Annotated in this window: 49 protein-coding genes and 2 tRNA genes (1 of these 51 only partly in view); 23 read left to right on the top strand and 28 right to left on the bottom strand. The window is 38.1% G+C overall.

What is annotated here, in order from left to right; all coding sequences use genetic code 11:
* The first annotated feature begins 315 nt into the window (after positions 1–315).
* Positions 316–930: a LytR/AlgR family response regulator transcription factor gene (locus BFL47_RS04640; RefSeq protein ID WP_083257005.1), complete on the top strand. Its 615-nt coding sequence runs from the start codon at positions 316–318 to the stop codon at positions 928–930.
* Between the two features lie 1008 nt (positions 931–1938).
* Here BFL47_RS04640 and BFL47_RS04635 read toward each other — a convergent pair.
* The 4 genes from BFL47_RS04635 to BFL47_RS04620 form a co-directional block, all read right to left on the bottom strand.
* A complete protein-coding gene (locus BFL47_RS04635) occupies positions 1939–2454 on the bottom strand; it encodes a hypothetical protein (RefSeq protein WP_139125757.1) in 516 nt (171 codons plus the stop codon).
* Positions 2455–2458: 4 nt separating this feature from the next.
* The gene (locus BFL47_RS04630) at positions 2459–6277 is read right to left on the bottom strand and encodes a DUF6443 domain-containing protein (protein ID WP_069658632.1); all 3819 of its coding nucleotides are present in this window, start codon (positions 6275–6277) and stop codon (positions 2459–2461) included.
* 15 nt (positions 6278–6292) lie between these two features.
* Positions 6293–10342, bottom strand: a complete 4050-nt coding sequence (locus BFL47_RS20005) for a PKD domain-containing protein (RefSeq protein WP_069658631.1) — start codon at positions 10340–10342, stop codon at positions 6293–6295.
* A gap of 365 nt (positions 10343–10707) precedes the next feature.
* Positions 10708–11565: a hypothetical protein gene (locus tag BFL47_RS04620; RefSeq protein WP_170827267.1), complete on the bottom strand. Its 858-nt coding sequence runs from the start codon at positions 11563–11565 to the stop codon at positions 10708–10710.
* A 630-nt stretch (positions 11566–12195) separates the two neighbouring features.
* Here BFL47_RS04620 and BFL47_RS04615 point away from each other — a divergent pair.
* Together BFL47_RS04615 and BFL47_RS20345 are read left to right on the top strand one after the other, a co-directional pair.
* Positions 12196–13152, top strand: a complete 957-nt coding sequence (locus BFL47_RS04615) for an IS66 family transposase (protein WP_069658629.1) — start codon at positions 12196–12198, stop codon at positions 13150–13152.
* A 23-nt stretch (positions 13153–13175) separates the two neighbouring features.
* On the top strand, positions 13176–13616 hold the full coding sequence (locus BFL47_RS20345; protein ID WP_083257004.1) for an IS66 family transposase: 441 nt from the start codon (positions 13176–13178) through the stop codon (positions 13614–13616).
* Between the two features lie 197 nt (positions 13617–13813).
* On the opposite strand, the gene BFL47_RS19725 is transcribed toward BFL47_RS20345, so the two are convergent.
* Positions 13814–13930 (bottom strand) — tRNA-Ala (locus BFL47_RS19725).
* 36 nt (positions 13931–13966) lie between these two features.
* Here BFL47_RS19725 and BFL47_RS19720 point away from each other — a divergent pair.
* From BFL47_RS19720 to BFL47_RS04560, 13 genes are all read left to right on the top strand, one after another.
* Positions 13967–14143, top strand: a complete 177-nt coding sequence (locus tag BFL47_RS19720) for a hypothetical protein (RefSeq protein ID WP_170827266.1) — start codon at positions 13967–13969, stop codon at positions 14141–14143.
* Positions 14144–14160: 17 nt separating this feature from the next.
* The gene (locus BFL47_RS19520) at positions 14161–15141 is read left to right on the top strand and encodes a recombinase family protein (protein WP_139125756.1); all 981 of its coding nucleotides are present in this window, start codon (positions 14161–14163) and stop codon (positions 15139–15141) included.
* Positions 15142–15184: 43 nt separating this feature from the next.
* Positions 15185–15721 carry a hypothetical protein gene (locus BFL47_RS19515; RefSeq protein WP_139125755.1) on the top strand — a complete coding sequence of 179 codons (537 nt, stop codon included), beginning with the start codon at positions 15185–15187 and terminating at the stop codon, positions 15719–15721.
* A gap of 149 nt (positions 15722–15870) precedes the next feature.
* The gene (locus BFL47_RS04600; protein ID WP_069658627.1) at positions 15871–17256 is read left to right on the top strand and encodes a tyrosine-type recombinase/integrase; all 1386 of its coding nucleotides are present in this window, start codon (positions 15871–15873) and stop codon (positions 17254–17256) included.
* A 5-nt stretch (positions 17257–17261) separates the two neighbouring features.
* On the top strand, positions 17262–18194 hold the full coding sequence (locus tag BFL47_RS04595; protein WP_069658626.1) for a hypothetical protein: 933 nt from the start codon (positions 17262–17264) through the stop codon (positions 18192–18194).
* 110 nt (positions 18195–18304) lie between these two features.
* Entirely contained in the window at positions 18305–18607 is a 303-nt protein-coding gene (locus BFL47_RS04590) for a helix-turn-helix domain-containing protein (RefSeq protein WP_069658625.1), read from the top strand.
* Complete coding sequence (locus BFL47_RS04585) at positions 18600–19712, top strand: AAA family ATPase (RefSeq protein ID WP_069658624.1); 1113 nt, start codon at positions 18600–18602, stop codon at positions 19710–19712. Before BFL47_RS04590 ends, BFL47_RS04585 begins: the two co-directional genes overlap by 8 nt.
* Before the next feature lie 92 nt (positions 19713–19804).
* Entirely contained in the window at positions 19805–20797 is a 993-nt protein-coding gene (locus BFL47_RS04580) for a BT4734/BF3469 family protein (protein ID WP_069658623.1), read from the top strand.
* A 113-nt stretch (positions 20798–20910) separates the two neighbouring features.
* Positions 20911–21264 carry a hypothetical protein gene (locus BFL47_RS04575; protein WP_069658622.1) on the top strand — a complete coding sequence of 118 codons (354 nt, stop codon included), beginning with the start codon at positions 20911–20913 and terminating at the stop codon, positions 21262–21264.
* A 24-nt stretch (positions 21265–21288) separates the two neighbouring features.
* The gene (locus BFL47_RS04570; protein WP_069658621.1) at positions 21289–21660 is read left to right on the top strand and encodes a hypothetical protein; all 372 of its coding nucleotides are present in this window, start codon (positions 21289–21291) and stop codon (positions 21658–21660) included.
* 4 nt (positions 21661–21664) lie between these two features.
* Entirely contained in the window at positions 21665–21826 is a 162-nt protein-coding gene (locus tag BFL47_RS19715; protein ID WP_170827265.1) for a hypothetical protein, read from the top strand.
* Positions 21827–21877: 51 nt separating this feature from the next.
* Complete coding sequence (locus BFL47_RS04565; RefSeq protein ID WP_069658620.1) at positions 21878–22321, top strand: hypothetical protein; 444 nt, start codon at positions 21878–21880, stop codon at positions 22319–22321.
* 11 nt (positions 22322–22332) lie between these two features.
* Complete coding sequence (locus BFL47_RS04560) at positions 22333–23631, top strand: hypothetical protein (protein WP_069658619.1); 1299 nt, start codon at positions 22333–22335, stop codon at positions 23629–23631.
* Positions 23632–24664: 1033 nt separating this feature from the next.
* Here BFL47_RS04560 and BFL47_RS04555 read toward each other — a convergent pair.
* From BFL47_RS04555 to BFL47_RS04545, 3 genes are all read right to left on the bottom strand, one after another.
* Positions 24665–25048, bottom strand: coding sequence for a type II toxin-antitoxin system HicB family antitoxin (locus BFL47_RS04555; RefSeq protein ID WP_069658618.1), 384 nt, complete (start codon positions 25046–25048; stop codon positions 24665–24667).
* A 26-nt stretch (positions 25049–25074) separates the two neighbouring features.
* A complete protein-coding gene (locus BFL47_RS20445) occupies positions 25075–25329 on the bottom strand; it encodes a type II toxin-antitoxin system HicA family toxin (RefSeq protein WP_069658617.1) in 255 nt (84 codons plus the stop codon).
* Between the two features lie 436 nt (positions 25330–25765).
* Complete coding sequence (locus BFL47_RS04545; protein ID WP_069658616.1) at positions 25766–25975, bottom strand: hypothetical protein; 210 nt, start codon at positions 25973–25975, stop codon at positions 25766–25768.
* 107 nt (positions 25976–26082) lie between these two features.
* Here BFL47_RS04545 and BFL47_RS04540 point away from each other — a divergent pair, with 107 nt between their 5' ends.
* Positions 26083–26520 (top strand): hypothetical protein, encoded by a 438-nt coding sequence (locus BFL47_RS04540; RefSeq protein WP_069658615.1) that lies wholly within the window; start codon positions 26083–26085, stop codon positions 26518–26520.
* Positions 26521–26782: 262 nt separating this feature from the next.
* Complete coding sequence (locus BFL47_RS04535) at positions 26783–27058, top strand: MerR family transcriptional regulator (RefSeq protein WP_139125753.1); 276 nt, start codon at positions 26783–26785, stop codon at positions 27056–27058.
* A 198-nt stretch (positions 27059–27256) separates the two neighbouring features.
* On the opposite strand, the gene BFL47_RS04530 is transcribed toward BFL47_RS04535, so the two are convergent.
* Positions 27257–27889 (bottom strand): hypothetical protein, encoded by a 633-nt coding sequence (locus BFL47_RS04530; RefSeq protein ID WP_069658613.1) that lies wholly within the window; start codon positions 27887–27889, stop codon positions 27257–27259.
* Between the two features lie 101 nt (positions 27890–27990).
* Here BFL47_RS04530 and BFL47_RS04525 point away from each other — a divergent pair, with 101 nt between their 5' ends.
* Positions 27991–28266 (top strand): hypothetical protein, encoded by a 276-nt coding sequence (locus tag BFL47_RS04525; RefSeq protein ID WP_069658612.1) that lies wholly within the window; start codon positions 27991–27993, stop codon positions 28264–28266.
* A gap of 328 nt (positions 28267–28594) precedes the next feature.
* Here the strand turns inward: BFL47_RS04525 and BFL47_RS04520 are convergent, their stop codons facing one another.
* The 13 genes from BFL47_RS04520 to BFL47_RS04460 form a co-directional block, all read right to left on the bottom strand.
* Complete coding sequence (locus BFL47_RS04520) at positions 28595–28831, bottom strand: hypothetical protein (protein WP_069658611.1); 237 nt, start codon at positions 28829–28831, stop codon at positions 28595–28597.
* A 157-nt stretch (positions 28832–28988) separates the two neighbouring features.
* Positions 28989–29068 (bottom strand) — tRNA-Leu (locus BFL47_RS04515).
* 95 nt (positions 29069–29163) lie between these two features.
* On the bottom strand, positions 29164–30486 hold the full coding sequence (gene rseP / locus BFL47_RS04510) for an RIP metalloprotease RseP (protein ID WP_069658610.1): 1323 nt from the start codon (positions 30484–30486) through the stop codon (positions 29164–29166).
* A 30-nt stretch (positions 30487–30516) separates the two neighbouring features.
* Positions 30517–31671 carry a 1-deoxy-D-xylulose-5-phosphate reductoisomerase gene (locus BFL47_RS04505; protein WP_069658609.1) on the bottom strand — a complete coding sequence of 385 codons (1155 nt, stop codon included), beginning with the start codon at positions 31669–31671 and terminating at the stop codon, positions 30517–30519.
* 12 nt (positions 31672–31683) lie between these two features.
* Complete coding sequence (locus tag BFL47_RS04500) at positions 31684–33183, bottom strand: GH3 auxin-responsive promoter family protein (protein WP_069658608.1); 1500 nt, start codon at positions 33181–33183, stop codon at positions 31684–31686.
* Positions 33184–33191: 8 nt separating this feature from the next.
* Positions 33192–33980 carry a hypothetical protein gene (locus BFL47_RS04495; RefSeq protein WP_069658607.1) on the bottom strand — a complete coding sequence of 263 codons (789 nt, stop codon included), beginning with the start codon at positions 33978–33980 and terminating at the stop codon, positions 33192–33194.
* Positions 33977–34948, bottom strand: coding sequence for a glycosyltransferase (locus BFL47_RS04490; protein ID WP_069658606.1), 972 nt, complete (start codon positions 34946–34948; stop codon positions 33977–33979). The genes BFL47_RS04495 and BFL47_RS04490 overlap by 4 nt, the downstream gene beginning before the upstream one ends.
* A complete protein-coding gene (locus BFL47_RS04485) occupies positions 34948–35898 on the bottom strand; it encodes a glycosyltransferase family 2 protein (RefSeq protein ID WP_069658645.1) in 951 nt (316 codons plus the stop codon). Before BFL47_RS04485 ends, BFL47_RS04490 begins: the two co-directional genes overlap by 1 nt.
* 17 nt (positions 35899–35915) lie before the next feature.
* A complete protein-coding gene (locus BFL47_RS04480) occupies positions 35916–36503 on the bottom strand; it encodes a DUF4199 domain-containing protein (RefSeq protein ID WP_069658605.1) in 588 nt (195 codons plus the stop codon).
* Positions 36503–37177 carry a hypothetical protein gene (locus BFL47_RS04475; RefSeq protein WP_069658604.1) on the bottom strand — a complete coding sequence of 225 codons (675 nt, stop codon included), beginning with the start codon at positions 37175–37177 and terminating at the stop codon, positions 36503–36505. The genes BFL47_RS04480 and BFL47_RS04475 overlap by 1 nt, the downstream gene beginning before the upstream one ends.
* Before the next feature lie 5 nt (positions 37178–37182).
* Complete coding sequence (locus tag BFL47_RS04470; protein WP_069658603.1) at positions 37183–38451, bottom strand: dihydroorotase; 1269 nt, start codon at positions 38449–38451, stop codon at positions 37183–37185.
* 7 nt (positions 38452–38458) lie between these two features.
* Positions 38459–40492, bottom strand: a complete 2034-nt coding sequence (locus BFL47_RS04465; RefSeq protein ID WP_069658602.1) for a BatA domain-containing protein — start codon at positions 40490–40492, stop codon at positions 38459–38461.
* Between the two features lie 22 nt (positions 40493–40514).
* Complete coding sequence (locus BFL47_RS04460; RefSeq protein WP_069658644.1) at positions 40515–42392, bottom strand: M1 family metallopeptidase; 1878 nt, start codon at positions 42390–42392, stop codon at positions 40515–40517.
* A gap of 170 nt (positions 42393–42562) precedes the next feature.
* Between BFL47_RS04460 and BFL47_RS04455 the strand changes: the two genes are divergently transcribed.
* The gene (locus tag BFL47_RS04455) at positions 42563–43000 is read left to right on the top strand and encodes a DUF6526 family protein (protein WP_069658601.1); all 438 of its coding nucleotides are present in this window, start codon (positions 42563–42565) and stop codon (positions 42998–43000) included.
* Between the two features lie 24 nt (positions 43001–43024).
* On the opposite strand, the gene BFL47_RS04450 is transcribed toward BFL47_RS04455, so the two are convergent.
* Positions 43025–43399 carry a PH domain-containing protein gene (locus BFL47_RS04450; protein WP_170827264.1) on the bottom strand — a complete coding sequence of 125 codons (375 nt, stop codon included), beginning with the start codon at positions 43397–43399 and terminating at the stop codon, positions 43025–43027.
* Positions 43400–43673: 274 nt separating this feature from the next.
* Positions 43674–44291 carry a MarR family winged helix-turn-helix transcriptional regulator gene (locus BFL47_RS04445; RefSeq protein WP_069658600.1) on the bottom strand — a complete coding sequence of 206 codons (618 nt, stop codon included), beginning with the start codon at positions 44289–44291 and terminating at the stop codon, positions 43674–43676.
* Between the two features lie 93 nt (positions 44292–44384).
* On the opposite strand from BFL47_RS04445, the gene idi reads away from it, so the two are divergent.
* On the top strand, positions 44385–44942 hold the full coding sequence (idi, locus tag BFL47_RS04440; protein ID WP_069658599.1) for an isopentenyl-diphosphate Delta-isomerase: 558 nt from the start codon (positions 44385–44387) through the stop codon (positions 44940–44942).
* A gap of 89 nt (positions 44943–45031) precedes the next feature.
* Positions 45032–45586: a hypothetical protein gene (locus BFL47_RS04435; protein WP_069658598.1), complete on the top strand. Its 555-nt coding sequence runs from the start codon at positions 45032–45034 to the stop codon at positions 45584–45586.
* Here BFL47_RS04435 and xseB read toward each other — a convergent pair.
* From xseB to BFL47_RS04420, 3 genes are read right to left on the bottom strand one after another with little or no spacing between them, the layout of a single operon-like run.
* Complete coding sequence (xseB, locus tag BFL47_RS04430; protein ID WP_069658597.1) at positions 45576–45785, bottom strand: exodeoxyribonuclease VII small subunit; 210 nt, start codon at positions 45783–45785, stop codon at positions 45576–45578. The genes BFL47_RS04435 and xseB overlap by 11 nt on opposite strands.
* A 1-nt stretch (position 45786) precedes the next feature.
* Positions 45787–47112, bottom strand: coding sequence for an exodeoxyribonuclease VII large subunit (xseA, locus tag BFL47_RS04425; protein ID WP_069658596.1), 1326 nt, complete (start codon positions 47110–47112; stop codon positions 45787–45789).
* A gap of 7 nt (positions 47113–47119) precedes the next feature.
* Complete coding sequence (locus BFL47_RS04420) at positions 47120–49939, bottom strand: M16 family metallopeptidase (RefSeq protein ID WP_069658595.1); 2820 nt, start codon at positions 49937–49939, stop codon at positions 47120–47122.
* Between the two features lie 128 nt (positions 49940–50067).
* Between BFL47_RS04420 and BFL47_RS04415 the strand changes: the two genes are divergently transcribed.
* The gene (locus tag BFL47_RS04415) at positions 50068–51063 is read left to right on the top strand and encodes a glycoside hydrolase family 43 protein (protein WP_069658594.1); all 996 of its coding nucleotides are present in this window, start codon (positions 50068–50070) and stop codon (positions 51061–51063) included.
* Between the two features lie 32 nt (positions 51064–51095).
* Here BFL47_RS04415 and BFL47_RS04410 read toward each other — a convergent pair whose 3' ends face one another.
* Positions 51096–53536, bottom strand: the 3' portion of a protein-coding gene (locus tag BFL47_RS04410) for an AAA family ATPase (protein WP_069658593.1). 1222 nt of this gene lie beyond the right edge of the window; the window shows 2441 of its 3663 coding nt (coding positions 1223–3663); its start codon lies beyond the right edge, outside the window — the gene reads right to left on this strand; the stop codon is at positions 51096–51098.

Below are 53536 nucleotides of genomic sequence, written 5' to 3'. Positions count from 1 at the left end.
CGGTTTTACCGGACAACAATAATATTTTATCAGTAAAAATCGAGAATACGAAACTACGTCAGTATGCTATTGCGGTCTTCTTTCAAGTATTTCTCATCCTCCTATACAACCTATCAGATATAAATCTAAACAAGAAACAAATCATAAAAAAGATTCTTACGTAAATAAGTACTATTTCAGGATGAATGATAGAAATAGCCCTATTAACTTCTTTATTTAATATTATCTCAATTGGAAGAATTATTTTAATAATGAGATTACTAATGAGAATATTTTATAATACATTAGATATGAATTTTTTAAATTATATATTCAATGATTAGCTGCTATATATTTGGAGATAGTTCTACTGAACATTTGTTAAAGAATAATATCCCTTCTCTTTTCCCAATGTCCATTTTAGGATCATCCCCTGATTTCCGGACGGCATTAAAACAGATCATTTCGCATAAACCGGATCTAGTTTTTATAGATTTAGAGCTTGTCAAAGCCAATCCTACTGAAACAGCCTTATTAAAACAGTTAACATCAGTTATTTTTACATGCAATTTAAAACAAAAAGTGCCTTTTGTGTCGTCTGAGAAAAAATTGATAAGTCATGAAACTGAAATCGCTTTAGTTCAAAAAACACTAAACAACGCACTCACATATCCAAGAACGTATGAGGAAACAGTTTTCATTAAAACAAATACCAAGGGTTTACATGGAATGATTGAAGCTTTGATACAATTTAAAGACATTATATTTATTGAATCAGTAAAAAATTATCTCGACATTCATCTTGATGGAAGCAAGCGCTATCGAACTTATATGACACTTAAAAACATTGAGAAGGATTTATCATCACAGTTCGCCAGAATCAATAAATCATTTATAATTAATATGGATAAAATTACAGCAATTGAGGGGAGTACATTAGTAACACTGTAACCAGCATGGCACGTCAGCATATATTCATTGCCGACGTTTTCGTCATAGTCAACCAAACCTTTTGAAAACATAAATTCAAGGATTCCCTTTTTCCATAACCAATTATAGATATAGATCCGGCTACTTGAATATCTCGCTTCTTTTAAAAGATGGTTGGCACGTTCAATAAGATTTTGAATTTCCATAACTTTTGCTTTTAATGTAGACTTTTTAATATGCCACACTAAAGTTATGGAAAGTGATTATGTATATATTCTTCTTAAAAAGTTGATAATTAATTGGTTTGTTTATAATCCGGAGGACTTATTATCATAACGATATTCTTGTCATAACCTGTATTATGGAAAGCTTTCCATAATACAGGTGAAAGTCTAAGAAAAAAAAGGTAAAATTGTCATACCATCAGCTATGACAGGCCAAATCCCCAGGTGGGGTCAGTATGATGCATTACTGGGGTCAGCATGACCAGAATATCCATCAAGCATTCCAACTTTGAATGAAAGTACTATGGAGGCACTAGTTGGATACGTGGGTAACTAAATGTATAGTTCAGTTACATTTGAATCAAAGTGAATAGTTTCGTCTTTCTAAATCAAGCTCCAAGTAGAGCAGTGATTCATCAAAGTCTATTAGGAGTTGCTATCGCGTATATGAAGGAAATGTAATAAATAAAAATTGTCTTTTTCATAGAATGCTACAAATCTTTATCTATTCAGTTTAATCCTTGCCAATCACTTTTTTGCATTAATAGAGAAGAACTGGAGTCATCGTTGTTGGATGCGCCGACTATGAATTCAGAGGGGAGAGCTTCAATTGCTAAGCCTTATCCAGACATGCTATTGAGTATGGTCAGTCTTCCCTTATAATCCTGTCTAATGAAGGATCAGGATTTATTAGCACTGTCACTGAAGATCCTGAAATAAACGAAACCGGAGCTCAATGAAAAATCAAGCTTTGCTGGTTTAAGTTCTAACGGATGCTACGACCAGAATGAAAAATACATAATTCCTATTCTATTTTAGCTTCAAGATCTACTGGAACAATTAATTCCTTTCTCTTTTTTAAATATGCCCGCTTAGTTAGAGGCCCATATACATGTCCATCTTTATGCTCAATAATCCAATAATTGATCTTATTTCTAAATATAGATTTATAATATGGATCATGCTTAAGAATACTATCAGCTTCATTTTCGCTTTGAATGCGTTCTTCAGTTGAATTTGTCGGATATTTTTTTAAATTTTCTCGTAACTCAAAGCCTATCTCACGCTTGTATCCCTCAAAACTTGGTCGTTGGGTTGCAATAATAAAATCTGAGTCATAATCATAGTTGATAACATCACCATAAATATTTTTATGACCCGGCAAATGATTTATTATGTTTTTTGAATCGGCACCTCTATCTTCATAAAAGTAGTTTCCGCTCAACTCTTCGGAGTAACTTCCCGGATTACAGCTTTGCAGATAAAAGTATAAAGTCATTAGCACTGATACAATTAGTTGTATTCTTAATTTTTTTTTCATTAGTTTATTTGATTACATGATGTACAGGAGTGATTTCCGCTGAACCATTAAAATTAATCTTATATGGTGTTCCTGGTCCAGCTAACGACGAACCTATCACAGTTTCAATATTTCTTCCCCAATTTAAAGGGTTCCACCATGTCTTCTGATCGAAGTCATATGTATCTGAAAAAGCTTTAACTGTATTACCTGGGTATAATCTAAATCTTACATTTCCGTAAACCATACCATCATTGTAAGAATTGCTATGTAAAAGCAAATTAAAATATTTTGTTGATCCAACTCCATTAAAGTCTTCAGAATGAATCGCGGATAAATCAATACGATTTAAATCTACATTTAAAGTCGTACTGTTTCCATTTCTATAATGTTCATTGGCCTCGGCCAATGTAAGATAACCGTCAGCTTCTACATCCCCCCCTCTATCAGCCCAATAATTATCATAAGCAGCTTCAGCTCTAGACCGAAGTTGTGCCCATGAAGTTATAGGAACTTCGGACAATGTAACTTTCATAAGATCTGCGTTTGAATATGCTTTTTTATAAGTAAGAAAGTTTTGTGATTGATTGCCCGAAGCAGCTTGTTGCTGAGCCGCCCCCGGAACAGGGATCATAATCATATCCCACCCTATACGGGCATACGCTGAGTTAGGCGTATACATTGGTGAATTAACCAATGCCCAGATTCTCATATCCGATGTATACATGGACTGACGAATAGCTCTGTCGACCGACAACCAGTCAGCTGGAGGTCCCTGCGCTACCCAGAAAGGAGGCACATTTACATGGTCATTTGGATCAGCTCCTGTTGGGTCATTCTGGTTTGACGGGTCGTTGAACGCAAAATTATAAGGTGTCCAACTGGCGTACTTATCCACCATCGGATCGTGTGCATTAAACCTGCCCAGTGCCGGATCATACTCACGGTAGTGTGTAGAGTAGCTGCTCTCATAACCCAGATCGTCCTGCAGCTCCGAGCCACCGTTATACAGTTGCTTGTTGGCCACCGAAGATTGTGCTGTACGAACTACGATGCCCTGCATGGTCAAGCCAAAGGCATAGTAGGCGTTTTCCTGTGTAATCTTGGCAACGCCCGAGCCGTTATCGGTAAAGCTAGCCCTAACATTCCCCTGTTGGTCTTTAATAAAATACTCGTAAGTATACTGGCTGCCTGCAAGCACCCGGCCTTCAACGGTGCCCAGGTAACTTAGCGTGTTGTTGTTATATACAAACCCGTCCAGATAGTCGTAACGGCTAATAACCGCATGGGCCGCATTGTAAACAATTTTATTGATGCGACTCCCGTTAGCATCGTAAGCGTATTCGACTGAACCTATGGCTGTAGTGATTTTACTCACCTTGTTTAAATCGTTATAAGTTAAAGTTTGCCCTTTGTTGGCATCACCCGTTAGGTTGCCATTGGTATCATAACTGTATTCAGCAGCCGTGCCGGCGCCATCCTTAAAACCCATAGTGCTTGCAGTGGCATCAGTAACACTTGCCAGCTGGTTGCTGCTACCGTTATTTAAATAAGAGTAAGTAAGGTTATCAATCATAGTACGGCCGCTTGCATCAGTTGTCTGAATATAACGCTGCAGGCTTAATATATTGCCGTTATTATCATAACTGCCTATAGTTTCGTTATATGCGCCTGCTTCTTTATCCCAGGCGCTAACGCCTTTGGCGGCAAAGTAAGCCCCCTTAAGGCGGTCAACCTTATCGTATGTATATTTGTAGCTGCGCTCGCGAACAGGGTTACCCGATACAGAAAACTGATCATTAGTTTTCCATTTAATTGCTGATAGCCTTCCATTATAATTAGGGGTGTTTGCCAAACCTGCATCGGCCTGGTTGTAGAGCAGTGTCATGCCAAAAACATCACTGTTATCATTATTAGTTATTCCACTGTCGTTTGTTAAACCACTATTATTTATACTAGTTATCCATCCGCGTATATTGTAGCGATAATCAATGGTTTGCAGGTATGTACTGGTGGTCTTCTGGTGCAATTTTTTACTTTTAAGCTGCCCCAGCTCGTTGTATTCATAGCCTGCTATAACCTGTTCGGTACCGCCGTTAATTTTCACGGCTACTTGTTTAAGTCGATCCTGCAAATCATATGCAAGTCTGCTTACGACCGTAACGGTAGCTGCGGTTACTTTTACCTGTTTGGTTTCAATAACATGCCCTGCATATATATCATAGGCGTTGCTAGTTATATCTTGTACATTGGCGTTTAGTAAGCTGTTATTCTGTTTTTGTATAACGTTGCCGAAACTGTCATAAAATAAGGTCTTCTTTATCCAGCCTGAGGTACCCAGCACTTTGTTGTAGACTCCTGTTAAAAAGCCGCTATTATCATTAGTTGCAACGGCTGCATAAGGCGCAGATCCTGGATTATTATATATGTAATCGGCGCTTCCGTCATTATTAAAGTCGTAATCGTCATAGTAATTAACCGTTATTATATCAGCATCGCCAGGCGATACGGGAAAGCTCCGATTACTATAGCCGTAGGTGGTTCCGTTCATCCTTCTCTCACAGTTAAAAACTGTGGTATTGTTGTAAATAAGTGCATCCAGATAAGCCTGCAGCTTTTCACGATGGGTAACACCTGTTGTTGCAGGGTCGGTATAAGTATAAAGACCGTTCAAGACTGCCCGGTTAGCTGCATCATACTTGGTAAAATACCATTTATCGGCCGTTCCATATGCATTCCGCAAGCGCCCATCCTGCAGCAGTACTAAACGATCGTAACTGTCGTAAACCATAAAAACCGGAGCAACGCCAGGGGCTTGCTTAGCTATCAGGCGTCCCTTGACATCGTAAGTATATACGCTTGCCCAGGCACCGGTAAACACGGCACCCCAGGTTGTATTACCTGCATATAATCTTTTAACTCCTTCAGGAGATATCTGGTAGACCAAGTTACCGAGATCATCATATATGTATACGGTCTCCAACCATTCACCGGCGTCAGCCTCTACCTTTTTTTCAACCAATTGGCCAAGTTTGTTGGTAAAACTTAGTACATGGCTACCGTTTTCATCTACAAGATCATTTACCGACAATTGCATTTCGGCATAATTGCCAGCGCCGGGGCCGTCAACTGTCCATATTCGAATATAATCACTGGCTGTATTAAGCCTAAACTGCATTTTAACAGTGTGATTACCTGGCTGCCAGTCGGCACCAGGCGCACCTCGTTCCATTACCCGATTGAGAGGTGAATTATCATAACTTGTAACTGCGTATGGGAAATTATCATTAACGTTACCCAAACTTGATGAGCTATAAAAGGTTTGTTGCGCGATCTTAGGATTTGCATGAAAAGCTCCGCTTGAAGTATTGGACACGAACGGCAGGTATTGCTTAGGCTGCTGACCATATTGATCATACTCCATTAACTGCACAATATCTTTTTGTAAAGGGCTGGTCTGCAGATTGATTACCTGAACAGGACGACCTAATCCGTCCATATAAGTTATTTTCGTCTGGGAATTGGCCGGTGATATTTGACCTTGATTGGTAATTCCTTGAACTTTGATAATATCTGTACGTACATTGTTAGCTACGATTAGTCCAGGATCATCAACACTTACCAACGGTTTAATAATTATTGAAAAGCTCGGATTTGCAGTGCTTGGTGCAAAATTAAACCCCGGTTTTAAGGTAACACTGCTTACGGCCTGGTAGGATACTCCTTGATAACTGGATATTGTGGCGTCAATAACCTGTGTTGTTTGGCTTAAACAAATATTACTAATAAATGCAAGAAATGCCGGTAGAATTAATAATCGGTTGATACTTCGTTGATAGTTCATTGTTTCAAGTTTAGGCTAACGGTTGCAATCTGCAGCGAAATAGTTGATGTGATAGGTCTGTGTCGCACTTTGCGCATTACAACCTATTCCGAACATGGCGCATTTAAGCGTGTATGATTTGTTCGAACTTACTGAGCCATCAGGATCAAGTGGTACGTTTACTGTCAAAGACTGCCCCCCTTGAAGACTAATCCAGGTATTCGGTGCATTGTCATAAGCCATTTGCCAGGTAAAACCAACATTAGAAGAACAGGGCTGCTGGATGTTAGCTGTGAATACATTGGTTCCGACCGGATATTCAGAACATTGGCCGGTGTTGCTGTTACCATAGAATACAGCCCGCTTAGAGCAAACTTCAAAAGCAACAATTCCACAAGCGGTTAAAGTAAATTTGAGAGCCGGTTCTAATGGCGGTTCTACATAGATCTGCTGTTGGGAGGTAACTGTTCCATATTGGGCATTATGCACGGTTAAGGTAACTGTATAGTTGCCGGTAGCAGCATAGCTATGTGATGGTGTAGCGCCTCCATTTTGCATGACCGTTCCGTCACCAAAGTTCCAATCCCGAATAATACCCACGGGCTCACAGCCATCCGCAGGTCCTGATTGAAAGATTATTGAACTATTGGCATATAGCTTAATTGGATAACTAAAAGCAGCGCTAAGCTCATAATTAATGTTATAATTATAAGCCGTCCGTTTTAAAATATTTTGGTTTTGATCCATGACCAAGGTGGGGCGGCGCAAAGCATCATAACTATAAAACGTGGTGTTACCATGCGGGTCAGTTGTTGCTAAATTTAATAAGTCTTGATATGAAGTTAGAGAAACTGATGCCATTTGAGGATGTAAAAGCATATCATCAACAGTTACTGCAGTATTCGTTCTTACGCTGATGTCGAATTTCGCATTTAAAATCTCGACAGGGATCGCAATTTTATAATTGGTCCAAACTCCGGTAGTGTTAGTAAAGGTTATCACTTGCGTAACATTATGTCCGCTGGCATCGGTCAGCGTTATCAATAAATATCCTGAGGTATTTGATTTAGCCCAACACGAGAAAGTACAATTTGCACCAATCCCTTTAGCTATGCCCAATTTTTGAAAAGTGAAGTTTGCTCCAACAGATAGCGCCTTCCCAATCCTGCCGTCGACTGAACTAAAATCACTTGGGGAATTAAAAATGTACTTGAAACTGTTAGTCGTCCACCCACCGACTCCACCCTTTTCTTCATCGAAGTTTGAGTAAACTACCTGATTGGCGAACCCATTCCTAACCTTGGCAATTACCAAAGAACGAGCATAATCATAAAGAAGCCCAGTTCTATTATTTTGGTTATCAGTGACAGAATTAACTTCACCATAATCACCATATTCGAAGTAGTTATTCATAAGCTTGTAGCGTGAGTCACAATGAAAAATCGCCGCACTTTCGACGATGACAGGGTGAAAATCTGTAAGTGGAACATTCGCTTTAATGACCATCTGTTTAGACAAGAAGACATTAGGAATATTAACAACATTAGTATAGCTATTAAACAAGTTTAATTCAGCGTTGAGTAACTGCTCAGACTGACCTGGCTTAGTCATTGTATTAACCTTTTCTATTATGACGTTGTTGACATGCGCATCCTTTAGTGCTTGCAGAGCTCTTACTGTTGAGTCACCAGGGTTGATCGTTACATAATCTTCCGGGTAGCTATACTTGCTTTTATAGTTGGTAAAATTCACACCATCACTGCTAATTGACGTAGACGAATAACTCAACAACGAATGGTTAACACCCGTATAGTAGTTGTTGGTTTCTGTAGATGCCGGCTTAAGATAGTTTGTGCCAGGATCGTAAACTTTGTTAAAAACTTTCGTTTGAAATTTATTCGTGTTGCCGTACAATTTATATTTACCATAGATAAACGCTTTCGTGTTTATATCGTTGCTGTTATAGGTAAAATAGTTATATGAAAGGCCGTAGATTATATCTGGAGCCGAGTTTTTGAATACAAGTGTGTAATCATATCCTGTTTCTTTAATCAGCTGTCCGTTTTCATTGTAGGATTTTATACTTTTCAATAACCCCCTTGAGAAGTTATAATTACTGTTATCCGGATATGGAAAGGAATAATATCCGTCATTTAGCAGGCCCTGACTCATACATGCCTGTGTTACTGGATTAACGGTAGTTGCATATCTAGAATAGGTCGCCTGCCATGGCTCGGTTCCAATATTTTCGGAACTTGAAATCTGTCCGTAAGTTGTGGGATTGTTGTACTCGTAAACTATTTTACCTTTACCAAATTGAACTTCCTGCACTAATTGGTATTCTACGTTTGGAGAATCAAAAGAGTAGCTGTTCATGTCAAATTCGGATCGGGCAGTGAAATTGGCTATTTTGGTCGCTTGATCAGTATACTGTTCAGATGTTGATGAATTACCGGATGGATCCGTATAAATTGGTATGGAAAAGGCAAACTGTGGGCGATTGATCAAGATGCCACCTGAATATGTATAGGTTCTGACCATATCATTTTGGTTGCTGATGCCGTCATGCACGGTCACGGATTTTACTCTTATTCCGCCTCCATTCAATATTTGGTCGGCTTTACTGTCATAAAACTGGTTGGATTCGTAGCTCAGCAGTACGGAACCTCCACTTGGAAATCGTATTCTGCCCAGCGATCCTGCTGCAACGACATCAGGATTAGGTCTTCGATCAGCTCCCCCAGCGAGGTAGTAATTTGGTCCACTATAACCTGGTATTTGCTCAAGTCGGTATCGCTCTGATGCTGGTTCATTTGGGTATACCCATAAATTGGGGACCAACGTAGATGACTTGTTATTATTATAATAGCCCCAGTAGTCCTGCTGATATTGCTGCTGTAATTGACAGCCGTTACAAGGCATAGATCCAATTGTCGGTGATGGTAAGATTGACGTACCAACAGTTAAGTCTGTGCCCAGATAATCAAACAGATAAGGGGGGTTCTTTAAGCAGCTATTAGAGGTCTGTACCGATTGTAAGTATGTCCTGCTGTTTGCATAGTTGTAATTAAGTGAAACCATTAAGACAGTAAGGCCTTTTATTTTGACTATAAAATTGTCGAGCCTGTCGAAACCTGTTCTGTAACTCAGATTTAATGAGCAATCTTCCGTGGAAATACTCAACAGCTTTTGATGGGTTTCTTTAATGGCTGTAGTATACAAGCTTCTTTTATAAACGGTGTTTACTAAATTAGCCAGATAAATATTTGAATAGGTAATTTGCGTTCCGCTTTCATCTATGTTCTGATAATTCAGATATATTGTTCTTCCCGTTTTAGAAATCACTGAACTTAATGCCCATTGGGTGGTATAAGAAATTTGCTGAGCATACTTCATAAGATTATCTCTTTTATACAATACGGCGTTTGATGCTCCTACTGGTGTAACAGATACAGTTACTTTTGTAGTGGCTAGAAAAGTATATTTCACACCTTCATTTGTAATGATTTTAAAAGAAGTTATTGATCCGTCAGCGGCATAACTAGGCTGAATTTTCAAATCTTGATAAGGCATGATTTGTAATACATGATTATTATCATATACAAACTGCCCCCTGTAACCGTTAAAATCGAAAGAAAAAACATCCGGCTCTGAATCGGTTTTATTAGCGGCTAGTCCAGATAGAAAATTATAGTTACTAGCATCTCCAGTACAGTTAGTCCTGTTTTGTGGCATAAAATTGTAAATATTACTGGCCACTGTTCCGTATAGCCAGCCTATTCTTGTATCTCCATTGACTCCTTGAAAATCGTCAGGCAAACTTCTAACAGTCCTGGTAATGTTTCCACCTGCATTCAATCTCCAGCCAATACCAATATTATACTCATCATTTCCGTTTTGCTGGTAAGCTTTTACTCCTGCCTCATAAAATAAACTCACAGGCAGACTTACGTCAGTTGCGTCGATGTTATAAATAGGTATATTAATAATCGGTTGTCCTGTATGAAAGTCAACGGGAACATTTTGAGCCCTCAATGTGATTACCAACAAAATCAGAAATGTGATTACAAAGTAGATTTTCGTCATTTTATGAGTTATAATATTAAATGTTTAATAGCAGCTGCGAGCGATTTTAAATTCGACTTATTTTCTTAGTAAAAAGACAGTATCAGTAAACTCTAAATAAGATTATAATCAAAGATTAAAAAGAGCTTTCATTTCTCTAGTTATAAGGTTTAATCGGTTATACAGGCTTAATTTTCTTAAAAAAAAAAAGATCAAGCAGGATAATTATTCTTTTTAACGCACTTTTAAGCCACTCAAACGTTTGTTAGATTACTACAAAATTTATATAGTAATTTGAATAGAACCGCTTTAGTGCGCTAGCGTAAGAAGTTAATCTAGACATTAATGTAAACTTACTTTGGAATAGCATATCGATTAAAGAATTTTTAACGGCTATTAATTTCATTTTTATGAATGTCCTCAATAAGTTTAACCCTCTCTTTTAATGTCTCGTTCTGCGTTTTAAGGTCAATCAGATAAAGCGTCAGTTCTTCAATCTTTTTAAGTAATTTTACATTCATCTCACCTAAATTTAAACCCGACTCTTTTACTTCCTGCTCACTGGGCATATCGGGTAAACGGTGATTTCTATTAATATAAGCCTTGACTTCAGTCAGAGGCGTCAGGACAAAAGCAGGTGTAAAAACATAATCCGGCCAGCTAATCAAATCAACTTTTACTTCCTTTGCATGGATACTCCCGTTTACAGCAAGCTTGTATCCCCTGGGATCTGCAGTTCCAATACCTATAGTTCCATTAACCAGCGTAATTTCATCTTTATTGCCATCATAATAAGAACTCAGAACCAGTCTGGAATAATTATGTGCTCCTGCATAATCCAGGTAACTTCGTATTGAGGGCCCAGGAAAATCCCTACCAAATCCTGTGAAGTTTATTCTAGCGCCCGCCCCTAGTGTATTTAATGAATTTCTTAGGGTAAGGTTTCCATTAACATCCAAAGGGCTAAGCGGATTGTCGTTTCCAATACCCATATTTCCACTGATTAAGGCATTACCAGCGCCATAATTCCCTCCAAGGTTTACATAACCAACCAATAAGCTAGCATTTCGAATCCTTACAGGTTGTGTAGCTCCTCCTAACAAGTTTAATCCGTTGTTTTCAATTATTGATGCGGTATTGCCTCCGGTGACAAATTTTAACCAGGATCCGCCACCAAGTGGACCGGCTGCTCCACCATCCGGTACGTTCATTTGCGCGCTGGCCATCTTATAAGTCATAAACATGGCAATCATAAGTATTAAAATAGAATTTCTTCATATTAACATAAGTATACTTCAGTGAACTTCTTCTACAACTTAATTTTTTTTGATTTCGTTATAACTGTATTTCATTAATTAGAATTTACCCATTGGCATTGGCTGTACATTCTCGATGCGACGCATGTAACAATACTTTCCCTCCATCTATCTATTTAAATGCATTCAATATATTTATCAATACAAATCGAAAATATTAAAGAAGACGTTTGTCTGCCAGTGTTCTATTGCGGTCTGTTTAACCAATTTCCTTTAAGTTTATATCTCGTCCTCTTATACAACCTGTCAGATATGAATATAAACAAGAAACAATTTATAAAAAAGATTCTTACGTAAACAAGTACTATTTCAGGATGAATAATGGAAATAGCCCTATTACCTTCTTTATTTGTAACTACTCAGGTTGTCTTTAATTGAGTCAATAATTTTGGCTTCAAGACAAAAGAGGGAATGTTTATTTGATTTATGCTTTACTGCGGGAATAATTTTTTTCAGAAAAAAGTGAGGGTTTATTCACATTTTACTGTATAACTTGATCCGATATTTATAGGTTTAATGATATAAAAAGCGGTTTTTTGTAGTCAAGGAACTGCAAGAATGGATAGTAAGGGTTTTCTGAAATTGGCCGAATTGCTGGAACAGGAATCAGTTGCCCGTATAGCGGCAAAAGCCTCTAAAGCTTCTGAGATTGCGGCTTTACTTCAGAGGATTTCAGAACAGAACGCTTCATTTGGAAAGACAGTACAGGATTTAAATGCCACTATCCAGCATCTGAATGAAACAATCAGCATTCTTTTGGAAGAAAACAAGCTTCTAAAAGGGCCTAAAAAGAACAGTGGCAACAGTTCCGTTCCTCCTTCAAAAGATCAAAACCGTGTCCAAAGAACAAACAGTTTGCGGGGTTCCAGCGGAAAGTCCTCCGGTGGGCAGAAAGGCCATGAAGGCAGTACCCTAAAGATGAGTACCACCCCCGACCATATTATAGAACACAGGCCTGGATTCTGTAACTGTTGCGGACTGGATCTTAATGCCCAGCAAGCTGAACTAGCCAGCCGTCGTCAGGTTATCGATATTCCTATCCTCCGTCCATCCTATACCGAACACCGTATTTATCGTAACACCTGCACCTGCGGACACATCACCAACGGAACTTTTCCTTCCGGGATAGATGCCCCTATTATTTATGGTCAGCAAACCACTGCACTGATTGCTTATCTGCATACCCGTCAGTATATCCCTCTGGCAAGGATCAGTGAGTTCTTCTCTTCGGTTTATGGAATGGCCATCAGTCAGGGCACTGTTTGTGGAATACTTGACCGCTTTGCTGAAAAAGCGTTGCCTGCCTTTGCCCTGATCAAACAGGCTTTATCCAATGCTAAAGTGATTGGGGCGGATGAAACGGGAATGAAAGAGAATGGTAAGTTAAAGTGGTTTTGGACCTGGCAAAGCCAGTTTGCAACTTATATCACCGCTTCAAAAAACAGGGGCTTTGAAACTGTTAAAGCTCATTTTCCTGCTGGTTTTCCTAGCACGATTGCTGGTCCAGCCATTTAAACACAGCTGCCAGAGGCCATCAGATCTGTACGGCTCACCTGCTGCGCGAACTGCTCTTTTTCAAACAAAAATATGATTGCCCCTGGACAGCACGGTTCAGTAAGATAATTATGCAGGCACTGGAAATTAAAAAAATAATCACCACTTCCCAATATCAGAAACCCATAAAAGAAAGGGCAGAGATGGAAGCGTTACTGGATGGGTTAATCCATCAAAAAATAAATCCCGACCATCCTGAAGTGATCACTTTTCAAAAAAGAATCCTAAAATACAGGGAATATCTTTTTACTTTTCTTTATCATCCCGAAGTACCTCCCGACAATAATAAATCAGAACAGGCCATTCGCAATGTGAAGGTCAAACTCAAAGTATCCGGTATGTTTAAATCGGCCAAAGGAGCACAGAACTACGCCATTATTCGTTCTATTACGGACACCTGTAAAAAAACAATCAAGCTATCTTAAATGCATTCTGGACAATTGCCGTTTCTTAGAACCTGAGTAGTTACAAGCAGAATATGATATTTACAACTTTTTGAAGTCTTAAAAAACAGCTAATTTCAAAATGTTTTAAAGACTTTAAGCCTGATTAAAACTTTATCTAAACTTTATCTGTAATAATCAAGACTTTATGAAAAAACATAAAGCCTTGATTATCAAGGTGGAGAATATCGGAGTCGAACCGATGACCTCTTGCATGCCATGAAAGTGATCAATTATGCAATGGAATATTTCTCACACACCCTACTACCACCTTACTAACCGTTTACAAATCCTCCTCCTAAATTGCCATTTTAACTAAAAGGACTGTCCCTATGCTCAAACCAAAGCGTTCTGTTACCCCAGAAAAAGCAATAGAAATCCTTCAAAAACATGGAACAACTATTTCAAAAGATGAAGCAGAGAAAATATTGCAAATCATGTACGATTTTGCTAAATTAGCTGTAGAAGAACAACTTAAAAAGAAGAAACAACTCTATTCACTCCCTTAATAAATTTAAAATAAATTATGAAAACTGCAGATCTATATATCCGGGTAAGTACAGATGAACAAGCAGATAAAGGCTACTCCCAAAGAGACCAGGACGAACGGATAAGGACCTATTGTGAAAAGAAAAACATACAATCAAGAAAGGTTGTCTTTGAAGACTATTCAGCCAAAACTTTTAACCGCCCAGAATGGACTGAACTATTCGCCGACTGGAAAAAGAATAAAGGAAAACAAACCGACTATGTGATATTTACAAAATGGGATAGATTCAGCAGAAACACCGCTGATGCTTATACCATGATCAGGACCTTAAAAACCCTGGATATAGAACCCATAGCGATAGATCAACCCCTCGACCTATCCGTCCCTGAAAGCAAAATGATCCTGACAGTCTACCTATCAACACCCGAAGTAGAAAATGATCGCAGAGCATTAAATGTATTTTATGGTTTACGCAGAGCAAGAAAAGAAGGACGCTGGACGGGAATGGCTTTACCTGGTTATATTAACCGGACCAGGGAAAATGGCACTAAATATATAGCCATTCACAAACCCGAAGCTTCACACATGAAGTGGGCATTTGAAATGATCGCCAAAAACCAATATGCAATAGAACATATCTGGGCAATGGCAAAAGAAAGAGGACTCCGCTGTACCAGAACCTGCTTTTGGACCGCCATCCGAAATCCATGCTATTGTGGAAAGATCGTTATTCCTGCCTTTAAAGAGGAAGAGAGGTTTCTGACTAATGGACTTCATGAACCTTTAATCTCAGTGCATTTGTTTTATGAAGTCCAGGACGTTCTCGACAACAAAAGAAGAAAAATAGGACTAAAAGCAGTGCAAACAGATAACCTTCCGTTACGCGGCTTTCTAATCTGCCCCTCCTGCAACAGACAACTTACAGGAAGCGCTTCTAAAGGCCGCAATAGCTATCATTACTACTACCATTGCAAGTACCCATGCAAGATTAGGTTTAATGCCCGAGAGGGTAAATGAAAACTTTTAAAACGATCTTAAGAACATCGTTCCTAAACCAGGTATGGCAGAACTATTTAAGGCAGTCATTTGCGATGCCAACAGTGACAATGCACAATTACTTCAGCTGGAACGTAAAAAGACAATAGTAGAAATTACAGCACAAAACAACCGGATCACAAAAGCCAGAGAATTGCTTTTAACGGATGCTATTGAGAGTGCCGAATATAAAAACATCAAATCTGAATGTGAAAATAAGATCCTCAGGCTCGAAGCAAAACTAAAAGAATCGAATGATACACTCTCCCTCAATATTGATTTAAACGACCTTGTCGATAAATCCCTATTTAACCTCAAAAACCTTGTTTATTTATACCAGAATGCCGATTTAGCAGGAAAACAACTAATCACCGGTTCGATCTATGCCCCAAAATGGGTAATTTCAGAAACGAAAGATCGAACCGCTCCACTCAACGAAGTTGCCTCTCTTATTTACTTGATAAACAACAAGTTAGGACATAAAAAAACCGGAGAAAAAACTATCTCTAGTTTTTTCTCCGGTCAAGTACCCAGCGCCGGAGTACATTTATACCATTCTTAGCATAAATCATAATTTAACAAAATATACAAAATGCTATCCTACACACTTTAAAGCAAATATTTAATACTTTAACATAAAGCAAAGTATATTGCGATATAACAGAAAGTGTATGTAAATTTGTATGTAAGCAAAAAGCGAAACATACAGTAATGGCAAAACCTAAATTCTATCTTGAACCGCGACCAAGTACAGACGGTGTACAGGCTATTAATATGTTCTATTCTTTCCAAGGCCGGCGGTTGCAATACTATACCGGAGTAAGAATTGAGATAAAGCACTTTCGCCCTGAATGCAACTCAAGCAATACAATACAACCTATTAAAAATATTGCACCATTTGCGGAAAGCTATAATAAGAGATTGAAAGAAATGGCTTCTGCAGCGGTAACAATCGTAAGCGATACCAAAGGCGAAGATTTAACAGTACCTTATGTCCGCGAGCAGTTAGATCTAATCTATAAGCCACAACCGCCTGAGCCAGCACCAGCACCAGAATTTAGGCACACATTCATTTCTTACTTTGAACAATTAATTGAAGACAGCAAAACAGGTAAGCGACTAATTAAAAAGCGTGGTAAAAGTTTCGGTAAAAGATTTACAAGAAATTCAATTAAAAACTATGGCGTAACATTATCGGCAATCAAGAGGTATTTAGAATATGCAGATATAAGAACACTCCCCTTTGAAGGTGTGAATAAAGACTTCTATGAGGACTTTATGTTTTTTTGCTACGATATTGAACAAAAGGAGATTTCAACCTTTGCAGGCTTTATAAAGGACATTAAAACCGTAATGATGGAAAGTAAAGAACCTGGCTTTATAGCAGATGATTTTATAATGCCTTCGTACGAATCAGATACAATTTATTTAAATTCTAATGAGATTGACAGAATTGCAAACTTGGATCTTTCGAGCTATGCAAGATTTGTAACGCATCAAGTAGTTGCAAGGGATAAAGCAGGTAAGAACATCTTAAATACTAAAGGCGATAAAACTTATAAGCCTGAGAAAGTAACTTACAAGGTTTTAGATAAGTGTCGCGATCTGTTTTTAATAGGCGCTTATACTGGTCTTCGTTTTGGCAACTTTTCCAACCTTGATACTCAAAGTGTTAGCGGTAATTTCATAAAGGTGAAGCAAATCAAAACAGGCGCAAGGGTAACTATTCCAATTATGGAGAAACTTAAACCCGTATTAGCCAAATATCCTACAGAGCTGCCTACCTTATCCAATCAGAAATTTAATGCTTATATCAAGTTAGTTTCTGAACTGGCTGGATTGACAGATATTAGAATAATAAAGAACTACAAAGGCAACATTGAAAGCGAAACATCACAACCGCTTTACAGTCTTGTAACGAGCCATTGCTGCCGAAGGAGTTACGCAACCAATATGTTTAACAAAGGCGTCTCCCCTATGCTTATAATGAGCGCTACAGGACATAAATCAGAAAGCAACTTCTTAAAGTACATAAGAACCACCGATGAACAAAAAGCTAACCTTTTAGCAGAAACGTTCGTTAAATTAGGACTATAAAAGATATGAGTACAGAAACACAGGTATATGATTATAATTTACTTTTGGAAGTTGCAGACAATCTCCTTAACACTCCTTACATTGAATCGCATGAAATTGACTGGGATAAACTAAAGAGATGCTCTTATGATAGCATAGTGCAAAAGCTTTGTGAAATAGATAGTGAATATTCTAGATACCTGTTTTTACTGCACGTTTTTGAAAGAATCTATGATTATCCAAATTCCTACCTCATATCACAAATTTGGAGCATTCTTTTTAACCTGGCTGAAAAACAAGAAAAGTATTTAGCTGAACAATTGAAAGATGAGGCCGAAAGAAAACATTTTGATGGTGAAGAAATATGGGAAGATTTTTTACTTAATGAAAAGGTTAGAGACTATGTATTAGGCTGTGATGGTGTCCTTTTCTTTATAATCTCAGAATTATCAGATGTTTGCCCTAGGTTTAAACTTGATTTTAATCTTTTGATTAGTAAAGCTTTAATTCAGTTTTCTAATCCTGATATGGGAAGAGTACATTACATATGGACAAAATTAGATGGAACGACCAACCAAGACGACCGAAGTTATTCACCTAAGGCAGAGCTTCAAAAATATAAGGATATGGATACTAATAATCCTAGCACTATTGCAACAGTAAAGCCAGCACCGAAAGTAAAAGAAGTTTTCAAATCATTTGCAGATGCTGCCATAAGTGAAGATCGGTTAAATGAAATGTATAAGATCTTGCTAGATAAAAAAATAATTGACAATGAACATACAAAGCTAGGTACAGATACCATGTTTTACAGCTTGATTAAAAGATTTAAAAAGGATAAATACTTTAAAACAATAACATTGATAGAGTTGCATCCCTTAGTTAACAAAGAATTTAACATGACTGGAATACTCCAAGCATTAAAACAAGCCGACCCCTATGCTTATAAATTGAGCTAAACACTATACTTATTATACCAAACACATAAATGGTATAATAAGTATAGCTAACACATTATATTTCAGACAATTACAGTTATACATTTGTGGTGTACTAAAAGATACAGCAAATGGAAAACTTGATATTGTCACCAATAAGCCTAGCTAATTTAGAGCTATTAATACAAAGAAGTGTTATCGCAGCCATTGCACAAACACAGCCGGCAGCAACCCCTGCAGAGTTACCCCAAACTTTCACAATAAGCGAACTAGCTACATATTTAAAATGCACTAAGGCAACTATCCACGCCTATAAGAAACGCGGAATCTTTCCATACTACCAAACAGGGAGAACGGTTTACTTTAAGAAATCGGAGATTGACAGAGCGTTAGAAGTTAGCGGTGCTAAACGAAAGGGTTCTATAAATGCTTAATACTGCCCTTTCCGCTACTGGATTAAATCCTAATGCAGCATTGGCGTTCGGCGATAATGCAGGTAATACCAGCGATTATCTTGCAATAGGTAAATTTCACCTAATACCTCAGGGTATAGATATACCGATGCCTGTTATCGTGTTTGCAATGCTAGGTATTCCCATGTTTACGAAGAAAAGCTTCTCTGTTATTATCGCAAAGCCGAAAGCAGGAAAGACAACTGCAGCAGCTTGGATTATTGCCAGTGCTATCAATGCTGGTCTTAAAGTTCTCTGGATTGACAATGAGCAGGGGTTGTATTATGGTAGCCGTACCCAACACTGGATATTACAAATCGCAGGATTACAACAATCTAAAAACCTTCATTTCTATGATCTGAAGATCCACGCCCCAAACATAAGAACTGAAATAAGTAGAGCATTGATTGAAGATGGTGATTATGACATTGTCGTTTTCGATGGAACAAGAGATTTTGTATTTGATATCAACAGTCCTGAGGAAGCTACCAACATTGCAACCTATGAAATGGAGTTAGCAGATACCCAGGATTGCCATATCGTTAACATCATACATACGAATAAAGGCAATGACAACGCTAGGGGGCATTTAGGAACGGAGTTGATTAATAAGGCTGAGACTGTAGTTAAAATCTCTCAGAACGATGCAAAACAGATCGTAATCGAACCTGAGTTTACAAGGGGCAAGCCTTTTGAACCTTTCGCCTTAGTTCGGGATGAAATCACTGGAATACCTTCATTAATTGAAGGATGGAGCAAAGACGAAAGTACAGGATCTACAAAAGCCTTTCAGCCTTATGATGTTGATGAGGCAACTCATAAAGCCTTAGTTCGGGATACGTTCTCTGTATCGCCTTCAATGATTAGATCGGAACTAAGCATCGCTGCAAAATCAAATCTCTCTAACTTCTTAAAACAAGCAATTAGTCGAGATAAAACATCTGAATGGATTAACCACTGGATGCAATACGGCCATATTAAATTGTCAGGTACACCCAAAACTAAGTCTGCAAAATACTCAGTCAATTTTCAAAGCAACCCAACTGAACTGAACGCCCCCTTTATATATAAAGGGGGGGGCGTCTAGTCTAGTTTATTGGGCGAACTGAACTGAACTAGTTAAACTGAACGGTCTAGTTCGTTCAGTACCAAATACTTAAAACAAATTAACAAATCACAATGAAAAAGACATTACTACAATCCTATTGCAGCTTATTTCCAACCTACTATTCTAAAAAGCTAGGCAGGTCATGTTTTAGTACTAAACCTCAAACTGTTGCTTTTAGTGACCTTATCAATCATCCAGATCCTGAACAATTAGCACTTAAAAATAAGATTCGATCACTAGCATATAAATGTGATGAACAGTCAGCACTTAAACCCTCAGTATGGGGAATTACACCAAGTAGCATACAATTGAAGGGAAGAGGTGAAGACTTTCATGTACTACATACTGGCTTTATGGCCTTCGATATTGACGGCTTAGAAAGCGGTTTAGATAAAGCATTTGAGATCGTAAAGCTTATTGCTTATGTAACATATTGCAGCAGATCGATAAGAGGACAGGGATTATGGGGATTAATGAAAATTAGCGATCCAGATATGCACAAGGAACATTTTAATGCAATGGAGGCAGCATTTAAAGCCATGGGCATAAAGATAGATACAGCACCTCGTAACGTAGCATCATTAAGATTTATGTCATTTGACGCTGACGGTTACTACAACGAGAATGCGGAAATCTTTGATAAGAAGTTGGAGACAGTTCTCCCCCCGAAAAGGGAATTTAAAAAGTACGAAAGTAACGGCCAAAAGGGTAACGACAACACCGATGTTAAGCAACTCATTGAAGGATTCAATTCAAGTTGTACCGCTCAGGATATGCACGACATACTTATAAACTTTGGTTTTAACTATCATAGCACAAGCGGATCCAGATACCGATTTACAAGGCCAGGAAAGGACACAAAAGCTGGATTGAGTGTAGATTACCACGAAGACAGAAGAACGCTTTACAGCTTCTCTAGTGAAGTTCCTTTATTGGATAAATGGAAAGCGGAAAGCGATAAAGGATGGAGTTGCTCGCCGATGACCGCACTTCTCTTATATGGATTCGGTGGAATGGAGAAACAGCACTGGGCACAAGCATTCAGCTACCTAAAAAACAAATAGTCCTTACGTTGCTACGATATCGCAGGAGGCTATGAAATATCTCAATAAGGCAATCCAACGCCTATAATACTTGAGTACCTAAGAAACGCTTAAAATCATTAACAAATAAATATATGGAATCAGTAAAACAGGCAGAAGCACTTGCCGGCAGACCAATCGCAACAGCAACCGAAGAAATGGAAGTGCTAAAGGACAAATTAAATATATACAGGTCTCTTAATTGGGGGCAGTTGAAAACAATCGGTACTAATATGGAGGCAAACAGGGAGTTGCAAAAAGAAATTGACACCCTAAAGCAAAGAAACAAATTTCTCGAAAGGGAAATGCTTAATAATCAAGGCTTAGTTAGTCTATCCGTTGCGGTTATGGCCGGCAAGTCAGGAGTTGAGGAACTAGTCAACCGCCTTGAGTCGGGAGAAATCCAACGGTTTCTAATCAGTGAGAAAGACATTACTAAAGAATACTAACAATAACTAACAATAAAGACAAATATGGAAACAATTCAAACACCTGCAGAAGTAATTGCAGACCTCGAAAATCAATTAAAAGTCTACCTATCTGCAAAGTGGATGCAATTGAAGGTTATAGATGAGTCAAGAAAAACAAACCGCGCCCTTAGCGAAAATGTGGTATCTCTCGAAACTCAAGTAACTAGCCTAATCGAAGAGGTCAATACCCTAAAAAAGTCAAAGGAATGTTGCAATCATTTAATTGAAATGGCTATCAGTTTTATGGCAGGTACTGAAAGCATAGAGCGCATGCAGGAGGCACTCGATACAGGTAAACTTACCAACTACCTACAGGGCATAAACGATACCGCAAACATGCCTATTCCATCATTAAGAAAACTAGAAAACAACTAAGATCATGAAAAAAGAATCAGAAAAAAAATGTGCTGAATACGTAGAGGTACGAGCGATACTCATTAAAGAATTGGGTATGATTCGGGCAAATAGACACCTTACCCAAGTTGAGAAGGAAACTAAAATCCTTCAAATAAATGATCTTTTAGCTGAGCGTTACTCTTAAAAAGCAACTATTTCCCGATGCAATATCGTGTCGGGCTTACATTAAACAAAAATGGTATATAAACAATTGAACACTAATATTTTAAACGCACTTGCATCAAGTTATAAAGCAGTTAATAGAGATTCTTATGAAGCGGCAATAAATGACATGAACTCACCTTTAGAGGATCTTACCCTTATGCCTTTGATCTTTACTAAAATCAAAGATTTATATGAGATCACCACTCTGAATATGCCTGCAATTGTCAGCATTATCTATTCATTATATGCAAAGCACAGGTTGCTATCCAAATATCAAAACGTCAGATGTCAAAATGGACTGCGCAAAGCTATGTGTAATGTTACTGGATGGAAAAATTCGACCATGTGTAACTACTGGCAACCGATAGCGCAAGCCTACTACAAGAATCCAAACTTTCGCGAACGAGTAGAAAGAGAATCAGCTGAAATACTGACCTACATACAATCAATTGAATACAAACAACTTACAAACTAAAAACTAAGAATATGAGTATTATAATAGTATCAATAAACCACAAAACAGGAACAGCCCACATAGGAACTGATAGAAAACAAACGTATGCTTCAGGTGCGCCAGTCAAGGAAGAAACCACAAAGCTCTTTTCAATCAGGCCAGATATTAATTTCGCCTCAAATGGTCAGGTCGATAACGGGGTTTTAATGGCTGATATCTTATTGAGATACAAACACTTGCCAGTTACGGAGCTAATAAGACTAATTGAGAACTTTGATGTTCCTACGCATTTCTTCAGAGGAAAATTAAGCGGACATTGCATGTATGTGCTCTCAGGACTTCTGGAAGATGGTATGCCGTTTATTTTCGCTAGAGATACAGAAGAAAAGGATAGCTATTTTGAACGAGGCAATGCAAGTAAATTTATAGTGTGCACTCCTGATACTATTACCTTTAATGCGGTGTCTCAAGCGTTTGTAAAGGCTTTAAGTGCTACAGGAGGTGATCATAAAAAATCAATCGAAATGTGCATTGTATACGCTGCATCCATTAACAATAAGATAGGGTCAACTTTTAATTATGGAGAGGTACAAAGCCCCTCAATGATTACAGGAAGGTGCGTTGTGCATGCCGGGAAGTATAGAACACAGGAGGCAGAAGGGTATAATTTAGTAAGCCCATTGAAGGCCACAAAAAAGATAGAATCAACAAATATCACACCTTTGAAAAAGCTAGAAGAAGTGAAAAAGATATCTTTTGAAATCAAACAAGATCCGGAAAAGCAATATATTTTAAGAGGAACGTTTGGACTTCCGAATGGCTCACCTTTTAGCTTTGAACCGATTGATAGCATACAAGGAACTAAGGGAGCTATTGGAGGAATAACAATAAGTGAAAACTCTTTATCCAGCGATAACGGTGCCTTTAGTATAACCAAGGAAGGGATAATTACCCTAACCGAAGGAAACATAGGAGCTTGGGAACTGGAAAACACAGCCTTAGCAGCAAGAAATAAAAACGCATACATTTCCATGTACAATGATGGTTACTATGTTGGTATTGGCGATAACGTAAATCCCGCAACCGCATCCCCTCACAGAGCAACAGCCCGATTCACTCAAAGTATGCCTAATACTTATGCTGGCATTGCATCAAACACCGCATTAGTATTGAGAGCAGAAGGAGCAGATAAGAATTATGCTTTAGATGTTCAAAGTGGTGATATTAAGATCGGTAGTGAGATCGGAAAAACGTTTATTCAAAATATCGGAGGTGGTTATGCTCTAAAATTCGTCAAAGGGTTGTACGTTGGAACGGTCGCAGCGGTATAATCCTGAGCCTTGACTGCAAAACCTGTCAAAACCTTACATTGGACCTGCTTTATAGTTCGACACAGTTCAACAATCAGGCACAAAACTTGTCTAAACTTGACATTGGTTCTAAAATTATAGTTCGATATGGTGCAAGATGTTAGTAAATGTTAGTCAAAAACCTCATAAAACCTAACATTGGATATAAAAACGAGGCGAAAAGTTGACAAAAGTTAACATTTATCTGAACTAAAATACCTTTAACCTGCCGGCAAGCACTAAGCCAGCAGCAACACCTATCGAAAGACTGGTGTTTTTCATGCTTAAGGAAGGTTTTTCTACTATCACTTATATATAAGAAACTTATCATATTGTGCGATATTGTGCAAGATATCAAGCTAAAAAAGGTTTTCTAACAGTCACATACGCAGGCGAGAAACACAATTATCCAACGTCTCTACGTACGCACACGAGAGCAACACAAAGGTTTTAACACAGTCTTATCAAGATATAAGGGAACAACCACATTGAAGGTTTTTCTAACATCACTTATATAATAGGGGAATGAATTAACCGACCTCATACGCAGGCACGTGAGCAAACTAAGGAATCGCAGTTTAACAGCCCTAAAAAGATTTTCTAACAGTCAATAAGCATTTCAAATCTTACTAAATCTGACAGCCATAGTCAGAAGCTATGTATTGCCGGCAGCAAACATGTCAAAATCACATGTATGTCAAAATCACACACATCAAAAATTCAGTTTGTTAACCCTAAAACGAGAAAGAGCACTTCGCTAGCAATTACCATTTATATTGGTATATCCAATTGAAATTAAATCATAAATAAAAACGCTATTCTGGCTCTTGTCTGCCGACTATTGAAGTGCTTATCCCTAAATAAGGAATTCTCTCAGTGCTCTGTCGCTTACAGCCGTCTAAGCATGATGTTACGGTGAAGGCGTACATTTTGGTACGGCGTAGCATTTCCTTAATATATTCGCTAACCGACTCATAATCATAAAGAACTGATAATAAGAGGTTACAGAGCATGCTTATTCACCCGCTATAGCCATTTCAGACTCTAGTTGATCCGGATGATTAACAGCGTAAACTATAGCAGTCTTTACGAAGTCGTTTAATGTAATATGTTTTCTACATGCTACTATAGCAGCGTCCTTGTGTAATTCGCCTGATATCCTTACATTAAATACCCCTTTGTAATACTTTTCAGGCTCTTTGCCAATCTCTCTACAGGTTTCTATATAATCGTCAACCGCTTCATAAAAAGCTGCCTTAAGCTCTTTAATTGATTCCCCTTCAAAAGTAACAAGATCACTAATCCCGAAAATCTTTCCAAAAAGGAATTCATCCTCAATGTTACTTTCAATAGTTCCTAAGTATCCTTTGTGTTCTATTAATGTTATCGGTGTGGCCATGGTCTATTCCGCTTTCTGATTTCTATCTAAATTATACCGTGCATTTCCAAAGTATGTATAGTATCTACAATAGCATACTTCTTCACAATGCTACCAGGATGAGGTTTATGTAACAAAATAACAACTTTATTGCTATTTATAAACCTACATCTTGATCCCGATGTTTTGCCTGTGCCTATCTCCTCAAACCCCAATATCCCCAATACAGACTTAATCTCAGCCCAAGTAAAATCAGCAGGAACGCTCTTAAATCTTTCTATTAACTTCTCTGCTTTACTCACTTGTAACTAAGGTTTAGTTACAATAATACAATTTTATTTGTAATACTATATAGAGAAAATGTAAAATATTTTAAAAATGTTTTATGGATAAAAAATAATAACCTCTTTGCGAAAGGGAATGAGGTCAATGAAAATCAATTTGGAAGCTAACCTTGAATCTCGTCTTTGAAATAATCCACCCTCTTTGCCGGCAGCATATACGGGAAAATCCCATGTATGGAACATAATGCCACACATAAAAAAGAAAATAGTTCTACGTAATTCCACACTATAAAAAGAGATAGCAAGCATATACGTCAAGATCACGCACATCAATTATGAAGGGAACGAAATACATAATGTTACACTATAAAAAGGGAGAGATTCTTTCTTGATCCGCCGGCAGGCTAACGTGTCCGTTTTTCGGATAGCTAATTTCCAATTAGCACTTTGAAAATTAAGGAGTTAACTCATCAATCTTAATGCCTAAATTCTTTAGCACCTTTAAAGCTAGAGCAGAATCCTTATCAGTAAACGTCCTACCATCAATATTATTTAACTTTCTACTCAGATAAGAATGCGCCCCCTTATTATCAGGCCACATTTCCCAAGCAATAGCTGAAAGGTTGATCTTTTTTTCAGTTAAAAGAAACTCTTTTACGTTCATAGGGCGAAAATATATAAAAAAGCCTAATGTGTAAAGTTTTGTGTACATAATTTACAAAATGTGTATAAAAGTGTGTACGTTTGAGAACTAAATAATCAAACATAATTATGAACCAGTCACCAGTATCAACAAAAAACGGACTTTTAGACATTGAATGTGCATCTATTATCTCTAAAGAGCGTAGAATCCTAATCAATCAATTAGCTGAACAGACATTCAAAGCCAGGAACACCACACCAACAGAACAGGATAACTTTATGGATCAGCTTAAATGCGAATACTATCCTTTATCTGATGTATTTGGCAGTATAGTAAGTGCAATCCCTCAGGTAAGATTCTATAAAGACATTGACAAAGCATTTGAACTACTGATGAAAAGTGATCCTGAGGCTTTCGCCACATATCAAGCTTTAACCGGTATGTTTAGGACGATTGAGAAAGAGAGCAAAGTAATTGATGATATATCTTCTGCTATTGATGGCATTCTATACGACATTAATCGATTCGAGGAGGAAGAGATTAAAACTTACATGAGCCAACGGTAATTAATTACACCATTTTTCTAAATAAGCTTTACATTTTGATGTGAGGCTTATTTTATTTCATAAAAAGTTGTGTTACAAAAGTGCTACAGTTTTAATAGGCTCATTCTTAAGCATCTAATGGACAAATATTTAAGCACCATAGAGCACTACCTTAATGTGCAAGGGGTCTAACCTTAGCTAAAATTATTCTTCACTTCATCAATAATTACAACTACCTTTCTATTCTAAATCACAAAAAACTATGCACATTAACAACGTTACAATGTCACTCACTCAACTTCGCGCACTCATGGTAGATGCTGCAGAAGTAGGCGCAAAGAAAGCAATAACCGACTTAGGTATATCAAAACCTTTCATAAGCAAAGCAGAAGCTTGTAAACTGTTTGGTCGTGCAACTGTAGAAAACTGGATGAACAAGAAGCTAATACAGCCACAAAGAGATCAGAGCGGTAAGTTTACTTATCGTATCAGCAGATTAGAGCTTGATGCTCTTGCGGTATCCAGCAATAGACATTCGCACTTAATGGTAAATGAATAAAGACAAAAAAGCACCTTTAGTAAATCCGGTAATGCCTTGTGAAAACAGGGCTTTTTTATGCGTTTTTCGCTGTTTTGTTACAACTGTGCTACAGTTTTTTATTGACTTAGGTATAAGTGGCTGACAAATAATACATTAACCTATATAGACCCCATGCATGGTATGCAAGAGGTCTATATTTTTGGCTTATGACTAACACTAATCGTTATCATCAACAGCATTTAGTTGAACTGGATATCTGACAATACCTGACTTCCCATAATAAAAACTAAATTTTCCTAGTATTCTGTTTCCATAGCTGTTATTACTATAGCAATCTAACAAAACCATGTAAGAAACTATCCTGTTAGCACTGGACACTGTAAGAGTTGAAAGTTTCGATCTTATATCGCTTATTTTTTCCATTGCGTCTGTATGGTTCGCTAATAAGGTCGCTACTTCCTTTTGATCATACCTTGCACTCGAAGAATCCCTTTTAGTAAATCTACTTGCCGACTTCATTTTATAGTTATATTCGGATAATCGTAATTTATACTTTGAAAAACTGCTTGAAGTGTCACTTTTAATACTATCTAATTGAGCATAGGTCAAAATGGATTTTAAGGACTCTTTGTAAGTTTCCGGATATATAGTGCATTTTAGTAATTTGTAGCTGTATGGGTCTTTGAAATAACTTTCTATATACACATCTTTAAACCATCTTTGGGCATTTATTTTTGTTTGCTGGATTTCTGTTAATTTAACAGGACTTTTTTTGATCGGAGCTTTCTTTGCCTGCGCAAGCAGTATTGTAGGTAACAGAATTAATAGTAATAGTAATTGTTTTTTCATGTTTGATAAGGTTCTTAAATAGCCGGCAATGTAGTGTTTAATTCAACGGTATTGCTTTAATTATTCATAGGTCGTATATTAGAACATAAAGAAGAAATATTATGCAAGGATTAACAATCATTGAAACAGCAACAATGGAGAAGCTCTTGACGGAGATCCAAGACCTAAAAGAAACAGTTCTTTCCGCAATAGCCGAAGCAAAGGACGCAAAGAAACCCTATTTAAACTCTCAGGAGGTCATGGCTATGCTTGATCGTGGTAATACTTGGTTGAACGATAACAAGTTCGCCATAGGGTACAGTAAGAAAACAGGCACTTTGCTATTTAAGCGCAAAGATGTTGAGGCATTCATTGAATCGGATTATTATAAAGGGTAGCTAACTAATCCAGGCGACAAAACGCCTTGCATGATATATTGACTTCTTAGGGAGCCTTTCAGGGATGATTGGCTTTTTTTTATGATACGTGGAGCCATAGGGACTAATTTTATTTCTTGTAACACACTATAATGCAGCACTTTAAACCCCGATTTCATATCATGGTGTTAATATGGTGCAAATATTCGTGTTTTTGACTGACAAATAGAGGTTATTGAGGGGTAAAAAGGTATAAAAAGGTATGAGACCTTCAAGGGCATTTTCCTAAACCTTATGTAAGTGCATGTCTACGTAAAAAGTAATTGCACCGCGTGTAATAAATAGTTTATTAATCAATTTCCCAGTTTGCTTCTATAATTTCAATCAGTACATATAAATCTGCTGATTGCAATTCTGCCTTCTCAGGTGTATGCCAGCCCCAACCGTAAAGCTTAGTCATGAATATTTGAGCGATATAATAGTTGTCCTGCAAAACTTGGAACATTCGACCTCCTGCTATACCCTCCGTTATTTCAATTTCTTTGTCTCCATCTATAAACCATGCTTTGAAGGTTACTTTCTTCATAAAAGATTATCAATCTATAAATGAGCTTGAACGATATCAGCATTCAATGTATTGCACGCTGAAAGCCTTAGTTAATGAAATCTTAGCAACTAGTGTATGGAAAACTGTATGTAGAAATCAAAAAACCGCCTTAGAATGTATCTAAGACGGTTAATTGTACCCAGCGCCGGAGTCGAACCGGCACGGTTTCCCACAGGTGTTTGAGACCAGCGCGTCTACCAATTCCGCCAGCTGGGCATTGCTTGTTAGCGGCTGCAAATCTATCTATTCCATCCCATATTTGCAACAAATATTACGAATAGTCTGACACCTCTGACAGCCAGCAAATTACCTTATTTAATTACATATTTAAAAATGTCATTCCCCAATACGAACACCATTAATGCCACAATAATCACAAAACCGACCAGTTGAGCCCGCTCCATAAACTTATCACTAAGCGGACTTCCCTTCACCATTTCCACAAGTAGAAACAAAGAATGCCCTCCGTCCAATGCCGGAATAGGTAACAAATTCATTAAAGCCAATGCCATAGAAAGCAACCCTACCAGAGTCCAGAACCTAATCCAGTCTACTGTTCCACCGAACATATTCGCAATCCCTACAGGGCCTGTAAATGCTTTCTGTGCGTTAACTTTACCGGTTACCACCTTTCCTATCCCCTTGGCATTATCAGTGAACAATCCCCATGCTTTTGATGCGCCTATAGGAAGCGATGCAAAAAGACCGTGTTTCAAACTTTCAGTAGGAAGATTCGAATCTAGCGATATGCCAATTAAGCCCTCCTCATTTACTACAGGAGTTAAAGTAAGCACCTGGCTATTACGCCAAACGTTTACATTCACTTTATTCCCCTTATTAACTTGCATCTGACCTTGAAACTCGTCAAAATAAGTAATCAGTTTACTGTTAACACTAAGAATACTATCACCCTTTTCAAATCCTGCAGCTCCTGCATTGCTGTTAGGCAACACATCATTTACCCTACTTATCGTAGTCCTAGGCTGAATAAATTCAGCAATACCGTAGTCTGCTACCTGATCAAGGATATTTCCAGGAACATGAATTTGCTTCGTTTGGGAGCCTCTTACTACAGTAAGATCTCCACCTCCTAATAATACTTTCGAACTGGTTAATTCCTCAAAACGAACTACCCTAGCCCCATTAACAGCTTCAATTCGATCCCCTGTTTCCAGGCCTATTGATTTTCCAATCTTACCCGGAACAATTCCACTCACCAATTTATCATTAGGAATGTAGGTCTCACCCAATTTAAAGGTAAGCATCCAGAATATGAACATACCCAAAACAATATTAACTGTAACACCAGCAAGCATCACTATTAACCGTTGCCAGGCTGGCTTTGAACGAAATTCCCAAGGCTGAGGCTCTCCGGCAAGTTGTTCCGTATCCATCGACTCGTCGATCATTCCGGCTATCTTAACATAACCTCCTAAGGGAAGCCACCCCATTCCGTATTCGCATCCTTTATATGTAAAACTGAATAACTTAAATCCCCATGCATCAAAGAACAGGTAAAACTTTTCCACTTTAATTCCGAAAGCTCGTGCGGCAAAAAAGTGCCCTGCCTCGTGAAGTATTATTAATATTGAAAGGCCCAGCAAAAGCTGTCCCGTCATAACCAATCCATCCATATTACTTATAAATTCTATTAGAATAATTCTTTAATAATTTGTTACCAAATGCATGGCAATTTTTCTAGTTTCCTCATCTGTCTCCATAAAATCAACCAAATTCGGATCGCGAATATAGGAAACTTCATTCATACATCTTTCTATCACCTCGCTCATCTCTAAAAAACCGAGCTCATCGTTCAGAAAAGCGCGTACCACAACTTCGTTTGCTGCATTCATGATACAAGGGACATTTCCACCTCTCTCCATGGCTTCAAAGGCGAATCCCAGACTTCTAAATGTACTAAGGTCAGGCTGCTCAAATGTAAGCTGTGCATATTTTATAAAATCAAAACGCGGAAATGAGTTTAATATTCTATCCGGATAACCTAATGCATATTGAATCGGAAGCTTCATGTCGGGTAACCCCATTTGAGCTTTCATCGATCCATCCTGAAATTGTGCAATAGAATGAATAACTGATTGCGGATGAATGATCACATCAATTTGGGTAGGCTCCAGATCAAATAGCCATTTTGCTTCAATAACCTCCAGACCTTTATTCATCAAGGTTGCAGAATCAATCGTAATCTTAGCCCCCATCGTCCAGTTCGGATGTTTTAATGCTTCCTTTTTGGTTACAGATGCTAAAAAATCACTCTTTTTACCCCTGAATGGACCACCCGAAGCGGTAAGATAAATCTTTTCTACTTGATTAGCCGCCTCCCCCTGCAAACATTGAAATATAGCGGAATGCTCCGAATCGACAGGAAGAATAGACACTTTATTTTTCTTGGCCAAAGCATTTATCAACTCACCAGCAACCACTAAGGTTTCTTTATTTGCCAAAGCAATATGTTTACCCGCCTCAATGGCTGCAATAGTTGGACGCAATCCACAAAAACCCACTACTGCAGTGAGTACCACATCGATAACCGGCAGTTTAACCGATTCAATTAATGCCTCTTCTCCGGCAAGCACCTGAATCCCTGTCCCTGCTAATGCCTGCTTTACTTCCTCATATTTTTGCTCATCTCCAATGACTACTTGAGCTGGATGAAACTCCAAAGCCTGCTCAATGAGTAAACCGGCATTGTTTCCGGCACTTAAAACGGATACTTTAAATAATTCAGGATGATCTCGGATTACTTCTAATGCCTGAGTTCCTATACTACCCGTAGATCCTAATATCGCTATATGTTTCAATATTAATTTATTTTAAAGAATGAAAGTGATTAGCTTATCCGCAATATTGCGATCGTTAGATAGCCTGGGCACCTTATTTTGTCCCCCTAATTTACCCTCTTTTTTCATGTAGCTCTGAAAACTTCCAGGCTGAAGACTTCGGATGATTAACGGTTGCAAAATACTCCCTTTTATTAAATCATAATAATAAATATTCTTCTTTTGCATGACCTGGTCAACCTTTTTGCTAAAACCAGCCAAATCCTGAGGAGGTTTAGCAAACTCGATAAACCATTCATGATAAGGGAGCTCCCCTACCGCCGGAGTTACCTGAGGTGCTACCGTAAACTCGACAATTTCCAGTCCCTCATCCAATGCAGCTTCCATTAAAGAACACTCCACCTCTTCTCCAATTACATGTTCCCCAAATGCAGAGATATAATGCTTAATCCGGCCTGTTACTAAAATCCGATATGGATTTTTAGAAACAAATTTTACTGTATCCCCGATACTGTATCCCCAAAGACCTGCGTTTGTATTCAAAATCAATGCATAATTCACGTCCAACTCCACCTCTCCTAAAGATAACCGCGAAGGATTTTCATTGTAATACTCTTCTGCAGGTATAAACTCATAAAACATCCCTGCATGAACCTGTAATAACAACCCTTTCTCCGTTTGCGAATCCTGATAAGCAATAAACCCCTCCGATGCCGGATAAGTTTCAATAGAATCTATTTTACGGCCAATAACTTCTTCCATCCGACTCCGATACGGCTCAAAGTTGACCCCTCCATAAACAAAAAGATTAAAGTTTTTAAAAATCTCTTTAATTTTCTTGCCCCCCGCTTTGTCAGATAAACGGTCAAAGTACATTTGCACCCATGGGGGTATTCCTGATATTAAACGCAAATCGGCGTTAAATGTCTCCTCCACAATCGCATCTACTTTCTCTTCCCAATCTTCAATACAGTTCGTTTCATAGGAAGGGAGTCTGTTTTTCTGAAGATAAGCCGGTACAAGATGTGCAACAATGCCTGATAATCTTCCTACTGATATCCCATGTTTCTTTGTTAAAATAGGACTCCCCTGCAGAAAGATCATTTTACCATCTATAAAGTCTGTTTTACCTGTTTCATGAATGTAAGTTAACAACGCATTTCGGGCTGCCTTGATATGCTCAGGCATCGACTCTTTTGAAATCGGAATATATTTTACTCCTGATGTCGTACCCGATGTCTTAGCAAAGTATGTTGGCTTTCCTTTCCACATCACATCTTCCTCACCATTTACAACTCGTTCAATATAAGGACGAAGTCCTTCATAATCACAAATCGGAATCTGACGCTTAAAATCATGATAGGATTTAATTGAAGAAAAATCATGATCCTTACCAAACGCAGTAAGCGACGCATCTTTTACTAAAGATAACATCACCTCATGCTGAACTTCTACTGCTTTATTTTTCCATTGGTTAATTTGGTAAACGGCAAACGCTGCGAATGGTTTACTGAGAATGGCCTTTAGTCCCATAGCGCAGATTAAATAATATTACCCATAATCCCCGGATCTTCTTCTCCCTGGTACTCATTCATCATTTTACGATAAGCCACAGCAATCGCCACGCTCGAAAGAGGAATAATTAATAATGAGTTAACCAGGTTAATGAATACGGCAGAAAGCATATCCTTTTCAGAATAAATAACAATGTACAGTCCCTGAAATATCGCCAGTAACATCAATAGCATCAGCAACTTAGTGAAGTTCCCACGGGTAATAGCCATACTAAAACGTATAGATTTAAAAGGGGAACAATCCCGGTCTATGATAAAAAATGGAAAAAATGATATACGGATCCATGTAAATATAATTCCCAATACTCCTAATGATGTGGCTACCTGAGTTAAAATATTCATCGGAATCCGAACAAATACAAAAGGTAGCACAATCATAATAATAATCCCATACACGATTAAAATGCAAAGCACAAAGTAAAAAGTAGCGATAAGGAACTTGAAAATCTGCTTAGTCGTAGGAAAAGAATCTTTTACGTAAACTTCATGATCGGGTTCATCCAATACCTTAAGAATGAATTTAAAAAGGGTGAGCTGAAAACCGAAATAGGCCAGGATAAAAATAAGCATCATGAAAATACTTAACCCAATATTTATTCCACTGATAAAAATGGATAATATACCTGATAAGTTAAAAACCACGAACATAATAAGGCACAATCCCAATATTTTTAAATATTGGATTTTAAGCACTTTCCAAGCAACACGGATCACATCATTAACGGCAAATGTGCTCTCCTTTAGAAATTCAATCATGAATGTTTAAGAATTATTTTCCTCCAAAAATCCTGCATAAAACCCAACCCATACGCTATAAGCTGAACAAAGGCAGAAATTATGCTTAAAAACGCCACCTTAGCCGATTTATTCGCATTCCAGGAATGAAAGAAAATTAGCAGTATATATAACGCAATCATATAGTTACCTATACCCGCTATTCTCAAGCTTAGCGCGTTTGCAAGCGCTGTAAAAATAACAAATAATGTAAACAAAGCAGGAAAGAAATGTACCACTTTTAACTCTGAGGGAAAAAATTTATAAATATTAATCCTTGCTCTTCCAAAAAAATACAGCTGCTTGTAAAACTGCAGAAAATTTGTCCTGCGCTTATGATAAACCACTGCATCTGGTATCAAACCCGTTTTAAACCCAAGCGACTGAATCCGAATACTATATTCAATATCCTCCCCTAATCGCGTCAAAATAAATCCCTTTGTTGCTTCCCAAACATGACGAGAAATCCCCATGTTAAAACTCCTTGGATGGAAGGAACCTCCTATTCGCTTTTTGTTTCCCCTGATTCCCCCTGTCGTAAAGGGTGATGTCATCGAATAGCTGATCGCTTTTTGTATGGCCGTGAAGGAAGAATGTGCCGCATCCGGTCCGCCATAAGCATCCAGCTGATGCTTCAGGAGATAGGCAGATACGATTTCTAAATAATCGGATGGAATTAAACAATCCGAGTCAAAAATTACAAAGTAATCACCCCTGGCCCTCGTAAATGCATAATTACGCGCAAACCCCTGCCCCTCATTTTGTTTTACGTAATAATGAAGGTCCAGCTTATCGGCATACTCCGCAATAATAGGCCGGGCATCAATCTTTGATCCATCTTCAATAACTAATACTTCAAACTGTTTATACGTTTGAAGGGTAAGCGTGTACAACAGCTCATCTAGTTCTTGTGGCCTGTTATATACAGGTATGATTATTGAAAAGAACATCAGACCTCTCTCTCAATTTGGTAACTATTGCGTTCTGATGAATTCCTGGACACCAGTTCAGCTACAAATCCAGTCAGAAACAATTGAAATCCAACTATAATAGCCACTAAAGCGATAAAAAATAAGGGTTGATCGGTCGCATTCCTAAATTTTAAACCAAGGGAAATTTCATATAATTTTTCTCCTATCAGCCATATCGAAATAATAGTACCTGTAAAAAAGCTGAGCACCCCCATCGAACCGAAAAAGTGCATCGGTCTTTTACTGAATTTCCCGACAAATAGTATAGATAGTAAGTCTAAAAATCCATTTATAAAGCGACTCAATCCAAATTTTGTTGTACCATATTTTCGTGGATGATGCTCCACTACTTGTTCATCTATTTTTTTAAAGCCAGCCCATTTTGCAAGAACAGGTATATAACGGTGCATTTCCCCATATACTTCAATATTCTTAATCACATCTCTCCGGTACGCTTTTAAACCGCAATTGAAGTCGTGTAAGTTATGGATCCCCGACATTCTCCGGGTGGCTGAATTAAATAACTTAGTCGGGATGGTTTTAGTAAAAGGATCATGCCTTTTCTTCTTCCAACCGGAGATCAAGTCATATTTTTCATCCATAATCCGGCTATACAATAGTGGAATTTCATCCGGACTATCCTGAAGATCGGCATCCATCGTAATGACTACATTTCCCTGCGCAGCTTCAAATCCTACATTTAATGCAGCAGATTTACCATAATTACGTCTGAACTTAATACCCCTCAACTGTGGAGTCTGTTTTTTAAGCTCTTCGATTACTTCCCAGGAACGGTCTGTACTTCCATCATCTATTAAAATAATTTCGAAAATAAAATGATGAGCTTCCATTACCCTGCAATTCCATTCAACCAATTCTGGCAATGATTCCTCTTCGTTAAATAAGGGTATAACTACAGATATATCTATTTTTGAGTTTGACATGTTTATTCGTCCCCTGACTTGAAATACACAGGAGGTTCTCTTTTAAAAATTGCAGCAAATACTAATGCGGCTACAAAGATAATAATGACAGCTTGCAAATAGCCCATTATAACATCACCAATCTTCAAATCCGGACTTTCAGCAAATCCTGCGTTTACTTTATCTACTGCAGCATCTATTTCAACCTGATCCGCACCTTGCTTTTCTAAAAACGAAGAAGTCACCCGGATTAGATTCTCTTTCGTTTTCACCTTTAAACCAGGTCCAGCTGCTTTTATATAAGCAATATTCCCGGTTGTTGAAACGAAATAAGCCACAAGAAACAAGATAAAAATACCTGTAGTAGCCTGACGCAGATCCCAATATCCGTTTATTTTTTTTCTTAAATTAAGAATCAATACTACTGCCGCTACGAGCGGCAGTAGTATTGAAAAAACGATAGGTGTTCCCACAACAACGGCCAGATTAGAGGTGCTTGACATCAAGTAGAAAGAGATCATGCCAGCCAGTATCATAATTATACCGAGTATTAGGCCATAAATAGCCCCCGTTTTTTTTAATTTTTTCTGATCTAATTTTATTTCAGCCACTAGTCTGCTTCATTAAAAGCGATCAATAATGAATATACTGGAGCATCAAACTCAGCATCATCACTATAAATAACTACAGTCTCCACATCATCCTCTTCTGGATTAGTCTCGAAAAAGAAACTCATTATTGGATAAAATAAATCTTTAAGTTCTGAATCCTCTGGAAGTGTTGCAGCAACTTTACTTATTTCTTCAATACTGCTTTCCATTAATATCTGGTTAGATATCATTTCTTCATAGATCCGATGCTCATCTTGAAATTCATCTTCATCTACTAATAAAAACTCTTTCAAAAAGTCTTCCAGATCTGGTTGAATATCTTCATCTTCACACTCCTGAATGTACAACAACACATTCAAAAGTTCTGTACCACGATCAATTGTCGCCTCTTCAATTTCTTCCCATTCCGGAGTTTCCAGATAATCATCTGCCAGTTTATGGACGTCTTCCGAAAAGAAGTTTACCATGAGTAAGTCAAAAAATACTTCCCTCAAATTCTCCAGAGCAGGTTCATCATCAAACGTTGCGTCTAAATCAGCAACCTTATCCATGAAGCCTTTCTCAGATTCGAATACAGAATTAACTTTATCCTGAAACTCAGCAATTGATTTTCCTGTAATATTCTCAAATTGTTCTAACGCGGCAACTATTGCCTTTTCGATCTGTCTGTCCATAGTATTTATTGTTGATAATAAAACTGTTTTTTATTACACACTGCCAGCACCTTCCCTTTTAGTTTTTGATTCATAAAAGGCGAATTAGCTGATTTAGATTTATTTGTTGATGCCTCGAATGTCCACTCTTCCTCTGGATTGAACAACACCAGATTCACCTCGTCACCCTTTTCAAATCCCGGTAAAGAAACATGAAGGATCTGGCGTGGATTGATGGCCATCTTTTCAACGATTAATTCAGGTGATAAACCTGCTTTTAATGCTAAAGGTAATGCGGTTTGTAATCCAATAATCCCAAAAGAGGCTATTTCAAATTCTACATCTTTAAACTCAATTTCATGTGGGGTATGCTGCGATACGATTGCATCAATTGTACCATCCTCGAGACCCTCAATCAGTGCATCTACATCTTTTTGTGTTCTTAAAGGGGGCTTGACTTTATATTGGGTATCAAAACCTGATAATGCTTCATCTGTCAGCACCAAATGATGCACAGCAACATCACAGGTTACCTGAATACCTTTCTCCTTTGCTTTGCGGATCAGTTCGACACTCCCGGCACAGGATATCGTGCTAAAATGAATTTTAGATTCATTATATTCTGCCAGATACAGGTCACGTGAGATAGATACCTCCTCTGCTAAATTAGGAATCCCCTTCATCCCGAGATAAGTACTTACAATTCCTTCGTTCATTCTGCCCTTTCCGGCTATAGAGGTGTCCTCAGGATATGAAAAGATAAGTCCGCCAAAACCTTTTACATATAATAACGCCCTGCTCATCAGTCCTGAATCATTGATCGGACTCGTGCCATCCGTAAATGCCATTGCCCCGGCAAGCTTCATATCATACAGTTCAGCCAGATCTTTACCCGCCCTGTTATAACTGATGCACCCCAGTGGATAAACATCTGTCAAATAACTACTCGTCCGATTCAATATATAAGATACTCCTGCTTTCGAATGTACGGGAGGATCTGTAGCCGGTTGTAAAGCGATACCCGTAAATCCTCCGGCAACAGCTGTGCTGGTCCCACTTATTAGATCTTCACATGTTTCATTCCCAGGTTCACCGAAATTCGCATTCAGGTCAAAAAAGCCAGTTGATATAAAGCAACCTTCCGCATTTATAATTTCTAAATCATCACCGCTTACATCAATTGTACGGGCTATATCTTCAATCTTTCCATCTAATATCAATAGATCCACAACTTGATTATGAAATTTAGATTCCGGATGAATAAGAGTGGCTGAGCGAAAGAGTAGTTTATTCATTTGATCATTAATTTTTTATGTTCATCTGCCTGTAATACCGCAGAAGAAGAATTTCCGCAGCAACGGAAACCAGCGATAAAATTAGACAAAGTTTCCACAACTGCACACCAAAATTTACTGCTTTTATTTCCGAGGACAAAGATTTCGTTCCCGGTTCGAATAATTTTAACGATTCGCTCTTAAAAATTTTCTTCAGTTCAGCATCATTCAGGTAGCTTAAATCTGATTCTGAACGATTATCATTGAATGCAACCTTTGCAAGTAAACTATCTCCACTTGTGAGTCTATAGATCCCTGACTTCATACCCTGATCTGAAATGAACAACCTCCTGCCCTTTTCTGTTTTTCTAAAATCAGGGATGATCTCCTTATCCTTATTCCTTAACCGCAGGCTTTGGTTTGCATTGAATCCTTTGGGGTTTATTTCAATATACAGATCTTTTCCCGGAGTATAAGATAAAGCCTGATCGTTTAAACTGGTGAAAGCGAATTGAAATAGGATAGGAACAAATAAAGAATGCCTGACCAGATTACTGCTTTTTTCATTCAACGCTACTGCAGATAAGTACACCGTTCCCTGTTGCACATGATGTTGAGACAAAAAAGGAATCTGATCTTCTAATTCCAGCAGATTCCTGCCATTACCCGGATAACGAATATATGCCAAAGCAAATGGAAGACTTATATTCCGGGGTAACAATTTAAAGACCCCCTTAAACAGTGGATTCTTCACATCAATCTTATTCACTTTCCTGCGGAACCTGATCACCTCTACAGGCCGGTTAATGCCTAATGCAGTGGTTAATGTTTGCAAACCCGTTAGTTTATTTGTTTCAGAAGGGAAAACTACTAAATCACCTCCATTCCTGACATACTGATTGAGTTGCTGAGCCAATCCTACCGTCATCTCTTCTACTCCGCTAAGTATAATCAACGGATATTCACTTAACCGGGAGTAGTCTACATTGCCTTGTAATATGGTATTAACCTTAAAAAAGGGTTCCGATCTATAAACCGCATCAATATAGGAGTTCTTTTGATGATCATAAATAACGAGTAAGGGGATCTCTTTCCGAACATAAAAACTAAAATAATAATGATCATCAAACGTAATCGGATTATCCGCTATCTCAACCCTGCCTTCTTCCCAACCATTGCTGAGTCCGCTAAATTTCAAGGTATCCAGACTAATGCCCCTTGCTGCAATCTCCACACTTGCAAACGCCTTTTGTTGTTCATTAATCAGCACTTTTAAAGAAACCTGCTCTGCTTGAGTATCCGAATTATTTTTTAAACGCACAATCAATTGCTCCACACCGCCAGATTTATGCAATGGTGATAGAAACCAAACCGAATCCACAGAAATATTAGCCTGCTTATTCGCTTTAAGTCGCACAAGCCGAAAAACACTTGTCGTATCCTTCTCCATAGTATTCTGATCCCTCATATTATTCTGGAAATCAGAAAGCAGATAGGTAACTGTCGATAGAAAGGCTGATCCCTTAAAAAGCAGGTTCTGCCTGTTGATGATCTGCTTAAAACTTCGGCTCATGGAACTTATTTTTATCGTATCCACAGCCTCAGTAAAATCAATCCGGCTCATTAACCGCTGATGGATGCCGTCAAAATCATTTGTAATCAGTTGAAACCGATCATTTATGGCATAAGACCCTGCTATTTCCTTTGCCTTTCGCTTTGCCTCATCCAATAAAGTTCCTTCTCTATTAATGGCCTCCATACTATATGAATTGTCAATGTAGATACTTACTACATTTTGACTAGCTGCTTGACCTTCAACAGTTGATGGAATATAGGGACGCGCAAAAGCGAACACCAAAAACACAATAGTCAATACCCTGCATAATAAAAGAAGATAACGTTTCAGTTGCCTTGCTCCTGTGGTCTGCTGACTCACCCTTTTCAACAAGGCCACATTAGAAAAATAAACCTTTTTATATTGCCTGAAATTGAAGAGATGGATGATCACAGGAATCACTACCATAAAAAGCGCAAACAAAAATTCAGGTTGGAGAAATCGCATTACTCAAATTTACATAATAATATTACGGATTTACAGTCCATGAGTTATTCCTTAAATCACTATCCATAAAAAGATTGCCATCTATCCGCAATGACCTGAGTTTCTTATGAGTCTTAAGAGCAAGACTTGCCTTTTTCTCATTCGCAAACCAGATCTGTGGTGTTTGATGAATGATTTGACTCGATCCATCTGTGAATTCAAGATACACATCAAAAGGGATGACAAACCCACCAATATTAGCAATAGAGACTGTGTATCCATTAGCGTTTTTCTGAACTGAACCAATAGCAAGGTCTATATAATTGCTGGAGAAAAACCAGTTATTCCAAAACCAGTTGAGCGATCTCCCAGAAACATTATTAAACGTATAAAAGAAGTCCCAGGGAATAGGATGTTTGCCATTCCACCTGTCCATATAAGCATGAAGCGACTTCTTAAACAGATCATCACCAAGCAGATCCTTTAATGCCAAATAAGCTAACGAAGGTTTCCCATATGCATTATGCCGATAGCCCTCTTTCAATTCGCTGGAAGGGGTTATTATAGGAATTTGAGAAACAGCTAACTTATTAGTAGCCCAATGACTCACCCTCCCCTGTTTATACGTTTTATCTACCGCCTTAGGATCTGAAAAAGAACGGCCTATTAAGAGTTCCAGTGTAGTTGCCCATCCCTCATCCATAAAAGCATACCGGCTTTCATTAGTTCCCATATAGAAAGGAAACCAGGAATGCGCAATTTCATGATCAGTTACCCTTCGCCCTTCCGGACCATCAATTGAGGAATCATTAACTAACATGGGAAATTCCATATCCGCATTTCCTTCAAACGCGGTCATTTTAGGATAAGGATAAGGCACACCCGGAAAGTTGTGCGAATACCAGTTCAAGGCATAACTTCCGTCATGCACGATGCTCCTGAATGCAGAAGTAGTATCTGAATAGGCCGCATGCATTTCTGCCCGGCGTCCCGTTTTATTATCGACTACTGCACTTGATGCATCCCATACATAATGATTGCTCAATCCAAGGGCAACATCCGAAACATTGGAAGCTTCAAAATGCCAGACATTCCTTTCTGCCTGAAGGGTAATTCTATTTTGACTGAGCTCTTCTTTATTCGCAATGCTAATGGTGGAATCAGCGGTTGCAGCAACCTTTAGCTTTTTTATGATAGCGGTCTGCAATACTTGTTCCGGATTTTTTAAAACTCCGGTAGCCCACACTACATAATTTGCAGGAACACTCACTTTTAAGCTATATTGATTGAAATCATTGTAAAATTCCGGACCACCAGTAAATTCAACTTTATCCCAGCCTAAATAATCATCGTAAACTGCAATACGCGGATAAAAATAACCCAGGTAGAATGTCGTGGAATCTATCATTCCCTCTCTCCCTGACTGTTTGGACACCTCATAATGCCAATCAAAATTCAAGTTGATATGCGCTCCCGGCAAAACCCTGTTTACAAGCGGAACTTCCACCAATGTGGTATTATTGTTATTCTCCCATTGTCCATCGGTACCATCAATTGAAAAACGATCTATTACAATTCCTTCTGTCAGGTAATCCATACCCACATCACCATATCGGGCCGCGCCACGTTTATGCTGATTAAGAATGAGTTTAATAACCAATTTATTTAATGTATCGGGACTATTATTGGTATAGGAGATCTTTTCTGTTCCTTTTATCAGGCGTGATGGTGGATCTGCACTAATACGAATAGCATAAGTAGCCGTATTTTGCCAATACTTAGAACCAGGTCTACCATCTATCGATCTTGTATTTTTAATATAGGCATCTTTTATATCCCTGGTTTCGTTTAATGACTGAGCTTCAATGGTAAATGAGCAGATTGAGATAAAAAAACACAAGAAACCCGCTAATTTTATCATATTTGAGCTGAAAGGCATTTAAGTATGTATTAAGTTGGGAAATTACTCTTAAATAAATTAAATACTTGAGAAAATCTGAGAATAATAAACTAAAACAGCAACACCTGTCTCCTGTCTGTTTTAGTATGAAATAATTAAGCGACCTTAGTTTTTTAAAAAAACATTCTAAAATGTCAGACCAAAACATAAAAAACCATATCAGATTCTACGTGCCTCATCATTTTATATTTTATCCCCTGATTCTGGCGCTTACCATTTCCAGTGTGTATTATTTATTTACTCAGCCCGAAGAACGCGTTATATTCAGTTTCATAACTGCCATCCTGTTCCTGATCGGATGGCTTTCCTTCATGACAAGGCAGCATTATGCGCTAAACAATCAGAACCGGATTGTTCGGTTAGAAATGAGATTGCGGTATTATCAACTTACCGGTCAGCCATTTGAAATTATTGAAGATCAATTATCATTTTCCCAGATAGCAGCCTTACGGTTTGCTTCCAACACTGAACTGATACCTTTAATTAAGAGAACTGTTCAAGAAAACTTACAACCAAAAGTCATCAAACAAGCGATTCAACATTGGATCCCGGATTACATGCGCGCATAAAAGCGCACTAATTTTATTCTGCAGCTATAAAATATGTTTGCTCAGGATCTGGTACACTTCATTAATACTATCTCCCCTTTTGAACTCTTTTTTAATTGGGAGCTCCTCCCCTACAATCCAAATTCTCAAATCTGCATCGAGATCCATGATTCCTGCACTTTCTTTTGAAAATTTCTTAATGCTGGTGTAAGGTACAGTCAAGTAATCTACTTTAGAACCTGTAATGCCTTGTTTATTCACCAAAATGAGTCTCTTATTCGTAAAAACAAACATGTCGCGTATCAATCGAAAAGCCTTTTCCACAAATTCGCCTTCAATCATTAAGGGCTGAAATTCTTTCGCGATTGCATCCTGAGAAACTTCGGATGCGTGCCCCATTAAGCCATCAAATAATGCCATATTTATATGTAATTTTTCTACTGCAAACGTAACCATATTATGAGAAGCTGGGATAATTATTTATCTGCTATGATTGACTAATATTGACACTATCTTGTATATATCTGTTTTGCACCTTATCTCCACCTTCTCCGCACCTTCTCCGCACCTGCTCCGCTCGGTAAGAAAACAAAATGGAGATCATTTCGGATTTACATCCTTCTCAATTATAATGTTGCTTTTTTCAAGACCCTTAAGTGTGCCTTAAATGATAAAAAAATATGCTCATTGGATCCTAAATCTCCTGCATCTTAAAAGTACTTTTATGATGCAAATCAAGTTTTTGAAGCAGCGTGATCAGTTCAAATTTCTCCATATTGCTGATGTTACCTGAAACAATTTGACTTGCCTTTCGCACTTTAGCCATCACCTCAGTTAATGCCTTTGAGCCATACTGAGTTATTCGGATAATTTTAGCCCTTCTATCCTGCTCATTAATATATTCTTCAATAAAATTCTGCTGAAGCAGTCGATTTATAATTTGTATTCCTGTTGTTTTGTCCAACACGTTAAGATCAACTAATTGAACCTTCCCCATAGGACCAGAATGCAACAGGTTGAGCAAAAATATGACCTCATCAATAGTTCGGAAAGGCGATCCCTGGATGGCCATTTTGCTGTAATGTTTGGCGTATCGGCTTAAATGAAGAAGTAAACTGTTCAAAATGCTATCCGCAGTCCGTCCTTCTATCTTCCCTTCCCAGACGGGTTCAATAGCTGAATCTTCCTTTACTAATTTAAGATGAAGCCAATTTGCAAACAGCTGAATATCATCACTTTTAAGCGTATCTTTATTCTCAGTTTCAAACTCTTCTACCCTGACAATCAATTTTTGGAGTAATAAATAAGACATAAAAATTTATTTAACTTGAATATTTACAATGATAAGAAATATTAGTACATTTATATTCATAAATTAGTACATTTACATACCAACACAAATTATATGATTGATAACGATATTTCTTTTTTAACGGCTTCTCACCATGTCATACTGGTTGATCAATTCGACAAGGAGGTTGGTTATTGTGAAAAACTTGAAGCACATAAAAAAGGGTTGCTTCATAGAGCCTTTTCCATCTTCATCATTAATGATGATGGTAAAATGCTTTTGCAGAAAAGATCTAAAATAAAGTATCATTCTGCAGGGTTGTGGACGAATGCATGTTGTAGCCATCCTGGACCTCAACAATCCATTATTGAGTCTGCCTCTGTCAGACTACCCCTGGAAATGGGGTTCGAGTGCGATATTCAACTTGTTGACCACTTACTTTACAAGCATAGTTTTAAAAATGGCTTAATTGAACACGAGTATGATCATATTTTATTGGGATATTACTCTGGGAATGTAAATCCTAATCCTCTAGAAGCTAGTGCATATAAATGGTGCTCGTTTGAAGATATTGAACTGGCTCTACAGAAAGATGAAAAAAGCTTCACATTTTGGTTTAAACATGCTTTACCCAAATTAAAATTTCACTTAAAACATTTAAACATAGCCTAACAAAATGCGTATTCATGGATAAATATTATCTTTTTCTTCAAACTTAACCACATCCTGTTAGTTTAAGTAAAAACATACGATATATTAAAATGCAGGAAGAACGTACAATTGCAGGAGAAACCGAAGATCAAATATGGAATCAGGTAAATGCAGACTTTAGTCCATCAAATGACCTTTTAGATTATCACGTCGTACTGGATCAAGCTGGCAGACGGATTCTGTTGGATATGGGCATTGATTTAGGTGGAGGTTTTGAAAGTGGTAGTGCATATACAACCTTTAGTGCTTATTTGTATGGCCGAAGTCCATTTCGGTTTTCCATTCATAAACAAGGTTTTATTGATGAAATAGGAAAGTTTTTCGGCATGCAGGATGTCGTTCTTGGCTATCTTGAGTTCGATGAAAAGTTTATTGTCAAAACGAACAGTGAAGTAAAAGCAGTTGAGGTTTTCGCTGATGAAAAGGTAAGAAAAGTTCTTCTCAGCTATCAGGATCTAGACTTCGGTATTGTCGAATACGCAATGGAAAATAGTACTGAGAAAGCCCCTTTTCTCGAACTTAAAATAAAGGCGGGCATTACAGACCCGATTTTACTTCGTGAAATTTATTCTGCTTTTTATTTAGTGATCCAGACTATTGATTAGTCTGATCCGGTATTCCGGATAAAATCTTATTAATTTCATCTTCCGTGGTGCGTAATTTGGACTGACAGAATTGGATCAGTACAGCTGCCCGCTTTACTTTTTCGGCTAAAAGGTCTACAGAAACCTGCTCGTTGTTGATCTCCTGATATATTTTATCCAGTTCGGAATATGCACTCTCGTAAGTTAGTTCATCAGTCATATTATAGTTTTTTTATTATTTCAGCTTGGTAAATACTGGTTTCTTGAATTATCTCTATCGCTTCACCAGGGTTCAATTTCTCGTTTACGACATAAGTGCCATTCTTCTTTATTAATACAAATCCACGTTTGAGAAGTCTTTGCGGACTTAAACTTTGAATATGCTCTTGCAGGTGCAACAGGTTTTTCTGCATCGCTGTAAAATAAAAAGGCAATCGAAAACTAATTTGCAAAGACTTCTGCTCAAGCTTCAACGCCTCATTTTTTAATACTCTAAACACCGATGGAACTAAATTAGATTCCACTTGAAATAGCTGAAAGGTCTTATTTTGTAGAGCTCCCTTCGTGATCGAAACTATTTTAGATTGGAGCATTAAGAACTGATTGTTGCGCGAAACATACAATGCCAGGGCAATTTTATTGATTGATTCAGACAATAAATAAAGTCTGCTTTCAAACTGAGCATTGTAGTCTATCATATACTGGGCAGCCATAGTAGGGGTTTTCATGTGGATCCTCGCAAAGAAATCAGCTATTCCCTGATTCATTTGATGTCCGATACCCGTCACTATGGGTATTGAGAATGTCGCAACCCGAAGAGCCAGATCATAGTCATCAAATGGAAGGAAATCAGCAGGTGCCCCGCCTCCCCGGATTAAAACTACTACGTCATACTTTTTACCTGAAGCTAAAATTTGATCCATTGCTGCCATGATGGATATTGTGGTTGAATAACCATGCACCAATGCCTCATAGATGTCTGTATAGAAGTGATAATCATGATCGTTGGTCTTCAGACAATGCATAAAATCGGCAAAAGCATCTGAAGATAACGATGTGATAACTGCTACACGTTGAATGGCCAAAGGAATGGGCAACAGTTTATTTGGTGTCGAATAAAGGCCGTCCCGGAGCATGATAACTCCTGGATTTTTCAGAAGTAATTGCTCCAGCGTTTGTTTACGCTGAAGCTCAATACCTCCAATTGTAAGTTCAGCATCCAGTTCCAGCAGATTTAAACTCAATCCATATACGGGATGGTAGTTTACTGTGGCACGAAGTCCTATCTTGATTCCATCAGCAAATTTCTGACCAGTGGTCATTTCAAATTCCGAAATTGCCTGGGTACCTTCTGCATGAAAGGCAGTACCTCTTATTTGTGCGACCTTTTGCCCGCTGCTTAACTGGATGAGTTCAAAATAGACATGTTTGCCCACTTTGCGTACACCTGCCAGCTCAGCTTTAATCCAATAACTTTCAGGGAAAGAATATTTGAGTTTTCCCTGAATGTTAAGGAGAAATTGTTGCAGACTGAGGTAAGATTGCATGTATACTTTAGTTTTGTTTCGCTTTAGCAGTCGTTTTATCCTCTGGCAAAAGAATTAATTTGATCAGATTTTTACCACTTAAATAAGTATTAGCCGCCTCTTTTAAACTTTCAGGGGTAATCTTTTTTAATGACTCTACATAAGTAAGAATTTGATCCGGATCTTCTTGTAATTGATAAGAAGAAGATAAATATCCAGACCAAAAACCATTTTGCTTAAGCTGAACTTCGGTACTCCGCTTTTCTTCAGCAAGGAATTTTCCTATGTCTGATGCTTGTGCACCATTTGCTTTCAATTTGTTAATTTCATCAAGAGTAGCTGCAATCAGCTTGTCTACATTTTCGGGACCACAGCCAAAAGATACAGTAAAGGAAAATTTATTTTTTGGATACTTAGTATAACTGGCTCTTGCGCCCGGACTGTATACACCGCTTTCCTCTTCACGCAAACGGTCAATTAATTTAATTTGCAATACCTCTGCTAATGCATCTATTTGATTGTTATTTTCGGTGTTATAGGTATAATATCCACCAAACACCAAACGAACCGTTGCTTTTGGTTCTTGTCCCTTGTAGACCTTTTTCTCAACCAATCCTAAAGGAGCACTGATATTTAAATCTCTGGCTTCTTCAACTCTTTTTGTCGTAGGCAATGATCCGAGATATTGTTCAAGTAAAGGTTTGATTTTCTCAATATCAAAATTACCAACAAAGCTGAAGGTAAAGTCACCTGCATCAGCGAAACGGTCTTTATACACTGTAAGAACCTGATCGGCCTTAACCTGGTTTAATTTTTCGAGAGTAGGTCCGGTGCGTCTCACGTTATGACTCCCCATAACAGCGGATATCGTATCACTGAACACACTATTTGGATCATCAGAACGATTAGCCAATACACCTCGTTGTTGTTGAATAACAGATTGAAAAATTTCCTGATCCAGACGTGGTTGTGTAAAATACAGGTTAATCAGCTGAAAAGCTGTTTCCAGATCTTTAGGCGCAGAAGATCCGGCAATACCCTCTGTCCTTTCTGTAATGTAAGGGTTTATAGATACTAATTTACCATTCAATAACTTTGGCAACTGAATAGAGTTGAAAGAAGCTAAACCACTCCGGGCAACAAGAGCACTGGCAAAAGAGGCAGATTCGTATAAGGAATCTGGGTATAAAGAGGTCCCACCTGGACTAAAGGCATTAATCAGGATCTCATCATTTTTAAAATCAGTAGGTTTTAAAATGACCTTTACTCCATTACTTAGAGTCAATTCTGTAAAACCTACCTTTTCATCCTTTTTCTCAGCAACAATCTTTCCTGGCTGAGGTTTAACATCCATTAACGGCTTATCAGATACCTGATCTACATATGCCAGCACATTTGAACTTGTAACTTCTTTAATCCAGGAATTAACGGTAGCTTCTTTAGGCAAACTTGCAAGATCCTTCTCTGGAGCCATAATAATTACATCACGATTTACATCCGTCAGGTACCTTTTCGTTAATCCATTCACTTCTGCAAGGGAAATTCCAGGGAGTGTCTTTTTTGCATAGTTAAATTCATATTCAATACCGGGACTTGCAGTTCCTTTTAGAAATAGCTTCACGTATTCCTGAACATAATTCTCTGAACTGGTTTTATCTTTTTCTTTTAAAGCGGCTTCCATTCCAGTTAAGTAGGTTTCCTTAACACGATTCAGTTCAGTGGAGGTAAAACCAAATTTCTTGACCTTTTCCAGCTCCGTAAATACAGCCTTGAATCCTTTTTCAAGCTCACCGGGTTTAGCTACCACTACAGCAGTTGCAGCATCAAGACCAGCAAGAAAATTACCAATATCACTTCCTCCCTGAAGAAAAGGAGGATCAGCCTGTTTCATCAATTCGGAAAAACGGGCATCCATCATTTGATTATATAGGGATCTGATAATACTGTTCCGAAGATCTGTTGTGGTGATGATTTCAGTTCCAGGATGTTTTATGATCACTTGCGCAACTGTATATTGCATTTCCTTATCAGTTACGGCAATAAACTGATTTTTATTAAGCAAAGGGATTTTATACTCTATTCTTTTGGGCGCATTGGCGGGGTTCTTTAAATCGGAAAATTTATCCTTGATCATTTTTTCCATCTGAGCCACATCAATATCACCTACAACAATTAACGCCTGCAAATTTGGGCGGTACCAGTCTTTATAAAACTGTGTTAATGTAGCAGGTTTAAAGTTGTTTAATACTTCATCAGTTCCTATAGGCAAACGATTGGCATAACGTGATTGATTTAAGATAGCTGGAAGATACTTGTTCTGCATTCTCTCCTGAGCTCCTTTTCCTAATCGCTTTTCTTCGAGAACGACTCCTCTTTCTTTGGTTATTTCGGAGGGATCAAGTAAGGCATCCTGTGCCCAGTCACGCATGATTTGCAACCCATTTTTAAGCAGTTCTGGGTCATCTGTTGGAAGTGGCAATTGGTAAACTGTTTCGTCAAAGCTGGTATAAGCATTCAAATCTGCACCGAAACGAATACCTGACTTTTGCAGATAATTAACTAATTCATTTTTAGGATAGTTTTTGGTCCCGTTGAAGCTCATGTGCTCCATAAAATGCGCCAAACCCTGTTGTGTATCATTTTCTAAAATTGATCCGGCTTTTAACGCCAGATACAGTTGCACACGGTTTTTAGGCTCTGTATTTTTACGGATATAATAGGTAAAGCCATTGGCTAGTTTACCGGTTCTGACTTGCGCATCGAGTGGTATTTTCGTCTGTGCGGATCCAAAAAAAGAGCTCATAACCAATGCTACGAGCATAAAAATAATTCGATTAGGATACTTCATCTGCAATATGATATGGGTTAAGATCAATTAAACATATATTATCAAAGGTCATTATGACACTAATTTAAAAACATTATCTTTACAATAGTTAATAACCAACATTTAAACGTAAATCACTACTTGTCTGTATGTATAATCAAAAATTTAACTTGATCGTCTTTGGCGCTCTATCTTTGTTAAGCCTTCAATCCATTGCTTCAAATAATCAAACAAACTTAAAGGATACCACTTTCAAATCAGATGGAAACCCTATTATCAAACATAAATATACTGCAGATCCTGCTGCGATTGTTTATAAAGATAAGGTTTATATTTATACAGGCAATGATGTAGCTCCGGTAGGGAAAAATAGCTATGTCATGCACGATTGGTTATGCTTTTCCTCTTCAGATCTGGTGAATTGGACCGAGCATCCGATCCCTTTAAGGGCAGCAGATTTCAGCTGGGCTAAAGATGATGCATGGGCATCGCAGGTAATCGAGCGGAATGGAAAGTTCTATTGGTATGTTTCGGTATCTCATGGCACGATTCATGGCAAATCTATTGGTGTTGCTGTATCGGATAGTCCTACCGGCCCTTTTAAAGATGCCCGGGGTTCTGCCATTATTACCAATGATATGACTAAGGCAGCATCTATCTCCTGGGATGATATTGATCCTACAGTTATTATCGACGATCAGGGACAAGCCTATTTATTCTGGGGAAATACGGCCTGTTACTATGCTAAACTTAAGCCTAATATGATCGAGCTCGACGGTCCGATTAACACCGTTAAATTGCCGCATTTTACAGAGGCACCATGGATTCATAAACACAATGACTGGTATTACCTGTCCTATGCCTATGAGTTCCCCGAAAAAATAGCTTATGCGATGAGCAAAAGCATCACCGGACCCTGGGCTTACAAGGGTATTATTAATGAAATAGCAGGTAATTCAAATACGAATCACCAGGCCATCATTGATTTCAAAGGCAAAAGTTATTTCATCTATCATAACGGCGCATTAGCAGCGGATGCAGGTAGTTTTCACCGTTCTGTATGTATAGATGAACTGTTTTACAATAAAGATGGAACCATTAAACGCATTATTATGACTTCGGAAGGGGTTAAGCCTGTTAAATAAACTGCTTAACCAGGCAGAATGAACAGCCTTAACTAAGCAGAAATGCCTGATACTTCAGTGCCATAATGGATCACCTTAATAGTACTTACTCCTCCAGGTTGTTTGCCAACCTGGATCTGTGTAGCTATACGTTCTTTTAGTGCTTCCACATGTGATATTATACCAATGGTCTTTCCATTCGCCTGAAGGTTTTCTAAAGCTGAAATAGCGACATCAAGGGTATCAGCATCCAATGTCCCAAAACCTTCATCAATGAATAGGGAGTTGATTTGGGTCTTGCAACTTGCCAAATCGGACAAGCCCAGCGCTAAAGCAAGACTCACTAAAAAGCTTTCACCACCTGAGAGTGTGGCCATTGGTCGCACTACATCTGCCTGATAACCATCTATAATCTGAATTTCAAGATCCTTAGCCGGAGTTTTAAGAATCTGATACCTATCGCTGAGCTTTAAGAGGTGAATATTAGCCAGTTCTGTCAGGCGGGCAAGCGTTAGACCCTGAGCAAAATTGCTAAATCGTCTTCCATTGTCTGAGCCAATTAATGCAGACATTTTTTGCCATCTGTCATATTCAAACTTCTGCGCTTTTGCCTGTTCCACTAAGTCTTTTGACTTCAGCTTTAAGCGGGTATCTTCATCCAGTTTTTGTTTATTTACACCCATCTGCTGGTTTAAAGAAGAGGTTAAAACTTCGAAAGATTGTGCTTGTTCTTCGAGTTCTTCATCAGAAAGGGTGGTTAGATTCTTGTTTCTTTCGTTAAGAAGCTCGTCTTGAGTACTTTTCAGCACTTGTCTTCCGGTTGCAACGGAAGTAGAAATATTTTTTTCTAGGATATCTAAACGTTCAGCAATAGAAGGATCAAGAAATAAAGCATTTAGCTCTTCAATAGAAGAAATCTCTTTTTTAAGCAGCGTTTCGTTAAGCTGTGCATATAATTGTTCAATATGTACATGGAGCTGTTCTAAGTCGGTTTGATACTGCCCTATTTTTGTTTCTGTAACCTGCAAGGTTCCCGTATAGCCATTTTCTATTACTCTGAATTTTTCTACCCGATCTCTTTCAATCCGCAATAAACCGGTTAGACGCTCGCGTTCCAAATCAGGGTTCTTATCCCCAAAAAGCTCTGTTCGTTCTGAGGTATGCACACTCAACTGATTCTTTTCCTGATTAAAGGCTTTTGACCGCTGATCATAAAGGAGCTTTTTCTCCAGTATAGCTTCTTTGGTACTTTCCAGAAATGATGCCAGCTCAGTCCTTTTAAGTAAATGTGTCTGTACTGACCGCGTATTTTTGCGAAACCGATCTGCCCTTTCATTCAGCGTGATACTGATTTCGGCACCAGTACCGGTTAGTTTGAAGGGAGTTAGAAGTTCTTTGATCTGATTTTCTGCCGTTACTTGAGCTGCCTTGATTTGTTCAGTATCTTTTTGCAATTTCAGCAGTTGATCTTCAACCTGCTTTAACTGATTCAAGCTGGATTCCAATCGTGTGCCATTGTTATCAATGGCATGCTGAGTATCTGCACAGGCTGATTGAAAAAGAGCGATGGTCTTTTGTAAATCCCTTAGGGTCTTAATCTTTTGCTGTAGCATATCCAGCTCTTTTTGCTTTTTATCGATAACCGCTTCAATTACGGCTGGTTTATCTAAAGAAAGCGGAACGGGTAATAACTTATTTTGCGAAGCAAACTCTTCTTCGAGCTTTGAAAGTCTTTCTTTAAGCGTTGTTAGTTGGTTGGTTGTGGCAGATAAATTGACACTCAACCCTTTTACATCAAGACTGGCCTCATTTAATAAAATTGTTAATTTCTTAACTCGTAGTGCATGCGCATCTCTTTCCTGTTCAGCCAGATTGACCTTACTTTTATAATGACCATGCACAAAGGGATGTTCCGTAGAGCCACATAATGGACAGGGTTGCTCTACCTGGAGCTGGTCGCGATCAGCATCATAATTCTGAATACGTAGTTCAATTTCTACCTTTTTTTTATACTCCTCGAGGATCAGATCAGCTGCTGTTTTTTCCTGTTGTAAGCCGGTTAAAAGATTATTCTTACTATCAAAAGACTTCTGGTATTCGTTTAGCTGCTTATTTAAGTCTTCGCTGTTTTGTTTTACTAAGGAGATATCTTTGGCTAGTTTAAGTTGCCCCTGGCAGATCCCGATGATGGAGGGTAAACCGGATGCCGTTACTTCTAACTCCTCTAAAGGCTGACCCTCGGCTACTTTTTGTTGATAAGAGTTTAATTCATCTGTTTTAATGATTAAATTCTGTTTTAATCCTTCAATCTTTTTATTGGTGATTACTGAAAGTTCCTTTAGCTTTTTTTCTTCATTCAAAGCATCTGCAATACTTAATGAGTTAACCTGAAGCAATCTTTCCGCACTTAGCAACTCCTTTCGATACTGTTCAAACATTAGGATCGTTTTATCCAGATCTTGGTCCTGAGGATTGTTCAATAGCCAATCTTCGA

The sequence above is a fragment of the Arcticibacter eurypsychrophilus genome (genome assembly GCF_001730525.1).
GTDB classification, from domain to species: domain Bacteria; phylum Bacteroidota; class Bacteroidia; order Sphingobacteriales; family Sphingobacteriaceae; genus Arcticibacter; species Arcticibacter eurypsychrophilus.
Note: the sequence above shows the minus strand (reverse complement) of the source record. Positions and strands in the feature narration are given on the sequence as shown.

Bases quoted from the DNA above. Each gene is read 5' to 3' on its own strand.
- BFL47_RS04545 (WP_069658616.1), bottom strand. From the start codon at position 25,975: ATGAACGTAAAAGAGTTTCTTTTAACTGAAAAAAAGATCAACCTTTCA.
- xseB (WP_069658597.1), bottom strand. From the start codon at position 45,785: ATGACTGATGAACTAACTTACGAGAGTGCATATTCCGAACTGGATAAA.
- BFL47_RS04640 (WP_083257005.1), top strand. From the start codon at position 316: ATGATTAGCTGCTATATATTTGGAGATAGTTCTACTGAACATTTGTTA.
- BFL47_RS04635 (WP_139125757.1), bottom strand. From the start codon at position 2,454: ATGAAAAAAAAATTAAGAATACAACTAATTGTATCAGTGCTAATGACT.
- BFL47_RS04450 (WP_170827264.1), bottom strand. From the start codon at position 43,399: ATGGCATTATTTGATGGCTTAATGGGGCACGCATCCGAAGTTTCTCAG.
- BFL47_RS04470 (WP_069658603.1), bottom strand. From the start codon at position 38,451: ATGAATAAACTACTCTTTCGCTCAGCCACTCTTATTCATCCGGAATCT.
- BFL47_RS04620 (WP_170827267.1), bottom strand. From the start codon at position 11,565: ATGTTTATGACTTATAAGATGGCCAGCGCGCAAATGAACGTACCGGAT.
- BFL47_RS04520 (WP_069658611.1), bottom strand. From the start codon at position 28,831: ATGAAGAAAGTAACCTTCAAAGCATGGTTTATAGATGGAGACAAAGAA.
- BFL47_RS19520 (WP_139125756.1), top strand. From the start codon at position 14,161: ATGAAAACTGCAGATCTATATATCCGGGTAAGTACAGATGAACAAGCA.
- BFL47_RS04475 (WP_069658604.1), bottom strand. From the start codon at position 37,177: ATGGACAGACAGATCGAAAAGGCAATAGTTGCCGCGTTAGAACAATTT.
- BFL47_RS04565 (WP_069658620.1), top strand. From the start codon at position 21,878: ATGGTATATAAACAATTGAACACTAATATTTTAAACGCACTTGCATCA.
- BFL47_RS04540 (WP_069658615.1), top strand. From the start codon at position 26,083: ATGAACCAGTCACCAGTATCAACAAAAAACGGACTTTTAGACATTGAA.
- BFL47_RS04525 (WP_069658612.1), top strand. From the start codon at position 27,991: ATGCAAGGATTAACAATCATTGAAACAGCAACAATGGAGAAGCTCTTG.
- BFL47_RS04455 (WP_069658601.1), top strand. From the start codon at position 42,563: ATGTCAGACCAAAACATAAAAAACCATATCAGATTCTACGTGCCTCAT.
- BFL47_RS04420 (WP_069658595.1), bottom strand. From the start codon at position 49,939: ATGAAGTATCCTAATCGAATTATTTTTATGCTCGTAGCATTGGTTATG.
- BFL47_RS04445 (WP_069658600.1), bottom strand. From the start codon at position 44,291: ATGTCTTATTTATTACTCCAAAAATTGATTGTCAGGGTAGAAGAGTTT.
- BFL47_RS04600 (WP_069658627.1), top strand. From the start codon at position 15,871: ATGGCAAAACCTAAATTCTATCTTGAACCGCGACCAAGTACAGACGGT.
- BFL47_RS04415 (WP_069658594.1), top strand. From the start codon at position 50,068: ATGTATAATCAAAAATTTAACTTGATCGTCTTTGGCGCTCTATCTTTG.
- rseP (WP_069658610.1), bottom strand. From the start codon at position 30,486: ATGGATGGATTGGTTATGACGGGACAGCTTTTGCTGGGCCTTTCAATA.
- BFL47_RS04495 (WP_069658607.1), bottom strand. From the start codon at position 33,980: ATGATTGAATTTCTAAAGGAGAGCACATTTGCCGTTAATGATGTGATC.
- BFL47_RS04465 (WP_069658602.1), bottom strand. From the start codon at position 40,492: ATGCGATTTCTCCAACCTGAATTTTTGTTTGCGCTTTTTATGGTAGTG.
- BFL47_RS04500 (WP_069658608.1), bottom strand. From the start codon at position 33,183: ATGGGACTAAAGGCCATTCTCAGTAAACCATTCGCAGCGTTTGCCGTT.
- BFL47_RS04460 (WP_069658644.1), bottom strand. From the start codon at position 42,392: ATGATAAAATTAGCGGGTTTCTTGTGTTTTTTTATCTCAATCTGCTCA.
- BFL47_RS04570 (WP_069658621.1), top strand. From the start codon at position 21,289: ATGGAAACAATTCAAACACCTGCAGAAGTAATTGCAGACCTCGAAAAT.
- BFL47_RS04580 (WP_069658623.1), top strand. From the start codon at position 19,805: ATGAAAAAGACATTACTACAATCCTATTGCAGCTTATTTCCAACCTAC.
- BFL47_RS04560 (WP_069658619.1), top strand. From the start codon at position 22,333: ATGAGTATTATAATAGTATCAATAAACCACAAAACAGGAACAGCCCAC.
- BFL47_RS04490 (WP_069658606.1), bottom strand. From the start codon at position 34,948: ATGTTCTTTTCAATAATCATACCTGTATATAACAGGCCACAAGAACTA.
- BFL47_RS04630 (WP_069658632.1), bottom strand. From the start codon at position 6,277: ATGAACTATCAACGAAGTATCAACCGATTATTAATTCTACCGGCATTT.
- BFL47_RS04535 (WP_139125753.1), top strand. From the start codon at position 26,783: ATGTCACTCACTCAACTTCGCGCACTCATGGTAGATGCTGCAGAAGTA.
- BFL47_RS04530 (WP_069658613.1), bottom strand. From the start codon at position 27,889: ATGAAAAAACAATTACTATTACTATTAATTCTGTTACCTACAATACTG.
- BFL47_RS19715 (WP_170827265.1), top strand. From the start codon at position 21,665: ATGAAAAAAGAATCAGAAAAAAAATGTGCTGAATACGTAGAGGTACGA.
- BFL47_RS20005 (WP_069658631.1), bottom strand. From the start codon at position 10,342: ATGACGAAAATCTACTTTGTAATCACATTTCTGATTTTGTTGGTAATC.
- BFL47_RS04575 (WP_069658622.1), top strand. From the start codon at position 20,911: ATGGAATCAGTAAAACAGGCAGAAGCACTTGCCGGCAGACCAATCGCA.
- BFL47_RS04585 (WP_069658624.1), top strand. From the start codon at position 18,600: ATGCTTAATACTGCCCTTTCCGCTACTGGATTAAATCCTAATGCAGCA.
- BFL47_RS04435 (WP_069658598.1), top strand. From the start codon at position 45,032: ATGCAGGAAGAACGTACAATTGCAGGAGAAACCGAAGATCAAATATGG.
- BFL47_RS19720 (WP_170827266.1), top strand. From the start codon at position 13,967: ATGCTCAAACCAAAGCGTTCTGTTACCCCAGAAAAAGCAATAGAAATC.
- BFL47_RS04595 (WP_069658626.1), top strand. From the start codon at position 17,262: ATGAGTACAGAAACACAGGTATATGATTATAATTTACTTTTGGAAGTT.
- idi (WP_069658599.1), top strand. From the start codon at position 44,385: ATGATTGATAACGATATTTCTTTTTTAACGGCTTCTCACCATGTCATA.
- BFL47_RS04555 (WP_069658618.1), bottom strand. From the start codon at position 25,048: ATGGCCACACCGATAACATTAATAGAACACAAAGGATACTTAGGAACT.
- BFL47_RS04590 (WP_069658625.1), top strand. From the start codon at position 18,305: ATGGAAAACTTGATATTGTCACCAATAAGCCTAGCTAATTTAGAGCTA.
- BFL47_RS04615 (WP_069658629.1), top strand. From the start codon at position 12,196: ATGGATAGTAAGGGTTTTCTGAAATTGGCCGAATTGCTGGAACAGGAA.
- xseA (WP_069658596.1), bottom strand. From the start codon at position 47,112: ATGCAATCTTACCTCAGTCTGCAACAATTTCTCCTTAACATTCAGGGA.
- BFL47_RS19515 (WP_139125755.1), top strand. From the start codon at position 15,185: ATGGCAGAACTATTTAAGGCAGTCATTTGCGATGCCAACAGTGACAAT.